This window comes from Pseudomonas sp. 5Ae-yellow (assembly GCF_014077575.1).
Classification (GTDB): domain Bacteria; phylum Pseudomonadota; class Gammaproteobacteria; order Pseudomonadales; family Pseudomonadaceae; genus Halopseudomonas; species Halopseudomonas neustonica.
This window is the reverse complement of the sequence record NZ_JACGWE010000019.1, coordinates 1-57316: the sequence shown is the minus strand read 5'-3', so window position 1 is coordinate 57316 and position 57316 is coordinate 1. Positions and strand designations below refer to the sequence as shown.

Below are 57316 nucleotides of genomic sequence, written 5' to 3'. Positions count from 1 at the left end.
TACTCAGCCAGTGCAGAGCGTGGTACGCCTTGCAGGTGGATGTGTACACCGTGGGGGAAGTCTTTGAAACACTCGGTCAGGTAGGTCAGGCCCGAGCTGGTGGCATTGAGGTTGGGGGTGTCGATCTGCGCCAGATTACCCAGGCAGACGACTTTGGAGCCGGTGCCGGCGCGGGTAATGATGGTTTTGATTTGATGTGGGGTCAGGTTCTGGCTTTCATCGATCAGAATGAAGCTCTGCTGGAAGCTGCGGCCACGGATGTAGTTCAGTGATTTGAACTGCAATGGTACGCGGTCGAGGATGTAGTCCACGCTGCCGTGGGTGCTCTCATCATCCATGTGCAGGGCTTCAAGGTTATCGGTAATCGCGCCCAGCCAAGGCTCCATTTTTTCCTTTTCAGTGCCGGGTAGAAAGCCAATATCCTCATCCAACCCCTGAGTGCTGCGAGTGGCGATGATGCGGCGGTAGGTCTTGGTCACCATGGTTTGTTCTATCGCCGCGGCCAGGGCCAAGATCGTTTTACCCGAACCGGCCGCACCGGTGAGGTTAACCAGGTGAATATCCGGGTCCAGCAGCGCGAACATGGCTAGTGCCTGGAAGATGTCTCGCGGCCTGAGCCCCCAGCATTCCTGATGTAGCAACGGCTCCTGATGCAAATCCCGGATGGTCAGGTGACCGCCATCAATGGCTTTGACCCAGCCGATGAAGCCCTGGTCGTCAATGATGAAATCGTTCAGGTGCAGCGCTGGTAGATTGTCGATCAACTGCACGTTGTGCAAGGTTTGGCCGGTGAGCTGACGGCTTTCAACCTTGTTGACGCGGTCCCAGAAAGAGCCCTCAACCTGATGATAACCACGCGCCAGCAAATCGATATCGTCGAGCAGCTGATCGGTATGGTAATCCTCTGCATCAATACCGCAGCCGCGCGCCTTGAGACGCATATTGATGTCTTTGGAGACCAGCACGATTCGGCCATCGGGGTAGCGGTTCTGCAGGTGGCAGAGCTGATTGATGATCTTGTTGTCATTCAAATCGTTGGGCAGACAGTGGGCGGGGATTGCGTTTTTTTCCATCAGGATGGCGAGTGTGCCGTTGGGGCCAAGCTTGCCGCGCTCAATGGGGACGCCCTTGTCGACCTGGTCCGGTGGAGCCACCCCCAGGGTCTTGTCGATCAGCCGGATAGCCTGACGGCAGTCGGCGGCAATGCTGGTTTTACCTGACTTGAGCTTATCCAGTTCTTCCAGAACGGTCATGGGTATGACGACGTGATGTTCTTCGAAATTCAGCAGCGCGTTGGGGTCATGAATGAGGACGTTGGTATCAAGGACGTAGAAGGTGTGTTCGGTAGGTCCGCACGCTTCCATATGCTATTACCTCGCAAGGGCCGTTGACGCTTGGTCTGTATCAGGCGCTTGAGCTGCACCTGGCAGTCCGCAAGGCCGACTCGCAAACCAATGGGTATCAAGGGATCACCTGTTGGCGTGGGCCGGTTAAGCGACATATAACGCAAAGAATATGACTCTCACAAGCGTGCGCGGGGCATATTTTGCAAAAAGCCCGAAATAGACGAATGGCGCTGGGCAGGTGTGGAAAAAGCAGGATATAGTCATTGGCCAACCTGCGCTGAAGCAGGCGGTTTTTGCCTTTCTAGATCGACTCTCCCCGCGCTTTTTCGCTGTCCACCCAACGCTGCTTGCTGGTCTTAGTTCCTGCGCTGTCGGGGTGCGTTTGGCTGTACGCGAGACGCAGCAAAACGCAGGTGTCTGCGCTTGGCTTGGAGTTGAGGCGCTTGATTTTTTGCGGGCGTTTGAGCCTCAGCCTGGATAACCTTAGCTGAGGCTCAATGCATTCAGCGGCGGCCTTGAGGGCGGTCGCGACGCCCCGAAGCGCGTTTGCGACTGGCTGCGGCTGCGGCTGCCTGCTCTGCTTCATTGGCGTCGCTGGCGGCCTTCTCTTCGGTGGTCTGCTGGCTTTGTGGAATGGCTCTGAGGAAGTGCTCCTCCGGTGGAATACATTCCAGCTTGCTGCCAAGCAGTTCTTCGATCTGCGGCACCTGAAAGGCGTCGTCCTCACCGGCCAGGCTGATTGAGGTGCCCTTGGCGCCGGCGCGACCGGTGCGGCCAATACGGTGGACGTAATCTTCCGCATCTTCCGGCAAGGTGTAGTTAATCACATGGCTGATGCCGTCAATGTGAATGCCACGACCAGCAACGTCGGTCGCTACCAGCACGCGCAGCTTGCCATCGCGGAAATTGTCCAGGGTGCGCACGCGCTTTTGCTGTGGCACATCGCCGGATAGTTGCGCTGCATTGATGCCGTCGCGTACCAGACGCTCCTGCACTCGACGCACCTCATCCTTGCGGTTGGCAAAGACCATGACCCGCTCAAGATCGAGTTGAGTGACCAGGTTGTACAGCACCTTGTATTTGTCTTTGCCGCTGACGGCATATACTTTTTGCGTAATGTTCTCGGAGGCGGGGCGTTCCGGCTCGATTTCCACGATCGCTGGATCTACCGTCCACTGCTGCGACAGATTCATTACGTCATCGCTGAAGGTGGCGGAGAACAGCAGGGTCTGGCGTTCGCCTTTGCGCGGCGTCTGCCGGATGATCTGACGGACCTGCGGGATAAAGCCCATGTCGAGCATACGGTCGGCTTCATCGAGAATCAGCACTTCGATCAGATCCAGATGTATCTCGCCGCGATTACAGAAGTCGAGCAGACGCCCCGGTGTCGCCACCAGAATATCGCAGTAGCGTTTTTCCAGTTGCTTGAGTTGTTTGTCATAGTCCATACCGCCAACAAAGGCCATGACGTTCAGCGGGCAGTGCTTGGTCAGGCCTTCAGCGTCGTTGGCGATTTGCATGACCAGTTCGCGGGTCGGCGCAATGATCAGCGCTCGCGGCTCGCCCATGAAGCGCTCGTCAGGAGCGGGTGTTTCCAGCAGCTGGGTGATGGTCGAAAGCAGGAAGGCAGCGGTTTTACCTGTTCCCGTTTGTGCCCGACCGATGGCGTCATGACCTTTCAGGGTGTTGCCCAGCACGGCAGCCTGAATGGGTGTGCAGTAACTGAAGCCCTGATCCTGGATCGCGCGCATGACCGAGTCGGGTAGCGGGAAATCGTGGAAACGGGTCTTGTCGGCGGCGGGTTCAACCTGAAAGTCAGTGATGCTCCAGGGCTTTTCCGGCGCTGGCTCTACTCGCGGCTGGCGTGGTGCGCGTGGCTTTTTGGCTGCAGGTTTGTCTGCTGCAGCGCGCGGCGAGCGTGATGTGGCGTGATCGTTATCGGCTGGCTGCTTAGTCATTTTGCTAGGCCGTTCGTGCTGTTCCATCACAGGTGCGGCAGGCGGTGCGGCTTGTTCTTCTGGTTTTTTTAATAGTTTCTTTAGTGCTTTGAGCACAGGCGTCTCTCGATTATGTGAACAAAAATGATGCGCCAGTGTAAAGCAAGGCCGCGCGTTAGCGAAGCCTTGCGGAGGTTGTTTTTTGATCAGGTGACGACTGTGTGCCTGGGGCGAAACGCCAGCAGGGCCTAAAGCCCGAGGCGCTCTACCAGCCAGCTGCGAATGTCGGCAACTTCCTGCGGGCATACCTCGTGGCCCATGGGGTATTGGTGCCACTCGGTCTGATGACCTGCTGCCTGCAGCAAGTCATGGGCTTCGCGTCCCATGCTCATGGGTAGTACTTCATCGCCGCTGCCATGGGCGCAGAACACGTTTAGTTTGGGAGCCTGTTTGGCCTGTTCCAGCACTGCACCCAGATCAGGGCCATAGGTCGACAGCGCCATTACGCCAGCCAGGGGGAGCTCGCTTTGTACTGACGTCGTCAGTACGACCGCACCACCCTGGGAAAAGCCAGCAAGAATGACGCGCGAGGGCATGATGCCTTTGCTTTGTTGGTCGGCGACCAGGCCTTTGACCGTGGCCACGGACTCATCCAGCTGCGCTTGATTGATTGCTCTGGCTGGCGACATGCCCAGAATGTCATACCAGCTGGGCATCGGCATGCCACCGTTAATAGTCACCGGACGGGTAGGTGCCTGTGGAAAGACAAAGCGGACACCGTGGTTTTGCGGTAACCCGAGCGCAGCCACCACCGGAACAAAGTCGAAGCAGTCTGCGCCGAGGCCATGCAACCAGATTACGCAACTGGTGGCCTGCGTGGCGGGTTCGATAATGTGCGGCTGTTGTGACATGCGTTACTCCTTGAAGCTAAGACGGTAATGGACTGGGCTGGCCGGACCGCTTGGCAGGTCCGACCCAGGCGGTGCTGATGTTGCGTCAGGCGCGCGACATGAACTTGCCGGACTCGGTATTGATACGGACCACTTCACCGGTCTCCAGATATTCAGGAATCTGTATCTCCAGTCCGGAGGCAAAGCGCGCGGTTTTGGTGCGTGCGCTGGCGGAGGAACCCTTGATCGCGGGCGGTGTTTCTTCGATCGGCATTTCGACTACGGCAGGCAGTTCGATACCGACCAGGTTGCCTTCTACCAGCAATCCGTAAAGGCCTTCGATGCCTTCAAACAGGTAGTCCAGCTCAGCTTCCAGCTGGTCTGTACTCAGGGTGAACTGGGCGAAGTCTTCGTTATCCATGAAGGTATAACCATCGGCATCCTGAAACAGAAACTGCATCTGACGCTTTTGAAAGTCGATGGCACTGAGCATGTCGTCGCCGGTAAAGCTTTGATCCAGTTTCTGCTTGGTCTGCACATGGTTGAAACGCACCTTGTACAGCGTCGTTCCGCTACGTGAGGAAGGACTTTTAACCTCGATCTGGCTGACGATGTAGGGTTGGTTGTTGATCTGGACGATATGGCCTTTTTTCAGTTCGGCAGCTCTGGGCATGACATGTGACTCAGCAAGGTTGAAGATAACGCGTATTTTGCGCCCAGCGCTGGCTTTCCGGCAAGCCAGCGGCATTGGGCAGGGCACAGGGTCACATGGGGGGGGAGCCGTCGCCCGGTTCATCATCGGCTCTATCGCTCGGGGTTTGCGGATCAGGATCAGGGCGGCGGGTGGGTAGAGCCTTGCTGCTCTGATCAGCCGGTTCGTCTATACGATAGCTGTGTACCAGTTTTTCCAGACCCTTGCTGTCGCGCAGATTGATATCCAGCTGACGGAAGGCGATCTCAATACCGTTTTCCTTGAACAGGCGGTCGATCTCGCGGTTGATTTCGTCAGTCGCCTGGTTGCGATCAGCCAGCTCTTTCACGTGCACGCGAAGTTCGTGATCCAGTGTGCTGTCGCTGAAATTGAGGAACAGCACCATTGGTTCAGGGTCTTTCAACACCCGGGCATTATTGGCTGCTATCTGCATCAGTAATTGGCGAACCTTGGCCACGTCGGAGCCATAGGCAACGCCAACCTTGATAATGACGCGGGTGATGGTGTCCTGTAGTGACCAGTTGATGATCTGCTCGGTAACAAAGTTCTTGTTGGGAACAATGATCTCTTTATTGTCGAAATCAGTGATAGTGGTGGCACGGATGCGTATGCGGTTGATAGTGCCGGACAAGGGCCCAATGGTGACTACGTCACCAATACGCACCGGGCGCTCGAACAGAATGATCAAGCCTGAAATAAAGTTGGCGAAAATTTCCTGTAGACCAAAGCCCAAGCCAACGCCGAGAGCCGCGACCAGCCATTGCAGTTTGTCCCAGCTCACGCCCAAGGAAGAGAGCGCACTGACCAGACCGAAGCCGACGATGACATAGCTCAGCAGGGTGGTAACTGCGTAGCTGGTGCCTTGCCGCAGCTCCATGCGCGACAGTACCAGGATCTCCAATAACCCCGGCAGGTTGCGCGCAAGGGTAAAGGTCAGAATCAGGGTGATGAGTGCGCCGAGGATATCGCCGGCACTAATGGGTACCGCTTCGCCGGCGGTGACGCCGTCGCCTGAGTATTGCCAGAGGGTGACTGACTCCAGATAGGACGCGGCACTGATCAGGTCGGCCCAGGTAAAGTAGAGCGCAACGGTGAACAGGATCACCAGTGCCAGCTTGGCCAGTCGTAACGACTGCTGGTTAATCTGCTGAATGTTCATTTCCGGTACTTCAACAGAGGGGACTTCGCTATCCTGACCCTCGCGGGCCTCTGCGGCCTGTCGCTTGGCGACTGCGCGCTGGTAAGCGAGCCGGCGTCCAGCGACGTTCAGGTTGCGCACCACGGTACCTTCGACCAGCATCCAGAGCACGATCAAATAGAGGCTATCGATAAAGCGTTCAGCCAGCTTGACTGCGGTGTAGTGGTAGCCCCAGGCGGTCAGGCCCGCGAGTGCCAGGGGGGCGATAATCAACACTACGGTGGCGCTGAAATGCAGAACCCGCGAATCATAGAGTGGCTCACTGCGCCACATGATGCGGCCAAGCAATCCGGCCAGTAGAAACATGCCCAGCAACATGATGGCGCGACCTAGCGCGTCTCCACCCATTTGCTCCGGTAACGAGCCGTGAAGCCCAAAGACCAGTACCAGCGGCATGAGTATCCAGGCCAGGCGTCTGGTCAGCACATGCAGCCGTTGAACCAGCTTGTCGTCCCAATGGAAATGCCGAACAGCAATGCCCCGTGGGTCCAGTACTCGATACAGCAGATGCAGCACGACCCAGGCCAGACTAAGTTTGAGCAATGCCAGCCCGAGTGAGGGCATAGCCGCTTCGTGGCCCAAGTGCATGATCAACCCGAGGTTTATCAAGGCGATCGGAATAGGGCTTATCAGTAACAGCGTCAGCACCAGTGCGCGCGGTGTGTGCCAGGGACTATCGCGGCGGAAGTGACCCACTTCGTCATTCAGAGTATTTAGCCGGCGGCGCATACTTGGCTTGCGCCAGAAATAAAGCCCCAGAAAAATGACAAAGCCGCCTACCCAGGGGTAATGCTTTTTCAAGGTGCTAAGCACGTTCTCTGCGACCTGCTTGAGGTGCAGGCTCTCTACCTGACGCTTGGCCTGGGCGGGGAAGTCGAGCACCCAGTTCTTGTCCAGAGGACGGCTGCTGGCTACCCAGAACAGTTGATCATCAATGGTGCGCTGCAGGTCGTTGCTCAGTTGCTGCAGCTGGCGCTGATTGATTTGCAGGCTGATGGCCAGATTGATCAGGGTATTGATGTTATTGTTCAGCTGTTCAACCAGAGTCACCCGGCTGTTAACCATTTGCTCAAGGCCGGGCCGCAGCGTATCGCGCTGGCGCACCGGAATCTGCAATAAGAGGTTGTTCAGGTAGGCGTCTGGATTGCTCAATTCATCGCTATGCTGGTTGAGCTCAAACTGGCGCAGACGCAGATCGGCAATCTGGTCAGCGATACGGCTGTCAATATTAACCTTGGGTAGGGCATTTTTCTGTTGATGCAGGATGCGTGATAGCAGCAGGCTGCCTTCGAGCACGTCTATCTGCTGTTCCAACGCCTTGTCGACCTGTGACAGGTGTTCGGTCTGCTGCTTGGTTTCGATATTTCGTCGGGTCAGGTCACCGATCTCGCTGGTTGCTGAAAGGAGCTCCTCGCTCAATCCGCGGTTGATGCTGCTTTGCTGTTGCAGCACCTGATTCTGTGTTTCCTGTTCGGGTAGCGTGGCGTCGCTGACCGTTTTTTCCGATTGGCTTTGACGCTTCTCGTTGATGACGTCCTGCAATACTTTAATGTCGTCTTCGATCTGGCGGATCTGCAGGCTCAGCAGATTCTTTTTCTGCGTGGCCAGGTCTTGCAGCGCATTGTTTCCGGATAGTTTCTGGCGCAGCAGGTCGTTGGTCAGCTGCAAATAGTCACGCTCGGCCTGCAACATATCGATCCGCGCACGGCTTTGCTGGGTAGGCGGCTGGCGTTGCAGGGAGCGCAGCTGGTCGGCAACAGCTTGCGCGCGCTTTTGGTTCTCCGAGACACTGGCCTGGGTGCGCTCAGGTCGCGTCTGCGCTGCAATCAGTTCACCGTTAACGGCGGTGAGTTCGTTTTGCCAGGTGAACATCTGATTGACCTGGTCAGCCAGCTTGGTTTCCAGTTCATGCAGGCTCAAGGCCTGAAAGTTGTCCTTGCGCGCGCCGCCGGAAGTGTCGCGTTTAGCCAACTGGTTATGTTTAGCGCGAATGCTCTGCGTCTCGCGCGGTGCGTTACTGATTTCCTGCTGCAGGTTATTCTGATCTTCTTTGGCTTGAAGACCTTGCTTGAGGTAGTTCAGCGTGCTCTGGTACAGGTCATTCAGCTCACGTTTGTCGGGTTCAGCCAGCGAGCTGTTGTTCAGCGTTTCAATGCTGGCATTGACGTTGTCGATGCGTTCGCTCAGGTCATCAGGCGTCGGAGTTTCCTGGGCCAGAACGCCGGTGCTGAGAAAGAGGCAGAGCATGATCGATGACAGAAAGCGCAACATTAACGGTAATCCTGATTTGGCCTGACCTGAAGGGTAGCCGCCTGGCTCCTGCTTGGGAAGCTGACCCGCGCTGCGGCGTAAAGTTTCCGAATCCTGAAACGCAACAGGCCACCCTCTGGAGGTGGCCTGTTGCGATGCACTGGATCAGATCCGGGTCACGCTATCAGAACCATTCATCCTGCATGTCCAGGCAGGTAGCGTCTCGGTTTTCCAGTACGTTCAGGTCGTGGTGGCAGGAAGGCACTTCCCACAGCAGAAAGTAGCGCGCCGCCTGAAGTTTGCCCTGGTAAAAGGCAACATCGGCCTCAACACCCTTGCTCAACCCTTGTTGCGCATGCACTGCCTGCTGCAGCCAGCGCCAGCCGATGACCATGTGACCAAAGGCCTTGAGGTAGAGTGCGGAGTTGGCCAGTGCCTCATTCACCTTGCCTTGTCCCAGATCGCCAAGCAGCGCGACTGTTACTTTACCCAGGTGCGCGAGTAGCTTCTCCAGGGGCTCGCGCAGCTCGTTCAGCTCAGCATGGACGGCAGCCTGTTTGCAGGTGGCTTGAATCAGTGCCGACAGCTGCTTGAGTGCCGAGCCATTGTTCATCACTACCTTGCGTGCCAGCAGATCCAGCGACTGGATGCCGTTGGTGCCTTCATGTATCGGGTTCAGGCGGTTATCGCGGTAATACTGCTCAACCGGGTATTCGCGTGTGTAGCCGTGACCGCCGAGTATCTGGATAGCCAGTTCGTTGGCTTTCAGACAGTAGTCCGATGGCCAGGCCTTGACGATGGGCGTCAGCAGATCGAGCAGCTCCAGCGCCGTCTTGCGATCGGCTTCGGTTTCCAGGGTTTCGGTATCGTCGAACAGACGGGCCGCATACAGGCCAAGATCAAAAGCGCCTTCAACATAGGATTTCTGGGCTAGCAGCATACGCTTGACGTCAGTGTGCTCAATGATCGACACCTGAGGGGCGGTCGGGTCCTTGCCATCGGGCAAGCGGCCCTGTGGACGCTCGCGGGCATAGTTCAGAGAGTACAGGTAGCCGGCGTAGCCAAGCATTACCGCGCCCATGCCTACGCCAATGCGCGCTTCGTTCATCATCTGGAACATGCAGGCCAGGCCCTGGTGTGGCTTGCCAACCAGATAGCCGACGCAGTTGTCCTTGTCACCGAAGTTCAACGCCGTAGAGGTGGTGCCGCGCCAGCCCATCTTGTGGAACAGGCCTGCCAGTACCACGTCGTTGCGCTCACCCAGGCTGCCGTCATCGTTGACCAGAAACTTGGGCACGATAAACAGCGAGATACCTTTTACCCCGGGCGGCGCATCGGGCAGCTTGGCCAACACCATGTGTACGATGTTTTCGGACAGCGGGTGATCGCCACCGGAAATGAAGATCTTGTTGCCCTTCAGGCGGTAGCTGCCGTCAGCGGCGGGCTCTGCCTTGGTGCGAATGTCCGACAGCGAGGAGCCGGCATGCGGCTCAGTCAGCGCCATGGTGCCAAAGAAGCGACCTTCGATCATTGGCTGCAGGAAGCGCTCTTTTTGCTCTTCGGTACCAAAGTTCTCGATCAGATTGGCCGCGCCCATGGTCAGCATGGGGTAGGAGGAGGTGGCCGCGTTAGCTGATTGGAAATGGGCAAAACAGGCTTGCGAGAGCAAATTTGGCATCTGCATGCCGCCTTGCTCGAAGGTGCGGGTCGCATTCAGGAAGCCAGCTTCCAGAAAGGCGTCTACCGCTGGCTTGACCTCGGGGATCAGCTCGGCCGCGCCGTCAACGTACTTGGGTTCGTTCTCATCACTTTTGCGGTTGTGCGGGGCAAACAGCTTTTCTGCGATGGTACGCGCCGTGCCGATGGCCGCATCGAAGGTTTCCCGGTTATGGTCGGCAAAGCGTGGGCGCTGGGTCAAACCTTCGGCATCCAGTACTTCGTAGAGTTCGAAGGCCAGGTTGCGTTGGTCAATGAGCATTTCGGACATAGCAGTCACCTCTAATTTGAACGCGAAGCAGTGTATTGACTCGTTCCCGTTGAGGGAACGGCCATTGATGTTTCTTATACAGTCAGATCAGAACAGCCGAAGCACCGGCTCATCCAGTGCGGCTCGCTGTTCGCGTAGCGTCAGTATCTGATCGGCCCAGTAGCGTTCACTGGCGAACCAGGGAAAGTGCATGGGGAAAGCCGGGTCGTCCCAGCGCCGAGCCAGCCAGGCGCTGTAGTGAATCAGACGCAGAGTACGCAGCGGCTCGATCAGTGCCAGTTGCGATGGGTCAAAGTCGTAAAACTCGTTATAGCCGTCGGCCAGCTCGGCAATCTGAGCCTGGCGCTGGTCGCGTTCACCGGAGAGCATCATCCACAGGTCCTGGATCGCTGGTCCCTGCCGGCAATCATCCAGATCGACCATGTACAGGCTCTCGTCGCGCCACAACAGATTACCCACATGCAGATCGCCGTGCATCCGCAGGGTACTGCAGGGGTGCTGGGCAAAGCGTTCGGCCACGACCTTCAACAGGTCATCAGCAACCGAAAAATAAGCGGCCTGCAATCCGGCAGGCACCACGTTGGCGCTGCGCAGGAAGGCCAGGCTGTCGACGCCGAAGCTTTGCACTGTCAGTTCTGGACGATGTTCGAAGGGCCGCATGGCACCGACGGCGTGTAGGCGACCGACCAGACGACCCAGCATCAGTAAGTGATCAGGGTCTTCAAATTCGGGGGCGCGCCCACCAAAGCGTTTGAACAGGCTGAAACGAAAACCAGCGAACTCGAACAGGGTTTCGCCGCCGATCTGCATGGGCGGAATCACCGGTATTTCGCGCTCGACCAGTTCAAGCGAAAACTGGTGCTCTTCCAGAATTGACGCGTCGCTCCAGCGCTGCGGGCGATAGAACTTGGCAATCAGGGGTTGGGCATCTTCGATACCCACTTGAAACACCCGGTTCTCATAACTGTTAAGCGTCAAAGTGCGGGCGTCGGAGACAAAGCCCAGCGACTCCACTGCGTCGAGAACAGTGTCGGGAGTCAGCAAAGCAAAGGGATGGTGCGCGTCCATAGCCGGTTCGCCTGTCGCTGAAAAGGGCATCTATGGTGTCACAGATCGCGGGGCGACTGGTAACCATCGTCCGTAGCCGTTTGTTTCACGGCGTGCGGGCGGCGCACCACACCTGTACTGAGCGTGCGCCGCTGCGTAGCAGGGTTCGGCTAGCCTCAGCGGCGGTATCTCCGGTGGTCATGACGTCATCGATCAGTGCGATGTCGCGGTCTCTGATCGCCGCTGTATTTGCGCAATGAAAGGCGCCTTGCAGGTTGCTGTGGCGCTGGCGCGCATTGAGCCCCTGTTGTGGCTGAGTGTCACGAACGCGCTCTAGTGCTTGCAAGTGCAGACTGATACTCAGTCCACGTGCCAGCGGGCGCGCCAGCTCGAAGGCTTGATTGTAGCCGCGCTGTGCCTGTCGCCTGGGGTGCATGGGCATGGCCACCAGCAGATCTGGTCGGCGCTCAGGGTGCTGCTCCAGATAGTCGGTCAGGCGCATTAGCATGAGCTGGCTGAGTAGTCTGCCGTAGGCGGCCTGGCGGTGATATTTGAAGGCTGGAATGAGCGCGTCTACCGGGAATCGATAGAGCAGCGGCGCCGTGGCGTGTATGAAGGGTGGTGGCCGGTTCAGGCACTGGCCGCAAAGGCTGTCTGCTTGAGGAATGGGTAGGGCGCACTGGCGACATGCGGTATGCAGCCAGGGTAAATCAGCCAGGCAACCAGTGCACAGCGCCGGGTCGCGGTGGCGTGTTTTCAAACCGCATAGCAGGCAATAGCTTGCAAGGTTGTTTTTTAACCAACTGTAAACTCTAGAGTCTTTCAATGGTTGACAGCCTCCGTGCCGTCGTTATTATGCTCCGCATAGAGTGAACCCTTGAGGGTTCCCAAGCAATGAACAAAGGATACGTATCCATGACAGCCTCCGTGACTCGCCACGACTGGACTCCCGCCGACGTGCTGGCGCTGTTCCGCCTGCCATTCAATGACCTGTTGTTCCGCGCGCAGAGCGTTCATCGCGAGCACTTTGATCCAAACCGGGTGCAGGTTTCTACCCTGTTGTCGATCAAGACGGGGGCCTGCCCCGAAGACTGCAAATACTGCCCGCAGTCAGGCCATTACAACACGGGTCTGGACAAGGAAAAGTTGCTGGAAGTGCAAAAGGTACTGGATGAAGCCACTGCGGCAAAAAACATCGGTGCGACCCGCTTCTGCATGGGGGCGGCCTGGAAGCACCCCTCCGAGAAAGATATGCCTTACGTGCTGGAAATGGTGCGCGGTGTGCGCGCCATGGGGCTGGAAACCTGCATGACCCTGGGTAAATTGACCAAGGAGCAGACAGCGGCTCTGGCCGATGCTGGTCTCGATTACTACAACCACAACCTGGATACCTCGCCTGAGTTCTACGGCAACATTATTACTACTCGCACCTATGGCGACCGGCTGGAAACCTTGGCCTATGTGCGCGATGCGGGTATGAAAATCTGCTCCGGCGGTATTTTGGGTTTGGGTGAGTCGGTTGAAGACCGTGCCGGTCTGCTGATTCAACTGGCCAACTTGCCGGAGCATCCTGAGAGTGTGCCAATCAATATGTTGGTTAAGGTGAAGGGTACGCCGCTGGAAAACGAGGAAGATGTTGATCCTTTCGATTTCATCCGAACCCTCGCAGTCGCCCGCATCATGATGCCCAAGTCGCACGTTCGCCTCTCTGCCGGGCGTGAGCAGATGAACGAGCAGACTCAGTCGCTCGCTTTCTTTGCCGGTGCCAATTCCATCTTTTATGGCGAGCGTTTGCTCACCACGGCCAACCCTCAGGCCGGCAAGGATATGCGTCTGTTTGAGCGCCTGGGCATCAAGCCCGAAGAGCGTGAAGAACACGATGATGAGGTACACCAGGCGGCGATCGAGCAGGCGCTGGTTGAGCAACGCGACAGTGCCTTGTTCACTGACGCAGCAGCGGTTTAAAAAATCAGCTAGAAGCTAGAAGCTAGAAGCGGGAAGGAGCGGGTTTTACTTTAAGCTTTCAGCTTCTGGCTTCTAGCCGGTGCTTTCCAGCCAGCCGGCTCTGCCACCAGACGAGTCCTCTCCGTGCCATTTGATCTTTCCTCACGCTTGGCAGCGCGTCGTGCTGCCCACCTCTATCGCCGTCGACCTTTGTTGGATGCGCCGCAGGATGTGCGGGTGCGGGTCGATGGTGAGAACTTGCTGGCGTTCTGCAGTAATGACTATCTGGGTCTGGCCAATCACCCCGAGGTGATTGAGGCTTTTGCGCAGGGTGCTCGGCGTTGGGGGGTGGGCGGTGGCGCGTCGCACCTGGTTGTCGGTCACAGCACGCCGCATCACGAGCTTGAAGAAGCGTTGGCCCAGCTCACAGGACGGCCGCGTGCACTGCTGCTGTCTAGCGGCTATATGGCTAATCTGGGGACAGTTACTGCGCTGGTCGGGCAGGGCGATACGGTGCTTGAAGATCGTTTGAATCATGCCTCGCTGCTCGATGCCGGTTTGCTCAGTGGCGCCCGCTTCTCACGTTATCTGCACAATGATCCGGCCAGCCTCGCGGCGCGACTGGAAAAGGCGACCGGTGATACCCTGATAGTGACCGATGGCGTGTTCAGCATGGATGGCGATCTCGCCAACCTGCCGGAGCTATGCGCTCAGGCCCGCAGTCGCGGCGCCTGGATGATGGTTGATGATGCGCACGGCTTTGGCTGTTTGGGTCAGCAGGGTGGCGGCATTGTTGAGCACTTTGGCCTTGGGCTGGAAGAGGTTCCAGTATTGGTCGGCACCCTCGGCAAAGCCTTTGGCACGTCGGGCGCCTTTGTCGCGGGCAGTGAGGAGTTGATTGAAACGCTGATTCAGTTTGCTCGTCCCTATATTTACACCACCAGTCAGCCACCGGCCGTCGCCTGTGCAACACTCAAGAGCTTGCAGCTGTTGCGCGATGAGCATTGGCGGCGTAGCCACCTGCAGCAGCTTATTGCGCGGTTTCGCCAGGGCGCCGGTGAGCTTGGTCTGCAATTGATGGAGAGTCCTACGCCCATTCAGCCGATTCTGGTTGGTAGCAGCGCTAGAGCGATGGCGCTGTCGGCCGCTCTGCGCGGGCAAGGTATCATGGTGACTGCCATCCGCCCGCCGACAGTGCCCCGCAACACGGCACGCCTGCGCGTGACCCTCTCCGCCGCACACAGCGATAGCGATGTCGATCAATTGCTGGATGCCCTTAAATTCGCTTTGGCAGGTCTTCCCGAACAGGACTTGGCTGATGAAGAGTGACCTGATGAATAGTATTAACCTCTTGCCGGGCTGGGCGCTGTCTGCCGCCAACCTGGCGCCGTTGCAATCAGCTTTGCAAAGCAGCTTGCCTGCATTTGCGGTGCACCTGCATGAGTTGCCGCCCATGCAAATGTCGAGTCTTGAGACCGATTTGCAGGAGCTGGCCGACTCCCTTCAGCCTGGTTGGTTGGTTGGCTGGTCTTTGGGCGGCATGTTGTCAGTACAACTATTACGTCGTTATCCCGAACGCTTTTGTGGCGTGGTGACTATCGCCAGCAATGCCTGCTTTGCGACGCGCACAGATTGGCTGGAGGCCATGCCGGCCGAGACCTTCAAGACGTTCTTTAATGACGCCCGCGAGAAACCGGAAAAGATCCTCAAACGCTTTGGATTGCTGGTCAGCCAGGGGGGCGCCAACGCCCGAGAGTTAAGCAAGCAATTACAGTGGAGCGACGCTGACCCATTGCAGCGGTTGAATCAGCTTGCGCTTTTGGGTGTGCTGGATAACCGTATTCATCTCAGCCGCACTCAGCAGCCGGTGCTGCATTGTCTGGCGGGTCAGGATGCGTTGGTGCCTGCGACTGTGGCTACAAAATTGCAGTCGCTCAACCCGAAAGCGCAATTACGTTTGCACCCGGATGCCAGTCACGCCTTGCCTTTGGAGCAGCCCGACTGGGTGGCACAGCAAATCGCTGATTGGGTCCGTCCGGAATGAGTGATGCGGTAATCGATAAGCAGCAGGTTGCCGCCTCCTTCAGCCGGGCCGCGGGTACCTATGATCAGGTGGCTGAACTGCAGCGTAATGTGGGCAGCAATCTGCTGGGGCGTTTGCCGGATACGGTGCAGTTTGAAGCATTAGCGGATATTGGCTGTGGCACTGGTTACTTTACCCGTGCGTTGGCGCAACGTTTTGCCAAGCCGGTTCTGGGGCTGGATATAGCTGAAGGTATGCTGCGCTATGCCCGCGAGCAAAGTCCGTCTGGTTTGGCCTGGTTGGCTGCCGATGCAGAGGCGCTGCCATTGCGTTCCGCTAGCCAGGACCTGCTGTTCTCGAGCCTGGCGTTGCAATGGTGTCCGCAGCTGCCGCTGGCTTTGAACGAGGCGTTCCGTGTTTTGAAACCAGGCGGATGTATGGCTTTCAATACCCTGGTTGCAGGCACGCTGGTTGAGTTGCGCGAGGCGTGGCAAGCGGTTGATGGCTTTGTGCACGTGAATCGGTTTATGCCTTTGCCGCAGTTGCAGGGAATACTCGCTGGTGCTGGCTTTGCCAGCTGGCATTGCGAGGTTGAGATGCATGTTCTGCATTATGCGCAACTGAGTGAGTTGACCCACGAGCTCAAAGCGTTGGGGGCACATAACCTCAACGCTGGGCGACCAAGCGGTTTAACCGGGCGCGCTCGCTTGCGCGCTCTGACTACAGCCTATGAAACTCGGCGTCAGGCAACGGGGTTGCCAGCGACCTACCAGGTGGCTCAAGTACTGCTGTTCAAGGGCCTTGATCAGGTTTGATGGAGTAGAGCATGTCCAGACGATATTTTGTGACTGGTACCGATACCGAAATCGGCAAAACAACCATTGCGGCTGCGCTTCTGCACGCCGCACGTGTTGGTGGGCTCAGTACGGCTGCGGTCAAGCCGGTAGCGGCAGGATGCGAACTCACAGCGCAAGGCTTGCGTAACGAAGATGCGCTTGCCTTGCAGGCAGAGTGTTCGCCCGAGTTAGCGTACGAGCTGATCAACCCTATTGCACTGAAAGCCGCTATTGCGCCCCATATCGCGGCGCAGGAAGAGGGTGCTGCATTGACCCTTGAAGTGCTGGCCGGTGCCTGCCTCGAGGTTTTTGATCGCAAACGGGATTTGACCCTGGTTGAAGGGGCAGGTGGCTGGCGGGTGCCGCTGAACAGTGATGAGCTCTTGTCCGGGCTGGCGACTGATCTGAAGTTGCCCGTGGTTCTGGTGGTGGGTATGCGGCTAGGCTGTATTAATCATGCCCTGCTGACCTGCGAGGCCATTGCCGCAGACGGATTGGAGTTGGCGGGTTGGGTTGCCAATCACGTTGATCCGGACATGAGCCGGCCGGATGAGAACCTGGCTACCTTGCAGGCGTTAATCAAGGCACCTTTTTTGGGTCGTGTTCCGCGACTTGAGAACGCAAGCGCTGCTGCCGTAGCGCCCTATTTGGATGTGACGCCACTGGTCTGAACTGACCGGCGGTGATGTCCAATAGTGGCCATTTGTGCTTGAATAAGTGCAGGCTTTCTAGAACACCGAGGTTTTGTTATGGCTACCCTTGACTTGATTTCATCTGGCCTGACCAGTGTGCGTCAGGGTCAAAACCGTATGTCCAATGCTGCGTCTGATATCGCCCGCGTTGGAACTGCCGTTGATCCCACTGCTCCGCAGGCCGTGCCTGCACAGCCTGCTACCGGGCAAGCTGCTTCCAGCGCTCCGGTAGAAAGTGCGCGACCGGTCAATCTGGTCGATAGTCTGGTTGAGCTGCAGCAAGGGCGTCAGGAAGCTCAAGCCGGTGCTTCTGTGATTGATACCGCAGACGAAGTGTTGGGCACGTTGCTCGACGTAACCGTCTAAGCTGAGTCGTCCCGGACGCGCCTATTTCGGGTGCGCCTGGGCTGACTGGTCGAGGTCTTTGGTTATGATGAGTATCGGTGCTGCCAGCACGTACGGTTATTCCCCTCCGGTTGTATCGTCGCAGTTTCAAGCCGCTGCCGTTTCCCCTACGTCTATCGATAACGCGACACGCCCGGACAAGGCGAGTAGCGACTTTCCTCCCGTTGATCAAATGTCTGCTGGCGATGCTGCCGGTGCCAAGCCGCCTGAAGAAAAGGCGGTTTCTGGAAGTCAGGACCTGGAGCAGCAGAAGCGGGCCCAGTTGGCTGATGCCGAAGCTGAGTTGCAGCGAGTAACGCAGGAAGAAATCAGTGAGCTGGCAGCGCGCGACCGAGAGGTGCGCAGCCACGAACAGGCGCACATGGCCGCAGGTGGTCAGTATGCTGGCTCGGTACAGTATGATTACAAACGCGGTCCGGATGGTCGTTTGTATGCGGTGGGTGGTGAAGTAGGTATCGATACCTCTCGGGTGCCGGGTGATCCACAGGCGACAATCGACAAGATGGAGCAAGTCCGGCGGGCAGCCCTCGCGCCTGCAGAACCTTCAGGACAAGATCTGGCCGTAGCAGCGCAAGCTGCCCAGGTTGTTGCACAGGCGCGTGCCGAGCTGGCGACCAAGCCTGCTGAAGACTCGGAACGCGGCGACGTCAGTGCGTCAGAAGAGAGCGATCAAGAAAGTGCGTCTGGCGACGATACCGTTGATGAGGCATCGGCCTCTTCGCGTGACTTGTCGCTGTATCGCAATATCGCAGCAAATGCCGCCGACATCGGGTCAGTGGACTTGCGCGCCTGACTGCCCCCGTCTACCAACCTTCCTGATTTCAGCAACACGCTACTGTTTTGTCTAGCCGCTATGCGTATCTATTTATAGTTAGGTATTCACGCGGGGGTTGACTTTCATTTGGCGTAAACGTATGTTTCAAACACATGTTTGAATGTGCTGCCAGGCAGCGCACCCTGCAGCCTTCGCTGCCCTTGCATCTGATACTACTGTTGAGGTCAAGCACCATGCCCGATTATAAAGCCCCCCTGCGTGATATCCGTTTCGTTCGCGATGAGCTTCTGGGTTATGAAGAGCATTACCAGAGCCTGCCAGGCTGTGAAGATGCGACTCCCGATATGGTTAACGCCATTCTTGAAGAAGGCGCCAAGTTCTGTGAGCAGATTATTGCTCCCCTTAACCGGGTAGGCGACACCGAGGGTTGCACCTGGAGCCCTGAGGGCGTGAAGACGCCAACCGGCTTTAAAGAAGCCTATCAGCAGTATGTTGAAGGTGGCTGGCCGAGCCTGGCGCATGACGTTGATCACGGCGGCCAGGGTCTCCCCGAATCTTTGGGTCTGGCCATCAGCGAAATGGTTGGCCAAGCCAACTGGTCGTGGGGCATGTACCCTGGCCTGTCGCATGGCTGCATGAACACCATCGCTACCCACGGTACCGAAGATCAGAAGCACACTTATCTGACCAAACTGGTTTCTGGCCAGTGGACCGGCACCATGTGTTTGACTGAGCCGCATTGTGGTACCGATCTGGGCATGCTGCGTACCAAGGCAGAGCCTGCTGCTGACGGCACCTACAAGTTGAACGGCACCAAGATCTTCATCTCGTCCGGCGAACACGACATGGCGGAAAATATCGTCCATATCGTTCTGGCGCGTCTGCCCGATGCACCGGCCGGCACCAAGGGTATTTCCCTGTTCATCGTGCCCAAGTTTCTGCCTAATGCAGAAGGTGAGATGGGCGAGCGCAATGGCGTGGCCTGTGGCTCCCTGGAGCACAAGATGGGTATCCACGGCAATGCGACCTGCGTGATGAACTTTGACGGCGCAACCGGCTATTTGATCGGGCCACCAAACAAGGGCCTGAATGCGATGTTCACCTTTATGAACACCGCGCGTCTGGGTACTGCGTTGCAAGGTCTGGCGCACGCTGAAGTCGGCTTCCAGGGTGGCATTCAGTATGCACGTGACCGTCTGCAAATGCGTTCGCTGACCGGCCCCAAAGCGCCTGAAAAAGCCGCTGACCCGATCATCGTTCATCCTGACGTGCGTCGCATGCTGTTGACCATGAAGTCGTTCGCCGAAGGCTGTCGCGCCATGGTTTACTTCACCGCGAAGCAAGTGGATATCGTCAAGAACAGCACCGATCCTGAGCAGCAGAAGCAAGCTGATGCGCTGCTGGCGCTGTTGACGCCTATCGCCAAGGCATTCATGACTGAAGTAGGTTTTGAAGCTGCCAACCACGGCGTGCAGATCTACGGTGGTCATGGCTTTATTGCTGAATGGGGCATGGAGCAAAACGTACGTGATGCGCGTATTGCCATGCTGTATGAAGGCACTACCGGTATTCAGGCGCTGGACTTGCTGGGCCGTAAGGTACTGATGACGCAAGGCGAAGCACTGAAGGGCTTCACCAAGATCGTTCACAAGTTCTGTCAGGCTCAGGAAGGTAACAGCGATATCGCCGAGTTCGTCGCGCCGCTGGCTCAGCTCAATAAAGAGTGGGGCGAGCTGACGATGAAAGTAGGTATGGCCGCTATGAAGGATCGTGAAATGGTCGGTGCTGCTTCAGTCGACTATTGCATGTACTCCGGCTACGCTTGCCTGGCCTACTTCTGGGCTGATATGGCACGCGTTGCCGCTGCCAAGCTGGCCGAGGGGACTTCCGAAGAGGCGTTCTACACTGCCAAGCTGCAGACCGCGCGCTTCTACTTCCAGCGAATTCTGCCGCGCACCCGCGCTCACGTAGATTCAATGCTGTCTGGCGCCGACAACCTGATGGACATGGACGCAGAGAACTTCGCTCTGGGTTACTGATTCAGCAGTTAGTCTGAGTGCTAAAAAGGCCGCCCCGGTTGATCCGGGGCGGCCTTTTTTATGCCGCGATAGCGCTATCTTTTATGGATTGCGTGCCAAGCGTAAGCCGCTGAATTGCCAGCGCGCCGCGGCGGGGAAAAAGTTGCGGTAGGATGGCCGGCTATGGCCGTTGGGTGTGGCGCATGAGCTGCCACGCAGCACCATCTGGTTGATCATGAACTTGCCGTTGTATTCGCCCACGGCACCGGCAGCAGGCTGGTAACCCGGGTAAGGCAGATAGGCGCTGTTGGTCCATTGCCATACTTCACCAAATAACCCGCCCAGTCCCGGATGCTCTCTGGCGGCGTGCTCCCATTCCATTTCTGTCGGTAATCTGGCCTCTGACCAGCGTGCAAAGGCGTCAGCTTCATACAGACTGATGTGGCATAGCGGCGCGCCATGGTTCAGTGGCTGCTCCCCGGCGAGGGTAAAAATCATCCACTGCTGGTCACGGTGCTGCCAATACTGCGGCGCTTTCACTTCGTTACTGCAAACCCAGTCCCAGCCATCTGAGAGCCAAAGCTCGGGCCGCTGATAGCCGCCGTCGGCGATGAAGGCGAGAAAGTCCCCATTGTTCACATTGCGGTCTGCTATTTGAAACGGCTCAAGCCAGACCTTGTGCGAAGGCCCTTCGTTGTCATAGCTGAACTCTGCAGTTGAATGACCGATTTCACATAGCCCGCCTGCCAATGAGACAAACTGTTGTGCGGACTTGTCTTGTTCTGCTTGCGGATGCTCGGGTGCAGCATCACGCCAGGCGGGTTGCAATGGATTACAGGCAAAGTGGTGTTTGAGATCGGTCAGCATCAGCTCCTGGTGCTGTTGCTCATGCTGCAGTCCGAGCTCTATCAGCTCGTTGAGCTTGCCTGACTGATCTCCCGTCGCCAGCAGCGCTGACATGTGCTGGTCGACGTGCTGGCGATAGTGCAGTACCTCGTCCAGTGAGGGGCGTGACAGCAGGCCGCGCTCTGCCCGCAGGTGTCGCTCACCGACGCCCACATAGTAGGAGTTGAAGAGTATGCGGTAGCGAGGGTCTAGTGGCGGTGGCGGCGTATCCAGGGCACCGAGCACAAAAGTCTCAAAGAACCAGGTGGTGTGTGCGAGGTGCCACTTGAGTGGGCTGGCATCCGGCATGGATTGCAGTTGGCAATCCTCTGCACTGAGCCCGCGAATAAGCTCTAGCGAGTACGCCCGGGTCTGGGCGTAGCGAAACTCAAGGCTGTTAGCGCTCCGCTGGCTGGCGATGTGGCTCATATTGGCTCCGCTAGAAATACGCCGAACCAGTCTTGCGGATCAGTCCAGTATTGCTTGCAGCGCAAGCCACTGGCCGCCAGCAGAGCGCGAAATTCGTCGACACTGTATTTGTGAGAATACTCGGTGAGTATGTGCTCTTCTGCGCGGAAATGCCGGTCGGTGTGGGCGCCAAACTCTACCCGTTGCTGCTGATTTGAAATCAGGCGCATTTCGATGCGGCGGCTGGCCTGATCGAATCGCGCGCAGTGGCGAAATTTTTCCGGATCAAAATTGGCATCCAACTCTCGGTTTACCACGCTCAGCACGTTGAGATTAAATTCGGCAGTAACCCCGCTGGCGTCATCATAAGCGGCTTCGAGAATGTCGGTATCTTTGATCAGGTCTGCCCCGATCAGTAGCCGACCATGCTGGCCGCAGTGCGCTCTCACTCGCCGTAAGAAGCGTATAGCGTCGCGAGGCTCGAAGTTGCCGATGGAGGAGCCTGGGTAGAAAAACACGGGGGGGGAGTCCGCTCGCTCAGCCAGCAAATCATGCAGGTCCAACTGCTGGGTAAAGTCGGTGACCACGCCGACGCATTCCAGTCGTGGGTGTTGCCTGGCAATCTCGGCCAGCGAGCTTTGCAGAAACTCGCCTGCGATATCAACGCCAACCAGCCTGGCCGGCCGTATTGCGTCGAGCCAATACCGCGTTTTACCGCAATCGCCGCAGCCCAGGTCTATCCATTGCATACGGGCAGGCAGATGTTCGGCAATAGCGTCGCGATGCTCCGCAAATATCGCGGCTTCAGTGCGGGTAGGGTAGTACTCGTCGAGTTTGCAAATGGCGGTGAAGAGTTCACAGCCACGATCGTCGTAAAAGTATTTGGAGTCGATGCGCGCTTGAGGTTGCAGCAGTCCGCGCAGTAGTTTTTGACGCTCATCCTGAGCAGGAGTGTGAAGTGCAGTTTGGAGTCGGGGCAGATCTAGGGCAAGGCTCACGCAGGCGATATCCTCTGCTAGTCAAAGACGCATGTTCTTAAAACTTAGCAGTCTGCGTAGCCATACGCCAGAAAAGGTTCTGGCGTATGCCGGAACCTGTGACTCAATGCTGGGTAAACCTTAGAGTCCCTTGGCGCTATCTATCAGCTGCCGGATCATCTTGAATAACTTGCGGGAGGCCGCTGGAGTCTTGTTTTGCTCGGCTTCTTTATTGGCTTGTCGAACCAGATGTCGAATCTGCTGCCGGTCGGCAGCGGGATAAGCCAGCATGAAGAGTTCCAGTTCGTCGCTGCGGCCGGTGAGCAGGCGATCACGCCAGCGTTCCATCTGGTGAAAGTGCTGGGCATGTGCCTGGGTACTGCTGTCGATCAGATCAAGATACGTCTGGATCGCTTCAATATCCTGGTCCCGAACGAGCTTGCCGACAAAGCTCATGTGGCGCTTGAGAGCGCCGCGCGCAGTGTGTCGGGGGGCTTCGGCCAACGCCAGGCGTAGCTTGTCGGTCAACTCAAGTTTGTTGAGCTGATCGGGTTTGAGCGCGATCAGTCTACGTCCCATTTCTTGCAGAGCATCCATTTCCCGTTTGATCTGACTTTTGCTCTTGCCTTCGTCAATGGGTTCGAGGGATTCGTCTTCGTGAAACTCGGTCATGGCGTGCCTGTTGGAAATTGCTCGGGTTGGGTAGGTGTTATTGCATGAGCAGACGCGGCTGCTGGCGACTATGATACCTGTTCTGATCAGTACAGGGGTAATCGGCTGTGGTCGGGTGTGGCGCAACCCCGTTACAATGGAATGCATTGCTCTGGAGGATATATGACGACACCGATTTCGACTCAGCCTGACGATCCGCAAACGCTGCGTGCCAACCTTGAACAACGGGTAGCCTTTATTGTTGATGAGGCTCGCCGTCAGGGGGCGTCTGCCAGTGAAGTTGGCGTCAGCCAAAATACCGGATTATCCGTTGGCGTGCGCAAGGGTGAGGTCGAGACGGTTGAGTTTAATCGAGACCAGGGCTTTGCCATTACGCTATATGCCGGTCAGCGTAAGGGGTCGGTAAGCACCTCTGACACCTCTGATGAAGCCATCCGCAAAGCAGTAGAAACGGCACTGGTTATTGCGCGCCACGCTTCGGAAGATCCCTGTGCCGGTTTGGCAGATGCTGACTTGATGGCACAGCAGGTGCCAGATCTGGACCTCTTTCATCCCTGGAATATCAGTGCCGAGGCCGCTATCGATAAGGCACTGGCGCTGGAGGCTGCGGCGCTCGAAGTCGATTCGCGCCTGACCACCGATAGCGCGCAGGTGAGCACGCAGCAAGGCTGCCGGGTGTATGGCAACAGCCATGGCTTCATCGGTAGCTCTATGGGCTCGCGTCATAGTGCGGCAGCGGTGCTGATCGTAGGGTCGGAGCAGGGTATGCAGCGTGACTATTGGTATGCCGTTGATCGGATCGCCGATCGTTTGCCGAGCGAGCAGGAGATTGGCCGCAAGGCGGCGCAGAGAACATTGTCGCGCCTGAACCCCAAGCCGATTAAAACCGCTAAGGTGCCCGTGTTGTTTGCCGCTGACCAGGCTGTAGGTCTGGTCGGGCACCTGCTGGGGGCTATATCGGGTGGTGCGGTTTACCGGCAGTCTACTTTTTTGCTGGATGCGCTCGGTCAACCGGTCTTTCCTGAGTGGATGACGATGTGTGAACGGCCTTATGAGCTGCGCGCAATGGGAAGTTCGGCTTTTGATGGTGACGGCTTGGCGACCCGTGAACAGGCCTTTATTGACCAGGGACGCTTGAGTAGCTGGATACTCTCTACTTATTCCGGCCGCAAGCTAAGCATGCCGAGCACCGCTAATGCTGGTGGTGTACACAACCTGCAGGTCACCAGTAATGCTGGTGACCTTGATTCCCTGCTCAAGGAAATGGGCACCGGGTTGTTGGTGACGGAGCTGATGGGGCAGGGCGTCAACGGCGTGACCGGTGACTATTCCCGCGGCGCAGGTGGCTTTTGGGTCGAGAACGGTGAGATACAGCATGCCGTCAACGAAGTGACCATCGCCGGTAACCTGAAAGATATGTATGCCAATCTACGCTGCGTCGGCAGTGATCTGGAGCGACGCGGTAATTACCTGACGGGGAGCTGGTTGGTTGATGGTATGACGGTAGGGGGCGCATAGAGACAAGAGTTTTGCAGCTGGAAGCCCTAAGCGGGAAGCTGGAAGCAGATCGCGAGTACCTTTACTGTGAGCTTTTTTCAGGATGTGTATTGACGGCGATAATTCAGGAAAAACACTGATTAGCTTCTAGCTTCTAGCTTCTAGCTTCTAGCTTCTAGCTTCTAGCTTCTAGCTTCTAGCTTCTAGCTTCTAGCTTGCGGCTTGAAGCTTGGCGCTTCCAGCTTCCAGCTTCCAGCAGCTACTCCCCTTCACCAAAATAGTCGTTAATCAGGGCGACTAGCTCGTTCAGCGCCTCGTCGGCCTGATCACCCTCGCAACTAATACAGATTTCACTGTCTTTGCTCGCCGCCAGCATCATGACCTGCATGATGCTTTTGCCATCAACCTGCAGTGTCTCATTCTCGCCAACCTGCACAACGCAGCCATAGCGATTGGCAACGCCAACGAACTTGGCTGCTGCGCGGGCGTGCAAGCCCAGTTTGTTGATGATTTTTACGCGGGTAGTTGGCATTTCAATGAAGGTCGCGATGGCGAATCAGTAAATTGGGCGTACTGGCGCGAAGCTCATTGACCAGTCGTTCGGCGAGATAGACTGATCGGTGGTGTCCACCAGTGCAGCCGACGGCGATGGTCATATAGCTGCGCTCACCGGCGGCATAACGCGGCAGCCATTTATTGAGAAACTGACGGATATCCTGATACATCTCTTCTACGTCCGGCTGGCTGCTCAGATACTCGCGTACCGGCTCGTCCAATCCGGAGTAAGAGCGCAACTCCGGGCGCCAATAGGGGTTGGGCAGGCAGCGGACGTCGAAAATCAGATCAGCGTCGGCGGGCACACCGCGTTTGAAGCCAAATGACTGAATGAGTACCGAGGGAGTGCTGCCTTGGCTGCCGAGTAAACGTTGTTTTATCTGGTCGCGCAGCTGATAAAGATTTAAGTGGCTGGTATCGATCTTGAGGGTCGCCAGATCAATGATCGGCTCCAGTATGCGCAGTTCTTGAGCAATAGCCTCGGCTAGCGAGCGCTGGCTATCAGTAAGCGGATGCTTGCGACGGGTTTCTGAAAAACGCTTGATCAGTACGTCATCGCCTGCGGCAAGGAAGAGCACGTCACATTGTACGCCAGCATCGCGTACCTGCTTGAGCAACTCGGGGAAGCGTTGCAGGTCGCTGGCCAGGTTGCGAGCGTCGATGCTGATGGCAATCGCCGGTAGATTCAGGTCTGCTTCGCTAGCCTGTTTGGCCAGTTCCGGCAGTAATCCCGCAGGCAGGTTGTCAATGCAGTAGAAACCGTTGTCTTCCAGCAGGTGTAGTGCGGTACTTTTGCCTGACCCCGAACGGCCACTCACGACGACCAGGCGCATTGGCTTCAGCTCCCATCTCCGGCGGTCATAATGTCGTACAGGCTTTGTGCATCGGGCGCTTTACGCAGCGCTTCTCGCAAGTCTGCCTGATCCAGTTTGCTCGCCAGCATTTTCAGAATCTGTAGATGCTGGTCGGTCGCTTCCTGTGGCACCAAAAGCACAAAGATAAGGTCCACAGGCTGGCCGTCCAGCGCATCGAAATCGATTTTACCGTCCAGCTGCAGCAGGGCGCCGATCGCTTTATGGCAATCGCCCAGGCGGCAGTGAGGGATGGCTATGCCATTACCAAAGCCAGTGGAGCCAAGCTTTTCGCGGGCTATCAGGCTTTCATAAATAGCGTCTGGATCAAGGTTTGTGTGCTGGGCAACCAGTTTGCCAATTAGCTCCAGCACACGTTTCTTGGATCCCCCCTGAACGCCCGAAAAGGTGCGGTCAGGGGTCAAGATATGGTCTATTTGCATGGTTATGCGGTTAGGTTCGCGTTAACGGTCATTGGCGCCTTGCAGGCGATCGATGTATTTTTCTTTATGCTTGATCAGTTGCCTGTCGAGTTTGTCGGTTAGCTGATCAATCGCCACGTACATGTCAGTACTTTCAGCCAGGGCGACAACTTCGCCGCCTGCTACGTGCAGGGTGGCTTCAGCTTTTTGACGGAGTTTTTCGACCTCAAGGGTTACCTGTACGTTGGTAATCTTGTCAAAGTGCCGCTCCAGGCGGGACATTTTTTCAGTGACGTGATCGCGCAGTGCGTCAGTGATATCGAGTTGATGACCGCTAATGTTCAGTTGCATACGGCTTCTCCTGATTGGCTTGATGTTGCTGGGTGACCAGATGTCACCCGGTGGTGCCACTGCATATTCCTTGACTGCTTAAACCAGTCTCTTGCGTTCGCTCGATGGGGCTATGTTGAGCGACTCGCGATATTTAGCGATTGTCCGGCGGGCCACTTCGATCCCTTGTTCTTCCAGTAAACCAGCGATCTTGCTATCGCTCAATGGTTTCTTTGGGTTTTCTGCTGCAACCAGTTTTTTGATCAGTGCGCGGATGGCGGTCGAGGAGAATTCGCCGCCCTCGCTGGTGCCCACATGGCTGGAGAAAAAGTATTTGAGTTCGAAGATGCCGCGCGGGGTATGCATGAATTTCTGCGTGGTGACGCGCGAGATGGTCGATTCGTGCATGCCGACCGCTTCGGCAATATCGTGCAGTACCAGTGGCTTCATGGCTTCTTCGCCTTGCTCCAGGAAACCGCGTTGGTGCTCAACGATCTGCGTAGCAACCTTCATCAGGGTTTCGTTGCGGCTTTGCAGGCTCTTGATGAACCAGCGTGCCTCCTGCAAGTTATTGCGCAGATAGGTGTTGTCGTCACTGGAGTCGGCGCGACGTACCATCGACGCGTACTGGCCGTTGACCCTGACTTTAGGCACTGATTCCTGGTTCAGCTCGACCAGCCAGCGATTGTTGTCCTTACGGACTATGACGTCGGGAATAACGTATTCGGGTTCGCCGGATGCAATTTCGCCGCCGGGGCGTGGGTTGAGTGTCTGGATTAGTGCAATAGCATCGCGCAACTGGTCTTCTTTGAGCTTGCTGCGCCGCATCAGTTGGCTGAAATCCCGGCTGCCGAGCAGTTCAAGGTGATCGCGTACAACGCGCGTCGCCTGCTCCAGTAGCGGCGTGTCAGCGGGAAGCTGGCGAATTTGTAACAGCAGGCATTCGCGCAAGTCCCTGGCGCCAATACCGACGGGCTCAAACTGCTGGATGCGGTGCAGCACCATTTCGATCTCATCCATCTCTACTTCCATCTCGGGAGGCAGTGAGGCGAGTATGTCGTCGAGGGATTCTTCCAGGTAGCCATCGGCATTGATGCCGTCGATCAGCGCGGCCGCAATCTCGTAGTCGGTTTCCGACATCGGGATCAGGTTGAGCTGCCACTCCAGGTGACTTTGCAGGGTTTCACCTGTGCCAGTGCGCGAGGTGTAGTCCCAGTCTTCTTCATTTTGACTGGGTAGCGAGCTGGCAGATGTCTGGTAGACATCTTCCCACTGGGTATCTACTGGTAATTCATTGGGGATTTGCTCATTCCAGTTGCCGTCCTGTTCTGGCTGGCTATGCTGGTCAATGGCATCCATGGATACGGGTTCGGGCAGGGTGACGGCAGATGGGTCGCCGTCGCTGTCGCCATCGCTGCCCGCAGAGCCGGCGGCGCTGTAGTCGTCATCGCCGTCGTCGGCCATCTCCAGCATGGGGTTGGCCTCCAGTGCTTCCTGCACCTCCTGCTGGAGGTCGAGGCTGGATAGCTGTAGCAGTCGGATGGCTTGCTGCAGCTGCGGCGTCATCGTCAGCTGCTGCCCCATCTTGAGGACGAGCGAGGGTTTCATTTTTTGGCGAACTACCTTATGCGCTTGGTCAAACTGTTATCGAGGCCGCTCTGGCTCATATCGTTCTGTAGCATGCCTGAAACTTTTACCGTTTTATAGCCGAAACGCGTGTCCCAGATAGACTTCACGCACCTTCTGGTCTGCCATGACGGCAGCCGCGTCGCCTTCAGCAATGATGGTGCCTTCGCTAACGATATAGGCCTTGTCACAGATATCCAGGGTTTCGCGCACGTTGTGATCGGTGATAAGTACGCCGATGCCCTTGTCCTTGAGATGTTGAATGATCTGCTTTATGTCGTTGACCGAGATGGGGTCCACGCCGGCGAAGGGCTCATCAAGAAGTATGAAGCTGGGATCTGTGGCGAGTGCACGAGCAATTTCGGCGCGCCGTCTTTCGCCCCCGGACAGGCTCATGCCGAGGTTGTCGCGTAGGTGCTGAATATGAAACTCACGCAACAGCGATTCGAGTTTTCCCTTGCGTCCCTCGGCATTCAGATCCTTGCGGGTCTCCAGAATGGCCATGATGTTATCGGCCACTGTCAGCTTGCGAAAGATCGAGGCTTCCTGTGGCAAATAGCCGATACCTTCGCGCGCGCGTCCGTGCATGGGCAGCGCGGTGATAGCTTTGTCGTCGATTCGTACTTCGCCCTGATCCGATTTGACCAGGCCTACGATCATATAGAAGCAGGTCGTTTTGCCAGCCCCGTTGGGCCCCAGCAGGCCAACGACTTCTCCGCTACTGATCGAGACGGAGACGTCTTTGACAACGTTACGTGCTTTGTATGTCTTGGCCAAGTGACTGGCTGTTAATGTACTCATGGCGCAGTGGGCTCGCTTTCACCGCCAGTGGCACCATTGCCGCGACTACGCGGCTGAATGGTAATTTCAATGCGGCCACTGCCGTTGCTGCTGGCGCCGCTGCCAGTGCTGCCGCTGCGCCCTGCATCGACAACCTGTGCCGGTATGTCGTAGCTGACATAGTCACCCTGGAAGGTATTGCCGGACTGCTCCAGGAAGGCGTTGTCGATTAGCACGACGCGTTCATCTGCGGCGTAGTACTCGATCGTTTGGGCGCGTGCCTTGACCGGTGGCTTGTTGGCTTCGGGTGTCTGCTGGTAGGTGGCAGGACCGCCCTGCGTGACCATTTTGTTCAGTTGGCCACTAGCGTCAGTGGTCAGGGTCACCCGGCTGCCAGCCAAGCGCATGCTGCCCTGAGTAATGATGACGTTGCCGGTATAAACCGCCGTATTACGCTTGTCGTCCAGGGTCGCAGCATTGGCCTGGATGCGTATAGGCTGGCTACTGTCGCTGGGCAACGCGATTGCTGAAGCTGCTGGATAGAGCATCAGCGTCATGACGAAGAGGGATTTAGCGCACCTCATGTTGGCCTCGTACGGTGGACAGCAGCTTCAAGCGGCCGTCATTGAGAAATAACTGCATGCCCGTGGCGGTTGTTACGCTGCGGGCTGCTTCGATTTTAACGTCCTGATCGGTTTCGGCATAATCGCGTGCTGGAAACAGGGTCAGGGCGGAGGTGCTCAGGCGTCTGGTTGGCTGATTGGTCAGTTGTTGTTGCAATAGTACGTTAGCTTTCAGGTCAACGCGGTCGCCGTTTTCTGTGACCAGGCCTTCGTCTGCTTCAAGCAGCCAGGGCTTAGGGTCTTCGCCACGATAGAATACCAGCTTGGGTTGCTCTAAATGCGTGCTGCCATCTTCTACCTGATGTACTGCGTGCGTACTGGTCAGTTCGTAGGCCGTTTTGCCTTCTTTGCTCAGAGCCTGAATGCGCGCGTTATCGATATAGAAGTCTGGTCGGGTCGAGCTGCTGTCCGTGGCTGGCGTAAAGCTGGCTGGGCGGATATTCCAGTACCCCATGCTCAGGGCAAGTATCACCCCGATTGCGACCAGTAGCCCGGTCAGCAGGTAACGTGGCACGTTCAGTTTCACAGGTAAGCCGCCTGGGCATCTTCCAGTGTGCCTTGTGCCTGCATGATAAGTTCGCAGAATTCGCGTGCAGCACCCGCGCCGCCAGTGGCCGTTGTGATGCCATGCGCATGCTTGCGAACAAAGCCGTCAGCGCTGGCAACCGCCATGCCCAAGCCGACCTGGCGAATCACTGGCAGGTCGGGCAGATCGTCGCCCAAAAAGGCAATCTCGTGCATTTCTACGGGTACGATTTCGCGCAGCTCGCTGAGCGCGGTGAGCTTGTCTTCGCGGCCCTGGATTAGATGCTTTATACCCAGTGCCGCTGCGCGCCGCTCAACTAGTGGCGACTTGCGCCCGCTGATGATCGCTGCTTCAACCCCGGACGCAATGAGCATCTTTATGCCGTGCCCGTCCAGGGTATTGAATGACTTGAACTCGGTACCGTCTGGCATGAAGTAAAGGCGACCGTCAGTCAGTACGCCGTCAACATCAAATATTGCCAGGCGAATGGAACGTGCTCGCTCGTTCAGCTGTTTTGGGGTTTGGTTCATACCACTCCTGCGCGCAGCAAGTCATGCATGTTGAGGGCACCAACGGGTTTGCCGTTGTCATCCACGACAAAAAGGCCGTTTATTTTCGCATCTTCCATGATTTTGAGCACTTCGGCCGCGAGCATACCACTACGCGCAGTTTTACCGTTTGCGGTCATGACGTCGGCAATCGTCATAGTATGGAAATCGACGCTGTGATCCAGTGTGCGACGCAAATCGCCATCAGTAAAGATGCCCACCAGGTGTTGTTGCTCGTCGATAATGCCGGTCAGGCCAAGACCTTTGCGCGTCATCTCAAGTAGTGCGTCACGCAGCGAGGTGCTAGGCGTGACCAAAGGCATGCTGTCACCACTATGCATGATGTCATCGGCCAGCAGCAGCAGGCGGCGACCCAGGCTGCCGCCTGGATGTGAAAACGCGAAGTCTTCTGCGCTGAACCCGCGCGCCTCCAGCAGTGCGATCGCCAGTGCGTCGCCCATCACCAGTGCCGTGGTGGTGCTGGACGTGGGGGCGAGGTTAAGTGGGCAGGCTTCCTGCGCTACGGCGGTATCCAGGTTGGCAACGGCGGCCAGCGCCATCGTGGATTCCGGGTTGCCGGTAATGCTGATCAGGGGGACGCCCATGCGCTTGATGAGTGGCAGCAGGGTGACGACTTCGGCTGTATTGCCCGAGTTGGACAGTGCAATGACCACGTCCTGCGGTGTGATCATGCCCATATCGCCATGGCTGGCTTCGCCTGGGTGGACAAAAAAAGCAGGCGTGCCGGTGCTGGCCAGAGTGGCTGCCAGTTTGCAGCCGATATGACCAGACTTGCCCATGCCGGTCACAACGATGCGGCCAGTGCAGGCGAGCAGAGTGTCGCAAGCTTTAATAAAGTGTGCGTCGAGCCGCTGCAGCAGGGTGTCGACGGCGTCGCGCTCCATGCTGATGGTGCGCCGGGCGGAGGCTATGTAGTCAAAATGAGGCATTGTGCTTTATCTGTTGTCGCTGAGCGGGGAAGTATAGCGGTTTGTGCGGATGAACTCACCCGTCTGCAGGTTTTCAAGGCTTTGGTTGCAGGGTGGGTACTTAATTATGGGTTACGGAGTGTTTCCCGCCTTGGGATGCACTGACGTAAATGATATATTACGCGGCTTAACTTGCCCGAGGCCTGGGCGCGATCGGGAAGAGCACATCCAGATATGACCGATTCTTCGGATTACATTGTTGATTTGCAGCAGATTACCTTCCGGCGCGGTTCGCGGTTGATATTCGATGGTGTGGATATTCGTATACCGCGCGGCAAAGTGACCGGCATCATGGGGCCGTCCGGCTGCGGTAAAACGACCCTTCTGCGGTTGATCGGCGCGCAATTGCGGCCGGACAGCGGCGCCATTCTCGTCAATGGTGAGAATATTCCAGAACTGGGGCGTGAGCAGCTTTTTGCTGCGCGTCAGCACATGGGCATGCTGTTCCAGAGTGGTGCTCTTTTTACCGATCTGAGTGTTTTTGAGAATGTTGCCTTTCCGCTGCGTGTGCATACCCAGCTGTCTGAAGACATGATTCGCGATCTGGTTTTACTCAAATTGCAGGCGGTCGGTTTGCGCGGTGCGCGGGAGCTGATGCCGGATGAGCTGTCTGGTGGTATGAAGCGCCGCGTGGCTTTGGCCCGTGCTATTGCACTCGATCCGCAATTGATGATGTACGACGAGCCCTTTGTCGGCCAAGACCCTATTTCTATGGGCGTGCTGGTGCGCTTGATTCGCCTGCTCAACGATGCGATGGGTTTGACCAGCATTGTTGTATCGCATGATTTGGCCGAGACCGCGAGCATCGCCGACTATTTATATGTGGTTGGCGATGGCCAGGTGTTAGGACATGGCACGCCTGAAGAGCTGATGAACTCAGACAAGCCACGTATCAGGCAGTTTATGCAGGGTGAGCCTGATGGCCCGGTGCCGTTCCACTATCAGGCACCTGATTATCTTTCAGACTTGCTGCACAGGGAGCAGAAGTAGTGAGTGTTATGTCACGGATTGCTCTGCTTGGGCGTGCCGGTCTGGATACGATTTCCGCGCTGGGTCGATCAGGTGTGTTTTTATTCAATGCTCTTCTAGGGCGTACCCGTTTTGGCAATAGCTTTACGTTGCTGCTCAAGCAGCTCTATGCCGTTGGTGTGCTCTCATTGGCTATCATTATTGTCTCCGGATTATTTATCGGGATGGTGTTGGCGCTGCAGGGCTACAACATCCTGGTGGGTTATGGATCAGAGCAGGCTGTTGGCCAGATGGTGGCGCTGACTCTGCTGCGCGAGCTGGGGCCGGTGGTAACCGCATTGTTGTTTGCCGGTCGTGCCGGCTCTGCGTTAACGGCCGAGATTGGCTTGATGAAGGCCACCGAGCAGCTTTCCAGTATGGAGATGATTGGTGTTGATCCGCTGAAGTACGTTATTGCGCCGCGGCTTTGGGCTGGTTTTATTTCGATGCCGCTGTTGTCGATGATTTTTTGTGTCGTCGGCATTTGGGGTGGTGCTTTGGTCGCGGTTGACTGGCTGGGCGTCTACTCAGGTTCCTACTGGTCGAATATGCAAAATTCGGTCGAATTTTTTGATGATGTGCTTAACGGTGTGGTCAAGGCGGTTGTGTTCGCCTTTGTGGTGACCTGGATCGCTGTATTCCAGGGTTATGACTGCGAACCCACCTCAGAAGGCATTAGTCGTGCGACCACACGTACCGTGGTTTACGCCTCTCTGTCGGTGCTGGGGCTGGACTTTATTCTTACTGCTTTGATGTTCTGATTAGCCAAGGAAATAGCGAATGCGTACCCGTAATCTGGAATTGGTCGTCGGTGTTTTTATTCTGGTGGGATTGCTGGCCTTGGTTGTGCTTGCGGTCCGGATAAGTGGCCTGGCTCCAGGCAGTGCCGTCAATACCTATAGCGTGCATGCCTACTTTGATAACGTGGCGGGCCTTACCGCCAAGGCCAAGGTCACCATGTCGGGCGTTACTATTGGGCGGGTCACTGCCATCGAATTCGATAAGACGCGCTACAGTGCCCGAGTTGATATGGCTGTCGATAGCGATGTGAACACCCTGCCGGCAGACAGCACTGCTTCTATCCTGACCGCAGGTCTGCTGGGTGAGAAGTATGTTGGTATTTCCGTCGGTGGCGATGACGAAGTGTTGGCTGATGGTTCCGAGATATATGACACCCAGTCAGCCTTGGTACTTGAGGAACTGATCGGGCGCTTCCTGCTCAATACCGTGAGTAAAGACGAATGACCGTTGTAGCTAATAGGAGAGTCACCATGCGTGCAGCAATTCAGCTTGTGCTGGCACTAATCATCAGTATGCCTGCGCTGGCGCAGGCAACGGCCACGCCGCAGCAGGTAGTGGATGACACGTCGCGCAAGGTTATGGAAGTGCTGGATGCCAACCGTGAAACCTATCGTAATGACCCTGATGCGTTTGTGCAGGGGCTGGATGAAGTGCTCAATCCGGTCGTTGACTTCGAGGGTATCGCCAGCAGTGTGATGACAGTGCGTTACAGCCGCAGCGCCTCTGATGCGCAGATGCAGCGCTTTATTGAGACATTCAAGCGCAGCATGGTGCAGTTTTACGGCAATGCGTTGCTGGAATTTAAAAGCGGCGAAATTACCGTGTTGCCGCCAAACAGCCGCGAGCCAAGGCCGGATCGTGCCAGTGTAGATATGCAGGTTAAGGCGAATGATGGCCAGCTCTATACCGCGACTTACACCATGACCCAGATCGACGGTCAGTGGAAAGTCCGCAACGTAATCGTTGAAGGTATTAACATCGGTCTATTGTTCCGTGACCAGTTTGCCCAGGCGATGAAGGCGAATCGTAATGATCTCGACGCCGTTATCGACAACTGGGGCAGTGTTGTCGCCAAGTCACGTGAAACGGTAAAAGAGGAAACCAGCCAGTGAGCACGCAACCAGCTGTCGCCAATGTAGTGTTGGGTGAAGATGGCGTGCTGTTGCTCAGTGGTGTGTTGGACTTCGACAGCGTCATCGGCTTGAACGAGCAGCTGCGTGAGCCGATTGCGAGCACCGGAGGTGATATTATTCTCGACCTTTCGGGGCTGGAGCGGGTGAATAGCGTGGGTCTTTCCCTGCTTTTACGCGTGGCTGAACAAGCAGAGCAGTCTGAGCGTCGTCTGCGTCTTCGCGGCGTTCCTGCAGGTCTGCAGAGCATGGCTGAGGTATGCGGGCTCGATGTCTGGTTGCAGCAGGCCTCTGCGGCCTGAAGCTGTATCCGGTTACCCGATGCCTTTCATGGCCTGCCTGGCGCAGGCCATTTTGATGGAGAAACAGACAATGCAATCTAGCGAAGTCAAGCAACTGATTGAATCCAGCCTGCCTGCAACCGAGGTGTCGGTTGAAGGCGAGGGCTGTAACTTTCAGCTCAATGTGATCAGTGATGCGCTGGCAGCGCAGTCGCCGGTCAAGCGGCAGCAGCAGATATATGCCTTGTTGAATGACTATATTGCCGATGGACGTATCCATGCGGTAACCATGAAGTTTTATACCCAAGAGGCCTGGGCAAACCGCGCCTGAGGTCTGGAGAAAGAGATTCCATATGGACAAGCTGATCATCACCGGCGGCAACCGCCTGGATGGGGAAATTCGTATTTCCGGAGCCAAGAACTCCGCCCTGCCAATCCTGGCTGCTACGCTGCTGGCGGATGAGGCAGTTACCATTTGCAACCTGCCACACCTGCACGATATTACCACCATGATTGAGCTGTTCGGCCGCATGGGCATCCAGCCGATCGTGGATGAAAAGCTGAATGTAGAGGTTAACCCCACTAGCATCAGCACCCTGGTTGCGCCATACGAGTTGGTGAAAACCATGCGTGCTTCCATCCTGGTGTTGGGGCCAATGGTGGCGCATTTTGGTAAGGCCGAAGTTGCCTTGCCCGGCGGCTGTGCCATTGGCTCTCGCCCGGTTGACCTGCATATTCGTGGCCTTGAAGCCATGGGTGCGACCATTACCGTAGAAGCCGGTTATATCAAGGCGCAGGCGCCAGAAGGCGGCTTGCGTGGTGCTCACTTCTTCTTTGATACCGTGTCGGTTACCGGTACCGAAAATATCCTTATGGCCGCGACTCTGGCCAAAGGTAAAACCGTTCTGGAGAACGCGGCGCGCGAGCCCGAAGTGGTCGATCTGGCTGAGTGCCTGATTGCCATGGGTGCGCAGATTACCGGCCACGGTACTGACACCATCACCATTCATGGTGTTGAGCGTCTGCATGGTGCTCGCTATTCGGTCATGCCTGATCGTATTGAAACCGGCACCTATCTGGTCGCTGCGGCGACGACCCGTGGTCGCGTCAAGCTGAAGGACACTGATGCCTCCATTCTTGAGTCTGTATTGCTCAAGCTGGAAGAAGCCGGTGCCTATATTGATACCGGCAAAGACTGGATCAGTCTGGACATGAAGGGCAACCGTCCGCGCGCTATCAATTTGCGTACTGCGCCTTACCCTGCTTTCCCGACCGATATGCAGGCACAGTTTGTGGCCATGAACACCATCGCCGAAGGCACGGGTACGGTGATTGAAACCGTATTTGAAAACCGCTTTATGCATGTTCAGGAAATGAACCGCATGGGTGCTCATATTCTGGTTGAAGGTAACACCGCTATCGTAACCGGCGTTGAGCAGCTCAAAGGTGCTCCCGTCATGGCGACTGACCTGCGCGCTTCTGCGAGCCTGGTTATTGCTGGCCTGGTTGCCGAAGGCGACACCATGGTAGACCGCATCTATCACATTGATCGCGGCTACGAGTGCATTGAAGAAAAACTGCAAGCGCTGGGCGGCGTTATCCGCCGCGTTTCCGCATCACGAGAGTTTTCATGAGCGAGAGTCTTACCATTGCGTTGTCCAAGGGACGCATCCTTGACGATACCCTGCCGCTACTGAAAGAGGCGGGTATCGAGCCGATCGAAGATCTGGAGAAGAGTCGTAAGCTGATTTTCTCTACCTCGGATCCGGATGTGCGACTGCTGATCGTGCGTGCCACCGATGTGCCCACCTATGTTGAACTGGGTGCGGCGGATCTCGGTGTAGCGGGCAAGGACGTGCTCATGGAGTACGGCAGCCAAGGGCTGTACGAGCCACTGGATCTGAAGATTGCGATCTGCAAACTGATGACCGCGGGCCCGGTGAATACTCCAGAGCCGACGGGTCGACTGAAGGTGGCCACCAAGTTTGTTAATGTAGCCCGCCGTTATTACGCCGAACAAGGCCGCCAGGTTGATGTGATCAAGCTGTACGGCTCTATGGAGCTGGCGCCACTGGTTGGCCTGGCCGACAAGATCATCGACGTGGTCGATACCGGCAATACCCTGCGCGCTAATGGCCTGGAGCCGCAGGAAATGATTGCTGACATCAGTTCACGCTTGATCGTCAATAAAGCTTCGATGAAGATGAAGCATGCGCGCATCAAGGCGCTGATTGATCTGCTGGCAGCAGCGGTAGAGCGCCGCACAAGCTAGTTTTAACCTGGTTTACCATCCCACTGTTAAAGGTACCTGCTATGAGCACGCCGCTGAAAATCGCCCGTCTGAACGCCAATCAGAGCGATTTTGCCCAGCATCTGGACGTGTTGCTGGCCTGGGAAGGGGTTTCCGATAAGGCGGTCAATAACCGCGTTGAAGAAATCATCGCCGCCGTGCGTGAGCGCGGTGATGCTGCGCTGGTGGAGTACACGGCTCGCTTCGATGGTTTGCAGGTTGATGCCATGGCCGATCTGATCCTGGATCGTGCTCGCCTTGAGTTGGCTCTGGAGCGCATCACCGGCGAGCAGCGCGAAGCGCTGGAAGTGGCGGCCGAGCGAGTGAAGCGTTATCACGAGCATCAGCGTCAGGAGTCCTGGCGCTACACCGAGGCGGATGGCACTGTGCTCGGTCAACAAATTACTCCGCTGGACCGGGCTGGTCTTTATGTGCCGGGTGGCAAGGCTTCCTATCCTTCATCTGTTTTGATGAATGCCATTCCTGCCAAGGTGGCAGGCGTGCCGGAAGTGGTCATGGTGGTTCCGACCCCGCGCGGAGAAATCAACGAACTGGTATTGGCGGCTGCGTGCCTTGCCGGTGTCGACCGGGTCTTTACCATCGGCGGCGCACAAGCGGTTGCGGCCCTGGCCTACGGTACTGAAAGTGTGCCGCGGGTCGACAAGATTGTTGGCCCTGGCAACATCTACGTAGCCACCGCCAAACGCGCGGTATTTGGCCAGGTCGGTATCGATATGATTGCCGGTCCATCCGAAATTCTGGTGGTGTGTGACGGCCAGACCGATCCTGACTGGATCGCCATGGACCTGTTCTCGCAGGCTGAGCATGACGAAGATGCGCAATCCATTCTGTTGTCGCCGGATGCGTCCTTTCTGGATGCGGTAGAGGCCAGCTTGAATCGGCTGATCGGTGAGTTGGAGCGCGAGGCCATCGTGCGTGTATCGCTGGAGAATCGCGCAGCGCTGATCAAGGTAGATAACCTTGAGCAAGCGTGCGAACTGGCGAATCGAATTGCCCCTGAGCACCTGGAGTTGTCGGTAGAAGATCCAGACGCACTACTGCCGCTGATTCGCCACGCTGGTGCTATCTTTATGGGGCGCCACACCCCAGAGGCGCTGGGAGACTACTGCGCCGGTCCGAATCACGTGTTGCCTACGTCTGGCACTGCACGCTTTTCGTCGCCCCTGGGCGTCTATGACTTTCAGAAACGCTCCTCGGTTATTTTCTGCTCACCCGATGGCGCCTCTGAACTAGGCAAAACCGCCTCAGTGCTGGCCCGCGGCGAAAGCCTGACAGCCCACGCACGTAGTGCGGAATACCGGATAAAACCCTGATTAGCTGGAAGCTGAAAGCTGGAAGTCGCGCGAACTGATCTGATATTCGGGTTTGCTTCGAGCTTCCAGCTTTTAGCTTCAAGCCTCATTTATGAGGATTGCCCTGTGAGTCGTTTCTGGAGCCCCTTCGTCAAGCAGCTGGTGCCTTATGTTCCGGGTGAGCAGCCGAAAGTCGAGAACCTGATCAAGCTCAATACCAACGAAAACCCCTATGGTCCTTCGCCCCGCGTGGCCGAGGCCATTCAGGCTGAGTTGAATGACAGCTTGCGTCTCTATCCCGCGCCCAATGCGGACGCGCTGAAAGCTGAAATTGCCGACTATTACGGTGTCACCAGTGCTCAGGTGTTTGTGGGTAACGGCTCGGATGAAGTGCTGGCGCACATTTTTCATGGCTTGTTTCAGCATGGCAAGCCGGTGATCTATCCGGATATTACCTACAGCTTTTATCCGGTCTATTGCGGCTTGTACGGCATTGAGTCGGCGCCGCAGCCGCTGGATGATAACTTCCGTCTGGTACCCGCGCACTACCAGCAGGCCAATGGCGGCATTATCTTCCCTAACCCCAATGCGCCAACGGGCGTAGGGCTACCCCTGGCCGAGGTCGAGGCGATAGTGCAGGGTAGTCCCGATTCCGTTGTTGTGGTCGATGAGGCCTATGTAGACTTCGGCGGCGAGACAGCCATTGCGCTGGTTGATCGCTACCCGAACCTGCTGGTCACTCAGACGCTGTCCAAATCACGCTCATTGGCCGGGCTGCGGGTTGGTTTTGCGGTAGGTCATCCGGATTTGATTGAAGCGCTGGAGCGGATAAAAAATAGCTTCAATTCCTATCCGCTGGATCGTCTGGCGATTGTTGGTGCCGTGGCCGCGTTTCAGGACCGGGATTGGTTTGCGCAGACCCGCAACGCGGTGATCAATAGTCGCGAGAAGCTCAGTGCTGCGTTGCTTGAGCTGGGGTTTGAAGTGCTGCCGTCGCAGGCTAACTTTGTTTTTGCTCGCCATGGGCAACGCGACGCCGCAGAACTGGCTCAGGGCTTGCGCGAGCAGAAAGTGATAGTGCGACATTTTAAACTGCCGCGTATCGATCAGTTTTTGCGCATCACCATCGGCAATGAAGCACAGAACAAGGCACTGCTCAGTGCCCTGAAAAACCTGCTCTAGCCTTTAGCTGAAGAGGCGATCAATTGGCCGCGCGGAAGCTGGGGCGTACACCCACTTCTGCGCTGAAGCTCATCTGTTCGCCGTTGCGCAGCACACTTAATTTGATGCGGTCACTGGGCTTTGCACGTGCTACCTGGTTCATTGCCTGGCGTCCGCTGGTCGCAGCCTGGTCATCGATTTTCAGGATTACGTCGCCAGGCAGCAGGCCGGCATTCCATGCCGGGCCGTTGCGGTATAGGCTCGCGACGACAATGCCCTGGCTGATATCCAGACCAAATGACTCGGCCAACTCGGGCGTCAGTGGTTGTACCTCTACGCCCAGCCAGCCGCGTATCACTCGGCCGTGCTGAATAATGGCCTGCATCACCTCTACCGCGAGCTTGGCTGGAATCGCAAAACCGATGCCCTGCGCTGAGCCCGCCTGCGAGAAGATAGCGGTGTTGATGCCGATCAGGTTGCCTTGTGCGTCAACCAGCGCGCCACCGGAGTTGCCCTGGTTAATGGCGGCATCGGTCTGAATGAAATCTTCATAGGTATTGAGCCCCAACTGGTTGCGCCCGGTCGCACTAATAATGCCCATAGTGACGGTCTGGCCAAGGCCAAAGGGGTTGCCGATGGCCATAACCACATCACCGATGCGCTGCTGATCACGTGAATCGATAGTAACGGCGGGCAGGTCGGGCAAATCTATTTTGAGTACCGCCAGATCGGTCTCAGGGTCGGTGCCGATCAGTGAAGCGAGCGCTTCGCGGCCATCCTGCAGTGCAACCAGGATCTCATCAGAACCGGCAATCACGTGGTTGTTGGTCAGCAGGTAACCTTCGGAATTGAGAATAACCGCCGAACCGAGGCTGGACTGGCGACGCTCCGGGTTGGGCAGCGAGTCCGCATAATCCCGAACGCTGGGGTTGTCGAAATTTGTCGGCGAACTGGAGGCGATCTGCTTGCTGGTGTAAATGTTGACGACGGCTGGTGCGGCACGTTCTACGCCCGAGGCGTAAGACACCAGGCCCATATTCGAGCGTGTCTCCGACACTTCGCGTAACACTATGTCGTGAGCTGGCAGCCCCAACCATTCGGGGAACTGCTGCATGATTACCAAGGCCAGTAAAACACCGCACACAACCGGCCAGGCCATACTGCGCAATAAACTCTTCATTAAACCCTACTCTGAAGTGTGTTGAGCGCTACAGGCACCAGGTTCCGGGGCTACGCTCGATTCATGCTGCCTGGATGTATTTTGTCATGCGTACAGCAAGGCAATCGTATGCACTCCTTGCTGACGATGGCCCGCATTATAAGGCGTAACCGCAGATTATGCAGGCGCTGAGTAGCGATTGTTGTATATACGGCCCCGACCCCGGAAAATGGCGGTTGGTTTAGCATTCAGGAGAACGGCATGGTTGATCGCACTACGCTGGTGGATTATTGCAATACATTCTTGGCGGCGGATGCCTTTCAGGACTATTGCCCAAACGGATTGCAGGTTGAAGGCACTGACCAGGTGCAACGCATTATCACCGGTGTCACGGCCAGTCAGGACATGGTGGATGCGGCTGTGCAGGCAGGTGGCGATATGCTGCTGGTGCATCATGGCTATTTCTGGAAAGGCGAGTCAGCGGCCATAGTGGGTATCAAGCAGCGTCGCTTGAAAGCACTGTTGCAAAACGACCTGAATTTGCTTGCCTATCACTTGCCCCTGGATGTGCACGCCGAGGTGGGCAACAACGTGCAGCTGGCTCGTTTGATGGGCTGGCAGATAAGCGGACCACTGGAAGTGGGCAACCCACGCTCGGTTGGCTTGGTGGGTGAGTTGCCCGCAGCGCAGACGGGCGAGCAGTTGGCGCAATCGCTGGCCCGGGCGTTGGATCGCGAACCGCTGTTTATTGCCGGCCACCAGCGACCGGTCAAACGTATAGCCTGGTGCACCGGCGCAGCGCAGGGTTATATCGACAAGGCCATAGCGCTGGGGGTTGATGCCTTTGTTACCGGCGAGATATCCGAACCGACCGTGCATGCCGCACGTGAAAACGGCATCCACTTTTACGCGGCAGGCCACCACGCCACTGAGCGCTATGGTGTGCAAGCGTTGGGGGAGCATCTGGCTCAGGTTTTTGGTGTGCAGCACCAATTTATTGATATGGATAATCCGGTTTAAAGCTAAGAGCCTGGGGCGCGCTTGGCGCGACCTGCCGACCGTGCGAAGGGCTATATCTTTATAACTTATAGGTATTGATCGGGCGCTTATTAGAATCACGGGTCTTTGTTACAATGCTGACCAAATTGGTACCCGGGACCTTGTTTCCCCGTTCAATGCGAGTACACCATGCTGGAAAAATTGACCCATCTGAAGCAATTGGAAGCGGAAAGCATCCATATCATTCGTGAAGTGGCTGCCGAATTCGATAACCCGGTCATGCTGTATTCGATCGGTAAAGACTCTGCCGTGATGCTGCACCTGGCGCGCAAGGCCTTTTATCCTGGCCGCCTGCCATTCCCCGTGCTGCACGTGGATACTGGCTGGAAATTCCAGGCCATGTATGAATTCCGCGAAAAGATGGTCAAGGAAATGGATCTTGATCTGCTGGTGCACATGAACCCCGAAGGCGTGGAGCAGGGCATCAACCCCTTCACCCACGGCAGCGCCGTGCACACCGATGTAATGAAGACCCAAGGCCTCAAGCAGGCGCTCGACAAATACGGTTTTGATGCTGCCTTTGGCGGCGCGCGTCGCGACGAAGAGAAGTCACGCGCCAAAGAACGCGTTTACTCCTTCCGCGACAAGCATCACCGCTGGGACCCAAAAAACCAGCGTCCTGAGCTGTGGAACGTATATAACGGCAAGGTCCACAAGGGCGAGAGTATTCGCGTGTTCCCGCTGTCTAACTGGACCGAGCTGGATATCTGGCAATACATCTATCTTGATAGCATCCCGATCGTACCGCTGTATTTCGCGGGCGAGCGCCCCGTAGTGGAGCGCAACGGTTCGCTGATCATGGTCGATGACGAGCGCATGCCGCTGGAACCGGGCGAAACCCCAATGATGAAACAGGTACGTTTCCGTACCCTCGGCTGCTACCCACTGACCGGCGCCGTTGAATCAACCGCCGCCAGCCTGCCGGAGATCATCCAGGAAATGCTGCTGACACGCACCTCCGAGCGCCAGGGTCGCATGATCGACCACGACCAGGCCGGGTCGATGGAAGAGAAGAAGCGGCAAGGCTACTTCTAATAGCCTAGAGCTTGAAGCGGGAAGCTTGAAGCTAAAAGCAACACGGAGGTTGCGTTGGATTTTGAAAAACTTGAAGTATGGAAGCGTTCCGCTCGGCTTTCGGTCGGTTTATACAAGACGATGTCTGGGCATCGTGACTGGGGCTTTCGGGATCAAATAACCCGTTCCGGCCTGTCGATACCGAGCAATATTGCGGAAGGCATGAGTCGAGACGGAGCACGCGAAAAAGTTCGTTTTTTGCTTATTGCCAAAGGCTCTTGTGCAGAGTTACGTACCCAACTATACATTGGGCAAGAAGCGGACATGCTGGACAAGAGTTATGCAGCTAGGGCGGTGAAGGAAACGCGTGAGATCGCGGCCATGCTGGCAAGTTTGATAAACACTATCCGTGCTCAAGCAGCGATGGATAAAGCGAAATAAATGACTGGTTTTGCTTCGAGCTTTCAGCTTTAAGCTTCCGGCTTTACAGAATCGAGAACACGTTATGTCGCATCAATCCGATCTAATCAGCCAAGACATCCTGGCCTACCTGTCCCAGCACGAACGTAAAGAGCTGCTGCGCTTTCTTACCTGCGGCAATGTCGATGACGGCAAAAGCACGCTGATTGGTCGTCTGCTGCACGACTCCAAGATGATCTATGAAGATCACATGGAAGCCATCACCCGTGATTCCAAGAAGTCCGGTACTACCGGCGAAGAAGTGGATCTGGCGTTGCTGGTGGATGGTCTGCAGGCTGAGCGTGAGCAGGGCATCACCATTGATGTGGCGTATCGCTACTTCTCTACCGCCAAGCGCAAGTTCATTATTGCCGACACCCCCGGCCATGAGCAGTACACGCGCAACATGGCGACCGGTGCTTCAACCTGCGACCTGGCGATTATCCTGATCGACGCGCGCTACGGTGTGCAGACGCAAACCAAGCGCCACAGCTTTATTGCGTCGCTGCTGGGCATCAAGCACATTGTGGTTGCAGTCAACAAGATGGACCTGAAGGACTTTGATCAGGGCGTGTTTGAGGGCATTTGCAACGACTACCGTGAATTTGCCGCCGGTCTGGAACTGCTCGACGGTAACAGCGTGCACTTCGTGCCCATGTCGGCCCTCAAGGGTGACAACGTGGTCAATCGCAGCGAACGCAGCCCTTGGTACACCGGCCAGACCTTGATGGAAATTCTGGAAACCGTCGAGATTGCAGCAGACCGCAATCTGACTGACCTGCGCTTTCCGGTGCAGCTGGTTACCCGCCCCAACCTCAACTTCCGCGGCTTTGCCGGTACCATTGCCTCTGGTGTGGTGCATAAGGGCGATGAGCTGGTTGTGCTGCCATCGGGCAAGCGTAGTCAGGTCAAATCCATCGTTACTTTTGACGGTGAACTGGAAGTGGCGGGCCCCGGTCAGGCCGTGACGCTGACGCTGGAAGACGAGATCGATATCTCCCGTGGTGACATGCTGTGCCACGCGGATAATCTGCCGCTGATTGGCGACCAGTTTGATGCCACCCTGGTGTGGATGGCCGAGCAGCCCATGCAGCCGGGTCGCAAGTACGATATCAAGCGTGCCACCAGCAACAGCCCCGGCTCCTTCACCCGCATTCAGCACCGAATCGACGTCAATACGCTGGAAGAGCAGGGCGCAGCCCAGTTGGGCTTAAACGAAATCGGCCGAGTCGAGCTGTCGCTGGAGCGGCCGATCGCCTATGACGACTATCAGACTAACCACACCTCCGGTGCCTTTATCGTCATCGACCGGATGACCAATGGCACTGTCGGCGCCGGTATGATTGTCGCCAAGGGTGCCAAGGGTGAGCACGTCGGTGGCAGCCAACATGGTCGTCTGGCCCACGTGACGGCGCAGGAGCGCGCCGATCGCTTTGGTCAGGACCCGGTCACCGTGCTCTTCACAGGCCTTTCCGGCTCGGGCAAAAGCTCTATCGCCTACGCCCTGGAACGTAAACTCTTTGATGCCGGCCGCGCCTGCTACGTGCTGGACGGCAAGGAAATGCGTCAAGACCTGAGCAAGGGCTTGTCGATGGACGCGGCGGGTCGCGCCGAGAACCTGCACAAGGGTGCGCGCATTGCGCGGCAGATGAACGATGCTGGTCTGATCGCCATTGGCGCCTTCGTCGCGCCTACCGAAGAAAGCCGTGCGACTGCACGCTATCTCCTCGGTGAGCGCTGCCTGCTGGTGTATCTGGATACCCCGATGGAGGTGTGCCAGACGCGTGATCCATCCGGTATCTATGCCGCTAATGTCGAGGGCACCATTCCGGGTGTGTCCTTCCCGTACGAGACGCCAGACGACGCTGATCTGGTGCTTAATACGGCCGAATTGGATCTCAATGGCTGTGTTGAAAAAGTGGTTGGCTTGCTGCGTGAGCGTAAGTTGATCTGATGCGGAGCCGACCATGACGCCAGCTGATATCGACTTCATGCGGCTGGCGCTGCAGGAGGCGCAGCACGCCGCCGAACGGGGTGAAGTCCCGGTCGGCGCCGTACTGGTGCGAGACGGTCAGGTGATCGGCCGAGGCTTCAATCAGCCCATCACCAGCAATGACCCGAGCGCTCACGCGGAAATGGTCGCGATCCGCGAGGCTGCCACAGCCCTGCAGAACTACCGCCTGCCCGGCACTACCCTCTACGTCACCCTCGAGCCCTGCACCATGTGCGCGGGCTTGCTGGTGCACAGCCGTATCGCTCGTCTGGTCTACGGCGCGCAGGAACCCAAGTCCGGCGCCGTACTCAGCCGCAGCCAAGTGCTTGAACAACCCTGGATGAATCACCGGATGTTGGTCGAGGGTGGAGTATTGGCGCAGGAATGCGCCAGCTTACTCACTGCTTTTTTTGCGCAGCGACGCAAGTCGAGACAGGTAGGGGATGAAGAGCCAGAAGCTGGAAGCTCAAAGCTAGAAGAAGACTGAGTGATACAGGCTTTTTGGTGCTGTTATATTTCAGATCTGTTGACGGTTCGCATGCACTGCCCTTCATACTGATTAGCTTCCAGCGAGCCCTAAATCCCCTCTGGCAACTGCTCTAGAATCCCCGGCGCGGAGTACTGCCCCGTAGATTGCTGGCGCGACTCGGATTGGGGTTGGGTGACCCACTGGAGGATGTCGTGATAGCGGCGGATGTTCTGCACGTAATGCACTGGCTCTGAGCCGCGCGCATAGCCGTAGCGGGTTTGGGTGTACCACTGTTTCTTTTGCAGCAGCGGCAGGAAGTCCTTCACATCAATCCAGCGGTTCGGATCACGCCCATTTTTCTCGGTCAGTTTGCGGGCGTCTTCCAGGTGGCCCAGGCCGACGTTGTAGGACGCCAGGGCAAACCAGGTGCGGTCTGGCTCAGGGATGTCCGTCGAGATTTGGTCGCGCACCCATACCAGATAACGTGCGCCACCCATGATGCTTTGCTGCGGATCAACCCGGTTGGTGACGCCGACAAATTTGGCGGTCGGTAGCGTCAGCATCATGAGGCCGCGTACCCCGGTTGCCGAGCGTGCGCTTTCATCCCAAAGTGACTCCTGGTACGCCATGGCAGCCAGCAGGCGCCAATCCAGACCGTACTGCTCACCCGCCTGGCGCAGAAAGGATTCGTAGCGTGGCAATCGTGACTGCATATGCTCGGCGAACGCGCGCGCGCCCACGTAATCGAGCACGTCCGAATGCCCGTAAAAGCGCTCAATCAGTTGGTCCAGGGTGCCATCGTCTTTGATTTTGGCAAAAAAGGCGCTTACCGCATCAAGCAGGGTCGTGTCGGCGTGCTGTTTCAGTGCCCAGGCCATGGGTTGTTCAGGGCCCAGATCAAAGGCCACGCTGACGGCGGGGTAGAAGGCCTGATTGACCACCAGTTCATTGGAGTAGACCACCGCGGCGTCAATTTCATCATCGTTGACCATGCGTAGCAGATCCACTACCTCAACGTTGTCGGACTCCTCGAACTCCAACTCGGGGTGCTCCGCCTGCAGCCCGCGCAACTCATCGGCCAGGGTGCTGCCCTTGAGTACCATAAGACGCTGACCGTAGAGATCCTCAAGTTTGCGCGGCTTGCTGCTGCCACGACGATAGACGACTTGCGGGGTGACCTGCAGATAAGGCGTGGCGAAGCGAATCTGCTCCTGCCGTTGCGGATTGACCGTCAGGCCCGCAGCCGCAAGGTCAGGGCCATCGCTGCTACTCAGCTGCTGATACAGGCTTTCTACGGTGTCGGCGCTCTGGATATCCAGCTCAACATTCAGGCTGTCGGCAAAGCGCTTGCTGAGCTCGTATTCCAGCCCGGTATCGCCGTTGCGGTCCTGATAGAACGTGGTCGGCGTATTGCGGGTGATCACGCGCAGTGACCCTGCCTCCCGGATATCCTCCAGTTGGGTGCTCTTTTCACAGGCCGCCAGCAGCACTGCGCACAAGGCGACTGCCAGAGCCGGAAACGTTATTTTGCGTGCCGGTTTGTGATGCATGGCGCCAGTATAGGCAAAACCGTCGCGGGGCAATAGCTTGAACTTGCATCGTGATTTTGCTCGACACAGGTGAATGTCCGGCATGGTTCGCAGGCGCTGCTTGAGGTATCCTATGCGCCTTCTTTTTCCCATTTCCAGCATCTCCGAGGCCGTTACCGACATGCATATCCTGCGTGGAGCCCCAGCCCTTTCTGATTTTCGCCGCAGCAAGCTGCTTGCCCGTCTGCAAAACCGTGTCGCCGCCGTCAGCGGGGTGTATGCCGAATTCATGCATTTTGCCGAGCTGACTGCCGAGCTGGACGAGTCGTCCGAGCAGGTGCTGTCGCGCTTGCTGCGCTATGGCCCCTCGGTAGCAGTGGAAGAGCCCGCCGGCGAGCTGGTGCTGGTAATGCCGCGGTTTGGCACTATCTCACCCTGGTCGAGCAAGGCGACGGACATCGCGCGCAATTGTGGTCTCAGCCAGGTCGCGCGGATTGAGCGCGGAGTTGCCTACTACGTCAGCGGCGAGTTTAGCGCCGCGCAGCGCGAGCAGCTGGTAGCCGAACTATACGACCGCATGACCGAGGTAGCACTGGACGATCTGGACGCTGCCGCTGGCCTGTTCGCGCATACGCAGCCCAAGCCGTTTCAGCGGGTGGACGTGCTGGCAGGCGGGCGTGCTGCCCTGGCCGAGGCCAACAACAGCCTGGGGCTGGCGTTGGCTGATGACGAGATTGATTATCTGGTTGAGAGCTTTACCGCCCTGGAGCGTAACCCCAGCGATGTCGAGCTGATGATGTTTGCCCAGGCCAACTCCGAGCACTGCCGCCACAAGATCTTTAATGCCACCTGGGATATCGATGGCGAGGCGCAGCAGAAAAGCTTGTTCGGCATGATCAAAAACACCTTCGAGCTGCACCCCGAAGGCGTGCTGTCGGCCTATAAAGATAACGCTGCCGTGATTGAAGGCTTTACCGCTGGTCGCTTCTTCCCGGTGCCGGGCAGCAATGAGTACCGCGCGCATGAAGAGCCGGTGCATATTCTGATGAAGGTCGAAACGCATAACCACCCGACCGCGATTGCGCCATTCCCGGGCGCGGCGACCGGTTCCGGCGGCGAGATTCGTGATGAAGGCGCGACCGGTATCGGCGGCAAGCCCAAGGCCGGTTTGAGCGGCTTTACCGTGTCCAACCTGCGCATTCCCGGCTTCACCCATGACTGGGAAGAAGACAACGGCAAGCCATCGCGCATTGTTACCCCGCTGCAGATCATGATCGAAGGTCCGCTGGGCGGCGCCGCGTTCAACAATGAATTTGGCCGTCCCAACCTGAACGGCTACTTCCGTACCTTTGAACAGACGATTGCCTCGCCACGTGGCCCGGAAACTCGTGGTTACCACAAGCCGATCATGATCGCCGGTGGCATGGGTAACATCCGCGCCAACCACGTTGAGAAGTCCGAGATTCCGGTGGGTGCCAAGCTGGTGGTATTGGGCGGCCCAGCCATGTTGATTGGTCTGGGCGGTGGCGCAGCCTCTTCCATGGCGACCGGCAGCAGCGCCGAGAACCTGGATTTTGCCTCGGTACAGCGCGAAAACCCGGAAATGGAGCGCCGCTGTCAGGAGGTTATCGACCGGTGCTGGCAGCTGGGTGACAAAAACCCCATCGCCTTCATCCATGACGTAGGCGCAGGCGGTTTGTCCAACGCCTTCCCTGAGCTGGTCAATGATGGCGGACGCGGTGGTCGCTTTGAACTGCGCGATGTACCTAACGACGAGCCGGGCATGAGTCCACTGGAGATCTGGTCCAACGAATCCCAGGAACGCTACGTCATGGCGGTACCTAACGCCGACTACGAGCGTTTTGAAGCCATTTGTCAGCGCGAGCGTTGCCCCTTTGCCGTCGTGGGTGAAGCCACAGAAGAGCAACTGCTGGTGCTGAACGATCAGCACTTCGACAACCAGCCGGTTGATATGCCTCTCTCCGTATTGCTCGGCAAGCCGCCACGTATGCACCGCAGCGTGACCCGCGAGGCTGAGCAAGGCGACGACTTTGATGCCGCAACCGTAGAGCTGGCCGAAGCTGCTGACCGCGTATTGCGTTTGCCCGCCGTTGCCAGCAAGAGCTTCCTGATTACCATTGGTGATCGCAGCATCACTGGCCTGGTTGCCCGCGACCAGATGGTCGGCCCCTGGCAGGTCCCGGTTGCCGATTGCGCCGTCACCGCTACCAGCTTTGATGTGAATACCGGTGAAGCCATGGCCATGGGCGAGCGTACCCCGCTGGCCCTGTTGGATGCGCCTGCCTCCGGCCGCATGGCGGTAGCAGAAACGGTCACCAACCTGGCCGCCGCCCGTATTGAAAAGCTGTCGGACATCAAGCTGTCCGCCAACTGGATGTCGGCCGCAGGCCACCCCGGTGAAGACGCGCGCTTGTACGAGACGGTCAAAGCCGTGGGTATGGAGCTGTGTCCCGAGCTGGGCATTACCATCCCGGTGGGCAAAGACTCCATGTCAATGAAGACCCGTTGGGACGACGCCGGCACTGACAAGTCAGTCACCTCGCCGTTGTCATTGATCGTCACCGGCTTTGCGCCAGTGCAAGACGTACGCGCCACCCTGACGCCGCAATTGCGTCTGGATCATGGCCCTACAGACTTGATCGCAATCGACCTGGGGCGTGGCCAGAACCGTATGGGCGGCTCCGCTCTGGCGCAGGTATACAACAAGATCGGTCAGCAGGTGCCTGATCTGGACGATGCCGAAGACCTGAAAGCCTTCTTCGCCGTCATTCAGGGGCTGAACCAGGATGAGCTGCTGCTTGCCTATCATGACCGCTCTGACGGTGGCCTCTTCACCACGCTGACAGAAATGGCGTTTGCCGCCCGTTGCGGCTTGAGCATCAACCTCGATGTGCTCACCCAGGACAGCAAGGCACTGCCCGCTGTGCTGTTCAGCGAAGAACTCGGCGCCGTTATCCAAGTATCGCAGGAAGATACCGCCGACGTGCTCAGCCAGTTCTCCGATGCTGGGCTGGAGGAGTGCTGCGCCGTGATCGGTCAGCCAACCAGCGATCCAGCCATTGTCTTCCAGTTGGCGGGTGAAACGGTTCTGGAAAACTCCCGCGCCGCCTGGCAGCGCGTCTGGACAGAAACCAGCTGGCAGATCCAGCGCCTGCGTGACAACGCAGACTGCGCTGATCAGGAGTTTGAAGCCATCGCCGATGATGCCAACCCCGGTTTGCAGGCGCTGCTCAGCTTTGAACTCAATGACGATATTGCTGCTGGCCTCATCGCCAATGGCAACCGTCCGCGTATCGCTATCCTGCGTGAACAGGGCGTCAACGGCCAGGTCGAAATGGCCGCCGCGTTCAATCGTGCTGGCTTTACCGCCATTGATGTTCACATGAGTGACATTCTCAGTGGCCGCGTCACGCTGGAAGGCTTCCGTGGCCTGGTAGCGTGTGGTGGCTTCTCCTACGGTGATGTATTGGGTGCAGGGGAGGGCTGGGCCAAGTCCATTCTGTTTAACGGCATCGCGCGCGAAGCCTTCACCGAGTTCTTCGCTCGTACGGATACCTTTGCTCTGGGCGTGTGCAATGGCTGCCAGATGCTCTCCAACCTGCGCGAACTAATCCCGGGCAGCGATCACTGGCCGCACTTTGTACGCAACAAGTCTGAGCAGTTTGAAGCACGCGTTGCCATGGTAGAAGTGCAGCCGTCGCCGTCGATCTTCCTCAACGGCATGGTTGGCTCGCGTATGCCGATTGCCATCGCCCATGGTGAAGGTCACGCCGAGTTTGCCGACAGCGCCGCCGTCGACGCCTGTGAAGCAGCCAACGCCGTTGCCCTGCGTTATGTTGATAACCGTGGCCGCATGACCGAACGCTACCCGGCCAACCCTAACGGCTCACCGCGCGGTATTACCGGCCTGACTACTCGCGACGGACGCGTCACCATCATGATGCCCCACCCCGAGCGGGTATTCCGTGCCGTACAGAACTCCTGGTATCCCGATGACTGGAGCGAGGACGGCGGCTGGATGCGCATGTTCCGCAATGCGCGGGTGTGGGCCGGTTAACCCCAGCCAACGCAGCTAACACACAATCCCGGCACTCGCCGGGATTGTGCTTTCTGGCCCCCGCATAGCCAAAAAATGCCTTGGACAAAGCCCGCCACGCTGGATTACTCTCGAACCAAGCAAAGGAATTGCAGTTAATCCCGTCCCTCAGGTGGTTCTCAACCGCCGCCATGGCAAGGACAGCCAGCATTCCTTCACTCCCAATGTTAAACCGGCCCAACGGGTCTGTAGATAGAGCAGGGCGCTAGCGTGCCTGGGGTTAGGCCATCAACCGGAAAACGCCCGGCCCAGCAGAGTCTGTACCGCGCGATAAGGTTCTGTCAGAAGCTCAATAATGCTCATGGCTTCTGTGTGCGTAAGCAATACCGGCCTTGACCCGTATGGTGTCACCAATATCACCCAACGGCTGCTCAAGTACCCGCGAATACAGAAGCACAATGGCATTCAGCGCGAGATTCTGCGTCGCAGCCGCAAATTGCCGATCGGTGGCAAGCCAACTGAGAAAGGTGTTCACCTCAGCCGGGCCAAGCTCCAATGGATGACGCAACTTGTTAAAACGAATGAAATAACGAATCCAGTACCAGTAGCTCTTTTCGGTACGAATGCTGTAATGATTAACACGAATGACCGCCCGAAATTGATCACGCAAGCGGGGTCGGGGAGATAGGCTGTCCATGCTGACTCCTTAGCTGGTTATTTATACAGTAGTAATAGATTCATGAAATGTCGAAGTCAAGCGAATACGTACGGAATTACCAAGATGGGCGTAACGTAATGGTTTTAATGAAAAAATATTTTTACGGTGACGGCAGTATTCCGGAGTTATCTCGAACGCGCGGTTATGCATTAACACCGCGTTCTATCTAATCACTGTTATGCACATGGTAATCGTCAGTGACCAAACAGAAGCATGAAGCCAGGGTGGCTCTGGCCAAAGCAGCCGACGAGCTGGTGAATGAAGTTTCGGAAGGAAAGTGGGATCACGTTCCCGAACTCAACAGTAGTCCGATTGAGGATCTGAACGAGTTATTTGAAGAGCTTGAAAGGCGGTGCCCTGGCCATGGGCTTGAAGAGTATAGAGACGCTTATGCGAGAAGCTATATTGCCAACCGGTAGCCGAGTAGTTTTGGGCGCTCTCTATTTCCCTTGGGCGAAAATGCATAACAATCGCAGGCACTGGGACAAAGTTTCCGCTGCGCTTCAATTTTGCCCGTGCTGCGGGCGTTAGGCTCAAAGGACATAGACTATGGTATCCCTATTCGAACATCAGGATTCACAAGAGTTTTTTAGAGCGTGCTTACTCTCTGCTTATGGCCGAAGCAGACAGAGGGTGTGTTCTTCTTGGGGTTTCGATGTTGGATGAAGAGCTTACTACAATGTTCAAATCTCGCTTGCCAGAATATACAAGTAACAGTCGGAAAAAAGCGATATTTGACGGTAAGGGCGCGTTCGGCACCCTATCTTCCAAACTGGATATTGCATATGTTTGCCAAGTTCTTCCTGAAGATCTAATCAACTGTATGCATCGCCTGCGAAAACTGAGAAATGATTTGGCTCACCAGGCGTCACCTTTCACAATTCAAGAAAACGTGGAAACCATATTCGAAATATTTGACAAGGTAAGTGGGAACCTCGCTGCTGGAATAGCGCATATGTCTGGGGAGCTTGTCTATCAGACCTTTTTGCAAAAAATTATGGATGCTAACCACCCTCTGGATGAAGGCAAGAAACTCTTCGAGTCGCGAGAAGAGGCAATATCGTACCTGGAGCAGAACGACGAAATAAAAACAACCTTGGTAGAGCAAAGATTAAAGATTATGTTTGTAATAGGTATTGCTTGCCTTGGAGCGCTTATCATTTTTCACAGAGAAAAATATTTAGGTATGATTGGAAATAAAGTCTAACAAGTGCAGGCTGTCGGACAAATTACTCGCTGCGCTCGCAACTTGCCGCAGCTGCAGGCGTTAGCAACGCAAATCTAAATACGAGAAAACCCTTGAAAATCAATATTAGCTTTCTAACCCCACTCACAGTATTCCTAGGAGTGGTGCTGTTATCATTTATTGCATATCCACACGAGAGCCTCGCCCTAGAAGGCTTCATATCCACCCCTCTTTATTACTCAAGCGCATTTATAACCCTACAACTATCTCTCCTTCTTGTGTCTATGCGCTCAAGCAACGTCTCAGCGCCAGCATTTACCGCAGCCGCGTTTGGAATACTTGAGTTCACTTATGGGATATTTATAACCATAATAATTGCAAAATGGTATTCATCAAAAGAGCTATTCGAACTTGCAGGGCTTCTAGTTTTTGCCACTACCGCACTTATGCTCACTGTCGACGCAGCGTACTCTGGGCGCTGGGTAAAAATCCACAACCTTCTATCACTTAACAACAACGAAAAAGCCAGAAAAATTGGGGCAACTATAAGCTGGTCATCTACAGCAATATTTGCATGCTTCTGCATTTATTTGCGAGCAACCATGTAGTCAGTGCTGCTAACAACTGGTTCAAACCGTTCGCTTCGCTCACTGGGACGGGCTAATGCCCGCCCTTTAACCAAACGTTATAAGGAATATCGGTAATGAGCACATATCAGTCCGAGAGGCCAACAATTCCGGCGAATATTAGGCGGGAAGTTGAGGTAGAAGCGGGGCATGAATGCTCAGTAACAGGATGCAGTGAACATACATATCTCGAAATCCATCATATCAATCAAAACCGAGAAGATAACCGAAAGGAGAATCTAATTCTTCTATGCGATAAGCATCATAAAATGGCACACGCGGGAATAATTGATAGGAAAGCTCTTTATAGTTATAAGGAAGCTCTTAGAGCTCGCTTAAATAGCAATGAATTTGTTAGGGGGCAGGAAGGAGATAGAGTACATCGCTTTCTAAAAACGGTGACAGACCTTCTTTCTTATGATGATTGTGGTGAGGTTTCATGGGTAGGTTCTGAAACTGGGTATTGGTTTGAGCAAGACGTATATATCAAGTTGAGCAACTTTTTTCAGAGCATACATATTTATAGTTTAGAGCTTAGGTCTTATGATCCAAGCGTAAGAGATCGGCAGGATCGAATAGTCGATCTAATGCGGCAGGTTCTTAATATTAGAGAACAGGGTAATTATCGTTACAACGGAAGCTATTGCGCAACATTTATTCCAAAACATAATCTTGGCACTCCTGAGTATGATAATGAGATATCTGCACAGAAAAAACTTGTTGAAGATAAGCTGCTGGAAATACAAAAATTAGTATTCGAGTTATGGGGCTATGTAGAGAATAGGTTAGGTTAGCCTAGTCTTTCTTATAACAAGTCACTGCACTCGGAAATTTTACTCGTTTCACTCCTAAAATTCCGGTGAGTGAGGCGTTATGTTTTCTGAAGGAGAGCAAGTGAAATATACCAAAAAGTATTTAGTTTTTATATTCGCGTGCTTTACCACTTGGCCTATTGTAGGTCATGGTCTGCAACTAAAAGATCTATATACAATGTCAGATAATGATAGGGGTTGGTATATGGGAGGTATTTATGATGCTAACTTATCAAGCTGGAATGACGAGGGTATAACAAGCAACTGCCTAGAAGAGATGAGTTTTCAAGGTTTTATGACAAAAATGGCCGAGTTCATTCAGTCCTTACCTGAAGATTCCGACTCAAAAGAACGGCAATTGTATGATCAAATGAATGCAGCAGCAGTTGCTTGGTTGGTTATACAAAAAGAATGTACTTAAAACATAACAATAAGCACCAGTATGCGCCTGCGGCGCCGGAAGGCCTAAAGGCCGCCGCTGTGCTTAGGCGTTATGTGTTCTCACTCACAGGCCATGGAAGGAGTTCTGATGACTGATTATTTAGGTTCTTGTTTGTGTGGCACCGTGAGCTTTGAGGTAAAAGGTGATTTCGATAGCTTTTACCTGTGCCACTGTCAGCATTGCCAAAAAGATACAGGTTCGGCTCATGCGGCAAATCTATTCTCGCGTTCAGCTAAATTGGTCTGGCAGTCGGGTGCAGATGCTGTGGCTTCCTTTACGCTCCCTGGCACTCGTCATAACAAAATCTTTTGTAAATTGTGTGGCTCAGCATTGCCAAACACACAGATCCCAGGTTTGCTCGTCGTTCCCGCAGGGTGCTTGGACAGTGAAATCTCTATGGTGCCAACAGCACACATTTTTTCATCAAGCAAAGCTGCTTGGGATGAGGAGTTAGGAGAGGTGCCAAAGTTCGAGGGACTCCCAGGTTGAGCTAGCATGACATAACCAGAGGCTGTTCCCTGACCCACCTACGCTGCGCTCCGTTACACCGCAAAGCGAAGCGTTATCCAGCACCGCTATCTAATGGAGTTCCAAATGAAATTCTTGGTTTTCTTGGGCACCTCGCGCGACAGCACTCCTCCGAAGCCGGCCCGGCTGGGTGTTCGGGTTACAGAAGCGTTGCTCGAATGCCTGAAAATTCGATATGCCGACCACGAAATTGAGTTGGTTGATGTTCTTGATTATCCGCCAGAACCCGTTTTCAAGCCCCACTTCGCTTACCCCCGGAGCAAGGCGCCTGCGCAGCTTAACCAATTGGCAGAAAAGATAGAAAATGCGGATGGCTTCGTTATGGTTAGCCCCGAATATAACCATTCGATGAGCCCCGCGCTTGCCAACCTGTTGAACCACTTTGGCAGTTCTTTGTTTTCCTACAAGCCGAGCGCGATCGTTACGTATTCAGCAGGGCAATGGGGCGGGATGCGTGCAGCTGTTGGCATGCGTACGTTTCTTTCGGAGCTGGGCTGCCTGCCAGTTTCTGCAATGATACATGTGCCCAAGGCGCAAGAGATCTTTACGGCAGATGGTTCAGTGCAGGCCCAGGAAGATCAAGACGCATGGTTCGATTATTTTGGCCGAACATTCAACCAATTGACTTGGTGGGCTCAAGCAGCGAAGGCGCATCGAGCGCAGGTTGACCCGCATACGCTGATAAAGGATTTCAAGACGGATCCAGCCGAACGCAACTCGCCTTCGTTTGACTAGCATAACAATCGGCTGCACAGCGGCCGATTTTCCGGAGAGATAAGTGCAATCTGAAAGGGATGTGTCGGTTAAAGAAATGCAGCATGTGGACCTAGAGGCCGCTTCTGAAATCCACAGACTCGCATTCACCAGGCAGCAGCATTCACTGGAGTGGTTGGAGAGTAATTTAAAGGCCACCCCCAGGATTTTATGCTACGTGGCTTATGCAGGTGCATTCTGTATTGGCTATATCATCTGGTCTCAGAAAGCCGGGTTTCGGCCGAGCGCAGTTATCGAACTCGAGCAGATAGCTGTATCTCCAAGCTTTCAGGGAAACGGTATTGGAAAAATACTGATAACTCGTACATTGCCCGATGTCGCCCGAAAGCTGCGGGGGCATGGATCGGTCTTGAAGCACATTTTAGTCACGACGCGGGCCGATAACCACGCGCAGCGTCTTTATAGAAAGGTGCTTGGTGCCGAAGTGGAGGCTACCCTATCTAACCTTTACTCAGCAGACGAAGTGATCATGGTTGCGCGAAACGTCAAAACATAACAAGCGGCACAACGGTGAATGCTTCTCCGCCGCTTCGCGCCCACAAACGGGCCTGTCAGCTTGGGCATTACGGGGAATACTAAATTGCGTCATTTGCTCCCAATCCTACTTCTCGCGCTACCTACTCACGTTGCTTAGGGAAGGTCTGAAATACCGGCCATATGGGCGGCGATTATGACCTCGGCTCACAAAAAAAACATTTCAGGAACGATTTCATCGCCCTCAGTCGCGTTTTCAGCGCGTTGCAGCCCCTTTTCGGCCA

General features: G+C 56.1%; 57 protein-coding genes (1 of these 57 cut by a window edge). 33 read left to right on the top strand and 24 right to left on the bottom strand.

Translation table 11 applies throughout. The features are described 5' to 3' along the window. The 8 genes from H4J77_RS12695 to H4J77_RS12660 all read right to left on the bottom strand — a co-directional run. Window positions 1–1364: the 5' portion of a PhoH family protein gene (locus tag H4J77_RS12695; protein ID WP_123889145.1), read on the bottom strand. It extends 19 nt beyond the left edge of the window; only the first 1364 of its 1383 coding nucleotides appear in the window; it begins with the start codon at window positions 1362–1364; the stop codon falls past the left edge of the window. Between the two features lie 485 nt (window positions 1365–1849). Next, window positions 1850–3400: an ATP-dependent RNA helicase RhlB gene (gene rhlB, locus H4J77_RS12690; protein WP_310734975.1), complete on the bottom strand. Its 1551-nt coding sequence runs from the start codon at window positions 3398–3400 to the stop codon at window positions 1850–1852. Window positions 3401–3531: 131 nt separating this feature from the next. After that, entirely contained in the window at window positions 3532–4194 is a 663-nt protein-coding gene (locus H4J77_RS12685) for an alpha/beta hydrolase (RefSeq protein WP_123889147.1), read from the bottom strand. Window positions 4195–4279: 85 nt separating this feature from the next. Then, window positions 4280–4846, bottom strand: a complete 567-nt coding sequence (yeiP, locus tag H4J77_RS12680; RefSeq protein WP_123889148.1) for an elongation factor P-like protein YeiP — start codon at window positions 4844–4846, stop codon at window positions 4280–4282. A gap of 91 nt (window positions 4847–4937) precedes the next feature. Next, a complete protein-coding gene (mscK, locus tag H4J77_RS12675) occupies window positions 4938–8354 on the bottom strand; it encodes a mechanosensitive channel MscK (RefSeq protein WP_182248659.1) in 3417 nt (1138 codons plus the stop codon). 163 nt (window positions 8355–8517) lie between these two features. Further along, window positions 8518–10320: an acyl-CoA dehydrogenase gene (locus H4J77_RS12670; protein WP_182248657.1), complete on the bottom strand. Its 1803-nt coding sequence runs from the start codon at window positions 10318–10320 to the stop codon at window positions 8518–8520. A gap of 87 nt (window positions 10321–10407) precedes the next feature. Further along, window positions 10408–11388 carry a serine/threonine protein kinase gene (locus H4J77_RS12665; RefSeq protein WP_123889151.1) on the bottom strand — a complete coding sequence of 327 codons (981 nt, stop codon included), beginning with the start codon at window positions 11386–11388 and terminating at the stop codon, window positions 10408–10410. An 85-nt stretch (window positions 11389–11473) separates the two neighbouring features. Further along, window positions 11474–12193: a double zinc ribbon domain-containing protein gene (locus tag H4J77_RS12660; RefSeq protein ID WP_182248655.1), complete on the bottom strand. Its 720-nt coding sequence runs from the start codon at window positions 12191–12193 to the stop codon at window positions 11474–11476. Window positions 12194–12261: 68 nt separating this feature from the next. Between H4J77_RS12660 and bioB the strand changes: the two genes are divergently transcribed. The 8 genes from bioB (at window position 12262) to H4J77_RS12620 (ending at window position 20081) form a co-directional block, all read left to right on the top strand. Next, window positions 12262–13332: a biotin synthase BioB gene (gene bioB, locus H4J77_RS12655; protein WP_177412310.1), complete on the top strand. Its 1071-nt coding sequence runs from the start codon at window positions 12262–12264 to the stop codon at window positions 13330–13332. Between the two features lie 123 nt (window positions 13333–13455). Next, window positions 13456–14640 carry an 8-amino-7-oxononanoate synthase gene (bioF, locus tag H4J77_RS12650; protein ID WP_123889155.1) on the top strand — a complete coding sequence of 395 codons (1185 nt, stop codon included), beginning with the start codon at window positions 13456–13458 and terminating at the stop codon, window positions 14638–14640. Window positions 14641–14644: 4 nt separating this feature from the next. Next, window positions 14645–15355, top strand: a complete 711-nt coding sequence (locus tag H4J77_RS12645) for an alpha/beta fold hydrolase (RefSeq protein ID WP_182248653.1) — start codon at window positions 14645–14647, stop codon at window positions 15353–15355. Then, the gene (gene bioC, locus H4J77_RS12640) at window positions 15352–16149 is read left to right on the top strand and encodes a malonyl-ACP O-methyltransferase BioC (RefSeq protein ID WP_123889157.1); all 798 of its coding nucleotides are present in this window, start codon (window positions 15352–15354) and stop codon (window positions 16147–16149) included. The genes H4J77_RS12645 and bioC overlap by 4 nt, the downstream gene beginning before the upstream one ends. 11 nt (window positions 16150–16160) lie before the next feature. After that, the gene (bioD, locus tag H4J77_RS12635) at window positions 16161–16841 is read left to right on the top strand and encodes a dethiobiotin synthase (protein WP_123889158.1); all 681 of its coding nucleotides are present in this window, start codon (window positions 16161–16163) and stop codon (window positions 16839–16841) included. Window positions 16842–16919: 78 nt separating this feature from the next. Beyond that, complete coding sequence (locus H4J77_RS12630) at window positions 16920–17228, top strand: hypothetical protein (protein ID WP_182248651.1); 309 nt, start codon at window positions 16920–16922, stop codon at window positions 17226–17228. A 64-nt stretch (window positions 17229–17292) separates the two neighbouring features. Next, window positions 17293–18060, top strand: a complete 768-nt coding sequence (locus H4J77_RS12625; protein WP_123889160.1) for a putative metalloprotease CJM1_0395 family protein — start codon at window positions 17293–17295, stop codon at window positions 18058–18060. A 215-nt stretch (window positions 18061–18275) separates the two neighbouring features. Further along, window positions 18276–20081 (top strand): phenylacyl-CoA dehydrogenase, encoded by a 1806-nt coding sequence (locus tag H4J77_RS12620; protein ID WP_123889161.1) that lies wholly within the window; start codon window positions 18276–18278, stop codon window positions 20079–20081. An 81-nt stretch (window positions 20082–20162) separates the two neighbouring features. On the opposite strand, the gene egtB is transcribed toward H4J77_RS12620, so the two are convergent. The 3 genes from egtB to yjgA all read right to left on the bottom strand — a co-directional run bounded on the left by egtB (window position 20163) and on the right by yjgA (window position 23002). Further along, window positions 20163–21374: an ergothioneine biosynthesis protein EgtB gene (gene egtB / locus H4J77_RS12615; protein WP_182248649.1), complete on the bottom strand. Its 1212-nt coding sequence runs from the start codon at window positions 21372–21374 to the stop codon at window positions 20163–20165. Beyond that, on the bottom strand, window positions 21371–22351 hold the full coding sequence (gene egtD / locus H4J77_RS12610) for an L-histidine N(alpha)-methyltransferase (RefSeq protein ID WP_182248647.1): 981 nt from the start codon (window positions 22349–22351) through the stop codon (window positions 21371–21373). Before egtD ends, egtB begins: the two co-directional genes overlap by 4 nt. Window positions 22352–22471: 120 nt before the next feature. Then, window positions 22472–23002, bottom strand: a complete 531-nt coding sequence (gene yjgA, locus H4J77_RS12605; protein WP_123889164.1) for a ribosome biogenesis factor YjgA — start codon at window positions 23000–23002, stop codon at window positions 22472–22474. A 162-nt stretch (window positions 23003–23164) separates the two neighbouring features. Between yjgA and pmbA the strand changes: the two genes are divergently transcribed. Beyond that, on the top strand, window positions 23165–24520 hold the full coding sequence (pmbA, locus tag H4J77_RS12600; RefSeq protein WP_182248645.1) for a metalloprotease PmbA: 1356 nt from the start codon (window positions 23165–23167) through the stop codon (window positions 24518–24520). Window positions 24521–24758: 238 nt separating this feature from the next. Here the strand turns inward: pmbA and H4J77_RS12595 are convergent, their stop codons facing one another. The 10 genes from H4J77_RS12595 to H4J77_RS12550 all read right to left on the bottom strand — a co-directional run bounded on the left by H4J77_RS12595 (window position 24759) and on the right by H4J77_RS12550 (window position 31710). Beyond that, entirely contained in the window at window positions 24759–25031 is a 273-nt protein-coding gene (locus H4J77_RS12595; RefSeq protein WP_123889166.1) for an HPr family phosphocarrier protein, read from the bottom strand. A gap of 1 nt (window position 25032) precedes the next feature. After that, complete coding sequence (gene rapZ / locus H4J77_RS12590) at window positions 25033–25887, bottom strand: RNase adapter RapZ (RefSeq protein ID WP_182248643.1); 855 nt, start codon at window positions 25885–25887, stop codon at window positions 25033–25035. Between the two features lie 5 nt (window positions 25888–25892). Further along, entirely contained in the window at window positions 25893–26348 is a 456-nt protein-coding gene (ptsN, locus tag H4J77_RS12585; RefSeq protein WP_123889168.1) for a PTS IIA-like nitrogen regulatory protein PtsN, read from the bottom strand. Window positions 26349–26369: 21 nt separating this feature from the next. Then, window positions 26370–26678, bottom strand: a complete 309-nt coding sequence (hpf, locus tag H4J77_RS12580; protein WP_123889169.1) for a ribosome hibernation-promoting factor, HPF/YfiA family — start codon at window positions 26676–26678, stop codon at window positions 26370–26372. A gap of 78 nt (window positions 26679–26756) precedes the next feature. After that, a complete protein-coding gene (locus tag H4J77_RS12575; RefSeq protein ID WP_182248641.1) occupies window positions 26757–28265 on the bottom strand; it encodes an RNA polymerase factor sigma-54 in 1509 nt (502 codons plus the stop codon). Between the two features lie 93 nt (window positions 28266–28358). Then, window positions 28359–29084: an LPS export ABC transporter ATP-binding protein gene (lptB, locus tag H4J77_RS12570; RefSeq protein WP_182248639.1), complete on the bottom strand. Its 726-nt coding sequence runs from the start codon at window positions 29082–29084 to the stop codon at window positions 28359–28361. Beyond that, window positions 29081–29647 (bottom strand): lipopolysaccharide transport periplasmic protein LptA, encoded by a 567-nt coding sequence (lptA, locus tag H4J77_RS12565; RefSeq protein ID WP_182248637.1) that lies wholly within the window; start codon window positions 29645–29647, stop codon window positions 29081–29083. Before lptA ends, lptB begins: the two co-directional genes overlap by 4 nt. Next, complete coding sequence (gene lptC, locus H4J77_RS12560) at window positions 29634–30212, bottom strand: LPS export ABC transporter periplasmic protein LptC (protein WP_123889172.1); 579 nt, start codon at window positions 30210–30212, stop codon at window positions 29634–29636. Before lptC ends, lptA begins: the two co-directional genes overlap by 14 nt. Beyond that, window positions 30209–30742, bottom strand: a complete 534-nt coding sequence (locus H4J77_RS12555) for an HAD family hydrolase (protein ID WP_123889173.1) — start codon at window positions 30740–30742, stop codon at window positions 30209–30211. The genes lptC and H4J77_RS12555 overlap by 4 nt, the downstream gene beginning before the upstream one ends. Beyond that, entirely contained in the window at window positions 30739–31710 is a 972-nt protein-coding gene (locus H4J77_RS12550; protein WP_123889174.1) for a KpsF/GutQ family sugar-phosphate isomerase, read from the bottom strand. Before H4J77_RS12550 ends, H4J77_RS12555 begins: the two co-directional genes overlap by 4 nt. Window positions 31711–31923: 213 nt before the next feature. Between H4J77_RS12550 and H4J77_RS12545 the strand changes: the two genes are divergently transcribed. From H4J77_RS12545 to hisC, 10 genes are all read left to right on the top strand, one after another. Continuing rightward, window positions 31924–32739 (top strand): ATP-binding cassette domain-containing protein, encoded by an 816-nt coding sequence (locus tag H4J77_RS12545; protein WP_123889175.1) that lies wholly within the window; start codon window positions 31924–31926, stop codon window positions 32737–32739. Between the two features lie 8 nt (window positions 32740–32747). Then, window positions 32748–33518 (top strand): lipid asymmetry maintenance ABC transporter permease subunit MlaE, encoded by a 771-nt coding sequence (gene mlaE / locus H4J77_RS12540; RefSeq protein WP_123889202.1) that lies wholly within the window; start codon window positions 32748–32750, stop codon window positions 33516–33518. 19 nt (window positions 33519–33537) lie between these two features. Continuing rightward, the gene (gene mlaD / locus H4J77_RS12535) at window positions 33538–34002 is read left to right on the top strand and encodes an outer membrane lipid asymmetry maintenance protein MlaD (RefSeq protein ID WP_123889176.1); all 465 of its coding nucleotides are present in this window, start codon (window positions 33538–33540) and stop codon (window positions 34000–34002) included. Between the two features lie 26 nt (window positions 34003–34028). Next, window positions 34029–34670 (top strand): phospholipid-binding protein MlaC, encoded by a 642-nt coding sequence (locus H4J77_RS12530; RefSeq protein ID WP_123889177.1) that lies wholly within the window; start codon window positions 34029–34031, stop codon window positions 34668–34670. Next, window positions 34667–34990, top strand: coding sequence for a lipid asymmetry maintenance protein MlaB (locus H4J77_RS12525; RefSeq protein WP_123889178.1), 324 nt, complete (start codon window positions 34667–34669; stop codon window positions 34988–34990). The genes H4J77_RS12530 and H4J77_RS12525 overlap by 4 nt, the downstream gene beginning before the upstream one ends. A 70-nt stretch (window positions 34991–35060) precedes the next feature. Beyond that, a complete protein-coding gene (locus H4J77_RS12520; protein ID WP_123889179.1) occupies window positions 35061–35300 on the top strand; it encodes a BolA family protein in 240 nt (79 codons plus the stop codon). Window positions 35301–35322: 22 nt separating this feature from the next. Beyond that, entirely contained in the window at window positions 35323–36603 is a 1281-nt protein-coding gene (gene murA, locus H4J77_RS12515) for a UDP-N-acetylglucosamine 1-carboxyvinyltransferase (RefSeq protein ID WP_123889180.1), read from the top strand. Continuing rightward, window positions 36600–37241, top strand: a complete 642-nt coding sequence (hisG, locus tag H4J77_RS12510) for an ATP phosphoribosyltransferase (protein ID WP_123889181.1) — start codon at window positions 36600–36602, stop codon at window positions 37239–37241. Before murA ends, hisG begins: the two co-directional genes overlap by 4 nt. Before the next feature lie 41 nt (window positions 37242–37282). Further along, window positions 37283–38593, top strand: a complete 1311-nt coding sequence (gene hisD / locus H4J77_RS12505) for a histidinol dehydrogenase (protein WP_182248635.1) — start codon at window positions 37283–37285, stop codon at window positions 38591–38593. 105 nt (window positions 38594–38698) lie between these two features. Then, window positions 38699–39754 carry a histidinol-phosphate transaminase gene (gene hisC / locus H4J77_RS12500; protein ID WP_182248633.1) on the top strand — a complete coding sequence of 352 codons (1056 nt, stop codon included), beginning with the start codon at window positions 38699–38701 and terminating at the stop codon, window positions 39752–39754. Between the two features lie 19 nt (window positions 39755–39773). Here the strand turns inward: hisC and H4J77_RS12495 are convergent, their stop codons facing one another. Further along, complete coding sequence (locus H4J77_RS12495) at window positions 39774–40913, bottom strand: S1C family serine protease (RefSeq protein ID WP_123889184.1); 1140 nt, start codon at window positions 40911–40913, stop codon at window positions 39774–39776. 240 nt (window positions 40914–41153) lie between these two features. Between H4J77_RS12495 and H4J77_RS12490 the strand changes: the two genes are divergently transcribed. From H4J77_RS12490 to tadA, 5 genes are all read left to right on the top strand, one after another. Beyond that, window positions 41154–41912, top strand: coding sequence for a Nif3-like dinuclear metal center hexameric protein (locus H4J77_RS12490; RefSeq protein ID WP_123889185.1), 759 nt, complete (start codon window positions 41154–41156; stop codon window positions 41910–41912). 168 nt (window positions 41913–42080) lie between these two features. Further along, window positions 42081–42986 (top strand): sulfate adenylyltransferase subunit CysD, encoded by a 906-nt coding sequence (gene cysD / locus H4J77_RS12485; protein ID WP_123889186.1) that lies wholly within the window; start codon window positions 42081–42083, stop codon window positions 42984–42986. Between the two features lie 54 nt (window positions 42987–43040). After that, complete coding sequence (locus H4J77_RS12480) at window positions 43041–43406, top strand: four helix bundle protein (RefSeq protein WP_182248631.1); 366 nt, start codon at window positions 43041–43043, stop codon at window positions 43404–43406. Between the two features lie 64 nt (window positions 43407–43470). Continuing rightward, complete coding sequence (cysN, locus tag H4J77_RS12475) at window positions 43471–45378, top strand: sulfate adenylyltransferase subunit CysN (RefSeq protein WP_123889188.1); 1908 nt, start codon at window positions 43471–43473, stop codon at window positions 45376–45378. 13 nt (window positions 45379–45391) lie between these two features. Next, window positions 45392–45904 carry a tRNA adenosine(34) deaminase TadA gene (gene tadA / locus H4J77_RS12470; RefSeq protein ID WP_182248629.1) on the top strand — a complete coding sequence of 171 codons (513 nt, stop codon included), beginning with the start codon at window positions 45392–45394 and terminating at the stop codon, window positions 45902–45904. Between the two features lie 89 nt (window positions 45905–45993). Here the strand turns inward: tadA and mltF are convergent, their stop codons facing one another. Then, window positions 45994–47436: a membrane-bound lytic murein transglycosylase MltF gene (gene mltF / locus H4J77_RS12465; RefSeq protein ID WP_182248686.1), complete on the bottom strand. Its 1443-nt coding sequence runs from the start codon at window positions 47434–47436 to the stop codon at window positions 45994–45996. Window positions 47437–47596: 160 nt separating this feature from the next. On the opposite strand from mltF, the gene purL reads away from it, so the two are divergent. Continuing rightward, window positions 47597–51493, top strand: coding sequence for a phosphoribosylformylglycinamidine synthase (gene purL / locus H4J77_RS12460; RefSeq protein WP_182248684.1), 3897 nt, complete (start codon window positions 47597–47599; stop codon window positions 51491–51493). Window positions 51494–51821: 328 nt separating this feature from the next. Here purL and H4J77_RS12455 read toward each other — a convergent pair whose 3' ends face one another. Then, the gene (locus H4J77_RS12455) at window positions 51822–52169 is read right to left on the bottom strand and encodes a phage integrase N-terminal SAM-like domain-containing protein (protein ID WP_182248627.1); all 348 of its coding nucleotides are present in this window, start codon (window positions 52167–52169) and stop codon (window positions 51822–51824) included. A gap of 218 nt (window positions 52170–52387) precedes the next feature. Between H4J77_RS12455 and H4J77_RS12450 the strand changes: the two genes are divergently transcribed. From H4J77_RS12450 to H4J77_RS12415, 8 genes are all read left to right on the top strand, one after another. Further along, complete coding sequence (locus H4J77_RS12450; RefSeq protein WP_182248625.1) at window positions 52388–52609, top strand: hypothetical protein; 222 nt, start codon at window positions 52388–52390, stop codon at window positions 52607–52609. Between the two features lie 236 nt (window positions 52610–52845). Next, entirely contained in the window at window positions 52846–53397 is a 552-nt protein-coding gene (locus H4J77_RS12445; protein ID WP_182248623.1) for a hypothetical protein, read from the top strand. Window positions 53398–53489: 92 nt separating this feature from the next. Next, window positions 53490–53984 carry a hypothetical protein gene (locus H4J77_RS12440; protein WP_182248621.1) on the top strand — a complete coding sequence of 165 codons (495 nt, stop codon included), beginning with the start codon at window positions 53490–53492 and terminating at the stop codon, window positions 53982–53984. Window positions 53985–54079: 95 nt separating this feature from the next. Beyond that, window positions 54080–54796, top strand: a complete 717-nt coding sequence (locus H4J77_RS12435) for an HNH endonuclease signature motif containing protein (RefSeq protein WP_182248619.1) — start codon at window positions 54080–54082, stop codon at window positions 54794–54796. Between the two features lie 100 nt (window positions 54797–54896). Further along, window positions 54897–55235, top strand: a complete 339-nt coding sequence (locus H4J77_RS12430; protein WP_182248617.1) for a hypothetical protein — start codon at window positions 54897–54899, stop codon at window positions 55233–55235. 108 nt (window positions 55236–55343) lie between these two features. After that, entirely contained in the window at window positions 55344–55745 is a 402-nt protein-coding gene (locus tag H4J77_RS12425; RefSeq protein ID WP_182248615.1) for a GFA family protein, read from the top strand. Window positions 55746–55850: 105 nt separating this feature from the next. Beyond that, window positions 55851–56519, top strand: coding sequence for an NADPH-dependent FMN reductase (locus H4J77_RS12420; RefSeq protein WP_182248613.1), 669 nt, complete (start codon window positions 55851–55853; stop codon window positions 56517–56519). 43 nt (window positions 56520–56562) lie between these two features. Further along, on the top strand, window positions 56563–57054 hold the full coding sequence (locus H4J77_RS12415; RefSeq protein WP_220469354.1) for a GNAT family N-acetyltransferase: 492 nt from the start codon (window positions 56563–56565) through the stop codon (window positions 57052–57054). Window positions 57055–57316 lie beyond the last annotated feature (262 nt).

Coding starts and splice junctions, on each gene's coding strand:
- pmbA (WP_182248645.1), top strand. CDS start 23,165: ATGACGACACCGATTTCGACTCAGCCTGACGATCCGCAAACGCTGCGT.
- H4J77_RS12545 (WP_123889175.1), top strand. CDS start 31,924: ATGACCGATTCTTCGGATTACATTGTTGATTTGCAGCAGATTACCTTC.
- H4J77_RS12435 (WP_182248619.1), top strand. CDS start 54,080: ATGAGCACATATCAGTCCGAGAGGCCAACAATTCCGGCGAATATTAGG.
- H4J77_RS12550 (WP_123889174.1), bottom strand. CDS start 31,710: ATGCCTCATTTTGACTACATAGCCTCCGCCCGGCGCACCATCAGCATG.
- H4J77_RS12445 (WP_182248623.1), top strand. CDS start 52,846: ATGTTGGATGAAGAGCTTACTACAATGTTCAAATCTCGCTTGCCAGAA.
- H4J77_RS12555 (WP_123889173.1), bottom strand. CDS start 30,742: ATGAACCAAACCCCAAAACAGCTGAACGAGCGAGCACGTTCCATTCGC.
- H4J77_RS12530 (WP_123889177.1), top strand. CDS start 34,029: ATGCGTGCAGCAATTCAGCTTGTGCTGGCACTAATCATCAGTATGCCT.
- lptB (WP_182248639.1), bottom strand. CDS start 29,084: ATGAGTACATTAACAGCCAGTCACTTGGCCAAGACATACAAAGCACGT.
- H4J77_RS12685 (WP_123889147.1), bottom strand. CDS start 4,194: ATGTCACAACAGCCGCACATTATCGAACCCGCCACGCAGGCCACCAGT.
- cysD (WP_123889186.1), top strand. CDS start 42,081: ATGCTGGAAAAATTGACCCATCTGAAGCAATTGGAAGCGGAAAGCATC.
- cysN (WP_123889188.1), top strand. CDS start 43,471: ATGTCGCATCAATCCGATCTAATCAGCCAAGACATCCTGGCCTACCTG.
- mltF (WP_182248686.1), bottom strand. CDS start 47,436: ATGCATCACAAACCGGCACGCAAAATAACGTTTCCGGCTCTGGCAGTC.
- H4J77_RS12625 (WP_123889160.1), top strand. CDS start 17,293: ATGATGAGTATCGGTGCTGCCAGCACGTACGGTTATTCCCCTCCGGTT.
- mlaE (WP_123889202.1), top strand. CDS start 32,748: ATGTCACGGATTGCTCTGCTTGGGCGTGCCGGTCTGGATACGATTTCC.
- H4J77_RS12630 (WP_182248651.1), top strand. CDS start 16,920: ATGGCTACCCTTGACTTGATTTCATCTGGCCTGACCAGTGTGCGTCAG.
- yjgA (WP_123889164.1), bottom strand. CDS start 23,002: ATGACCGAGTTTCACGAAGACGAATCCCTCGAACCCATTGACGAAGGC.
- H4J77_RS12595 (WP_123889166.1), bottom strand. CDS start 25,031: ATGCCAACTACCCGCGTAAAAATCATCAACAAACTGGGCTTGCACGCC.
- H4J77_RS12420 (WP_182248613.1), top strand. CDS start 55,851: ATGAAATTCTTGGTTTTCTTGGGCACCTCGCGCGACAGCACTCCTCCG.
- bioB (WP_177412310.1), top strand. CDS start 12,262: ATGAACAAAGGATACGTATCCATGACAGCCTCCGTGACTCGCCACGAC.
- mlaD (WP_123889176.1), top strand. CDS start 33,538: ATGCGTACCCGTAATCTGGAATTGGTCGTCGGTGTTTTTATTCTGGTG.
- H4J77_RS12620 (WP_123889161.1), top strand. CDS start 18,276: ATGCCCGATTATAAAGCCCCCCTGCGTGATATCCGTTTCGTTCGCGAT.
- hisG (WP_123889181.1), top strand. CDS start 36,600: ATGAGCGAGAGTCTTACCATTGCGTTGTCCAAGGGACGCATCCTTGAC.
- bioC (WP_123889157.1), top strand. CDS start 15,352: ATGAGTGATGCGGTAATCGATAAGCAGCAGGTTGCCGCCTCCTTCAGC.
- hisD (WP_182248635.1), top strand. CDS start 37,283: ATGAGCACGCCGCTGAAAATCGCCCGTCTGAACGCCAATCAGAGCGAT.
- H4J77_RS12455 (WP_182248627.1), bottom strand. CDS start 52,169: ATGGACAGCCTATCTCCCCGACCCCGCTTGCGTGATCAATTTCGGGCG.
- H4J77_RS12645 (WP_182248653.1), top strand. CDS start 14,645: ATGAATAGTATTAACCTCTTGCCGGGCTGGGCGCTGTCTGCCGCCAAC.
- rapZ (WP_182248643.1), bottom strand. CDS start 25,887: ATGCGCCTGGTCGTCGTGAGTGGCCGTTCGGGGTCAGGCAAAAGTACC.
- hpf (WP_123889169.1), bottom strand. CDS start 26,678: ATGCAACTGAACATTAGCGGTCATCAACTCGATATCACTGACGCACTG.
- purL (WP_182248684.1), top strand. CDS start 47,597: ATGCATATCCTGCGTGGAGCCCCAGCCCTTTCTGATTTTCGCCGCAGC.
- tadA (WP_182248629.1), top strand. CDS start 45,392: ATGACGCCAGCTGATATCGACTTCATGCGGCTGGCGCTGCAGGAGGCG.
- lptA (WP_182248637.1), bottom strand. CDS start 29,647: ATGAGGTGCGCTAAATCCCTCTTCGTCATGACGCTGATGCTCTATCCA.
- bioD (WP_123889158.1), top strand. CDS start 16,161: ATGTCCAGACGATATTTTGTGACTGGTACCGATACCGAAATCGGCAAA.
- yeiP (WP_123889148.1), bottom strand. CDS start 4,846: ATGCCCAGAGCTGCCGAACTGAAAAAAGGCCATATCGTCCAGATCAAC.
- H4J77_RS12490 (WP_123889185.1), top strand. CDS start 41,154: ATGGTTGATCGCACTACGCTGGTGGATTATTGCAATACATTCTTGGCG.
- H4J77_RS12575 (WP_182248641.1), bottom strand. CDS start 28,265: ATGAAACCCTCGCTCGTCCTCAAGATGGGGCAGCAGCTGACGATGACG.
- H4J77_RS12520 (WP_123889179.1), top strand. CDS start 35,061: ATGCAATCTAGCGAAGTCAAGCAACTGATTGAATCCAGCCTGCCTGCA.
- H4J77_RS12665 (WP_123889151.1), bottom strand. CDS start 11,388: ATGGACGCGCACCATCCCTTTGCTTTGCTGACTCCCGACACTGTTCTC.
- H4J77_RS12670 (WP_182248657.1), bottom strand. CDS start 10,320: ATGTCCGAAATGCTCATTGACCAACGCAACCTGGCCTTCGAACTCTAC.
- H4J77_RS12425 (WP_182248615.1), top strand. CDS start 55,344: ATGACTGATTATTTAGGTTCTTGTTTGTGTGGCACCGTGAGCTTTGAG.
- H4J77_RS12495 (WP_123889184.1), bottom strand. CDS start 40,913: ATGAAGAGTTTATTGCGCAGTATGGCCTGGCCGGTTGTGTGCGGTGTT.
- murA (WP_123889180.1), top strand. CDS start 35,323: ATGGACAAGCTGATCATCACCGGCGGCAACCGCCTGGATGGGGAAATT.
- egtB (WP_182248649.1), bottom strand. CDS start 21,374: ATGAGCCACATCGCCAGCCAGCGGAGCGCTAACAGCCTTGAGTTTCGC.
- ptsN (WP_123889168.1), bottom strand. CDS start 26,348: ATGCAAATAGACCATATCTTGACCCCTGACCGCACCTTTTCGGGCGTT.
- mscK (WP_182248659.1), bottom strand. CDS start 8,354: ATGTTGCGCTTTCTGTCATCGATCATGCTCTGCCTCTTTCTCAGCACC.